Annotated in this window: 48 protein-coding genes and 1 tRNA gene (1 of these 49 running past the window's edge); 17 read left to right on the top strand and 32 right to left on the bottom strand. The window is 71.7% G+C overall.

Annotated features, from left to right (window positions below; translation table 11 throughout):
* From DC432_RS08980 to DC432_RS08960, 5 genes are all read left to right on the top strand, one after another.
* On the top strand, positions 1–324 hold the 3' portion of the coding sequence (locus DC432_RS08980; RefSeq protein WP_116537589.1) for a gluconokinase. It extends 195 nt beyond the left edge of the window; the window shows 324 of its 519 coding nt (coding positions 196–519); its start codon lies off the left edge, out of view; its stop codon occupies positions 322–324.
* Positions 325–412: 88 nt separating this feature from the next.
* Positions 413–2008, top strand: coding sequence for an NADP-dependent phosphogluconate dehydrogenase (gene gndA / locus DC432_RS08975; protein WP_116537587.1), 1596 nt, complete (start codon positions 413–415; stop codon positions 2006–2008).
* Between the two features lie 16 nt (positions 2009–2024).
* A complete protein-coding gene (locus tag DC432_RS08970) occupies positions 2025–2492 on the top strand; it encodes a VanZ family protein (RefSeq protein WP_116537585.1) in 468 nt (155 codons plus the stop codon).
* A 5-nt stretch (positions 2493–2497) separates the two neighbouring features.
* On the top strand, positions 2498–3232 hold the full coding sequence (locus DC432_RS08965; RefSeq protein WP_116537584.1) for a response regulator transcription factor: 735 nt from the start codon (positions 2498–2500) through the stop codon (positions 3230–3232).
* Positions 3233–3384: 152 nt separating this feature from the next.
* Positions 3385–4806 (top strand): HAMP domain-containing sensor histidine kinase, encoded by a 1422-nt coding sequence (locus tag DC432_RS08960; protein ID WP_207770786.1) that lies wholly within the window; start codon positions 3385–3387, stop codon positions 4804–4806.
* Positions 4807–4976: 170 nt separating this feature from the next.
* Here DC432_RS08960 and DC432_RS08955 read toward each other — a convergent pair whose 3' ends face one another.
* The 7 genes from DC432_RS08955 to DC432_RS08925 all read right to left on the bottom strand — a co-directional run bounded on the left by DC432_RS08955 (position 4977) and on the right by DC432_RS08925 (position 11378).
* Complete coding sequence (locus DC432_RS08955; protein ID WP_116537582.1) at positions 4977–5603, bottom strand: hypothetical protein; 627 nt, start codon at positions 5601–5603, stop codon at positions 4977–4979.
* Positions 5604–5676: 73 nt separating this feature from the next.
* Positions 5677–7230, bottom strand: coding sequence for an FAD-dependent oxidoreductase (locus tag DC432_RS08950; RefSeq protein ID WP_116537580.1), 1554 nt, complete (start codon positions 7228–7230; stop codon positions 5677–5679).
* Positions 7227–8102, bottom strand: a complete 876-nt coding sequence (locus tag DC432_RS08945; RefSeq protein WP_116537578.1) for an FAD:protein FMN transferase — start codon at positions 8100–8102, stop codon at positions 7227–7229. The genes DC432_RS08950 and DC432_RS08945 overlap by 4 nt, the downstream gene beginning before the upstream one ends.
* Before the next feature lie 5 nt (positions 8103–8107).
* Positions 8108–8596 carry an FMN-binding protein gene (locus tag DC432_RS08940; protein WP_116537576.1) on the bottom strand — a complete coding sequence of 163 codons (489 nt, stop codon included), beginning with the start codon at positions 8594–8596 and terminating at the stop codon, positions 8108–8110.
* A 236-nt stretch (positions 8597–8832) separates the two neighbouring features.
* The gene (locus DC432_RS08935) at positions 8833–9867 is read right to left on the bottom strand and encodes a ribose-phosphate diphosphokinase (protein ID WP_116537574.1); all 1035 of its coding nucleotides are present in this window, start codon (positions 9865–9867) and stop codon (positions 8833–8835) included.
* A complete protein-coding gene (gene glmU / locus DC432_RS08930) occupies positions 9857–11305 on the bottom strand; it encodes a bifunctional UDP-N-acetylglucosamine diphosphorylase/glucosamine-1-phosphate N-acetyltransferase GlmU (protein WP_116537572.1) in 1449 nt (482 codons plus the stop codon). Before glmU ends, DC432_RS08935 begins: the two co-directional genes overlap by 11 nt.
* 1 nt (position 11306) lies before the next feature.
* A tRNA-Gln gene (locus tag DC432_RS08925) sits at positions 11307–11378 on the bottom strand.
* A gap of 103 nt (positions 11379–11481) precedes the next feature.
* On the opposite strand from DC432_RS08925, the gene DC432_RS08920 reads away from it, so the two are divergent.
* Both DC432_RS08920 and DC432_RS08915 read left to right on the top strand, forming a co-directional pair.
* Positions 11482–11979, top strand: coding sequence for a MarR family winged helix-turn-helix transcriptional regulator (locus DC432_RS08920; RefSeq protein WP_116537569.1), 498 nt, complete (start codon positions 11482–11484; stop codon positions 11977–11979).
* Positions 11976–12488 carry a hypothetical protein gene (locus DC432_RS08915; RefSeq protein WP_116537567.1) on the top strand — a complete coding sequence of 171 codons (513 nt, stop codon included), beginning with the start codon at positions 11976–11978 and terminating at the stop codon, positions 12486–12488. The genes DC432_RS08920 and DC432_RS08915 overlap by 4 nt, the downstream gene beginning before the upstream one ends.
* A 16-nt stretch (positions 12489–12504) precedes the next feature.
* Here DC432_RS08915 and DC432_RS08910 read toward each other — a convergent pair whose 3' ends face one another.
* The 7 genes from DC432_RS08910 to DC432_RS08880 all read right to left on the bottom strand — a co-directional run bounded on the left by DC432_RS08910 (position 12505) and on the right by DC432_RS08880 (position 19645).
* Positions 12505–14298, bottom strand: a complete 1794-nt coding sequence (locus DC432_RS08910; RefSeq protein ID WP_116537565.1) for an ABC-F family ATP-binding cassette domain-containing protein — start codon at positions 14296–14298, stop codon at positions 12505–12507.
* A 751-nt stretch (positions 14299–15049) separates the two neighbouring features.
* On the bottom strand, positions 15050–15967 hold the full coding sequence (locus tag DC432_RS08905; protein ID WP_116537563.1) for an ABC transporter substrate-binding protein: 918 nt from the start codon (positions 15965–15967) through the stop codon (positions 15050–15052).
* 38 nt (positions 15968–16005) lie between these two features.
* Positions 16006–16764, bottom strand: coding sequence for an ABC transporter permease (locus DC432_RS08900; protein WP_116537561.1), 759 nt, complete (start codon positions 16762–16764; stop codon positions 16006–16008).
* A complete protein-coding gene (locus DC432_RS08895) occupies positions 16761–17441 on the bottom strand; it encodes an ABC transporter permease (RefSeq protein WP_108320613.1) in 681 nt (226 codons plus the stop codon). The genes DC432_RS08900 and DC432_RS08895 overlap by 4 nt, the downstream gene beginning before the upstream one ends.
* A complete protein-coding gene (locus tag DC432_RS08890; protein ID WP_116537558.1) occupies positions 17438–18262 on the bottom strand; it encodes an ABC transporter ATP-binding protein in 825 nt (274 codons plus the stop codon). The genes DC432_RS08895 and DC432_RS08890 overlap by 4 nt, the downstream gene beginning before the upstream one ends.
* 13 nt (positions 18263–18275) lie before the next feature.
* A complete protein-coding gene (locus DC432_RS08885; RefSeq protein WP_116537556.1) occupies positions 18276–18578 on the bottom strand; it encodes a DUF427 domain-containing protein in 303 nt (100 codons plus the stop codon).
* 134 nt (positions 18579–18712) lie between these two features.
* Positions 18713–19645, bottom strand: a complete 933-nt coding sequence (locus tag DC432_RS08880; protein ID WP_116537554.1) for a 4-(cytidine 5'-diphospho)-2-C-methyl-D-erythritol kinase — start codon at positions 19643–19645, stop codon at positions 18713–18715.
* Positions 19646–19885: 240 nt separating this feature from the next.
* Here DC432_RS08880 and DC432_RS08875 point away from each other — a divergent pair, with 240 nt between their 5' ends.
* The gene (locus DC432_RS08875) at positions 19886–21466 is read left to right on the top strand and encodes a stealth family protein (protein ID WP_116537553.1); all 1581 of its coding nucleotides are present in this window, start codon (positions 19886–19888) and stop codon (positions 21464–21466) included.
* On the opposite strand, the gene DC432_RS08870 is transcribed toward DC432_RS08875, so the two are convergent.
* Together DC432_RS08870 and rsmA are read right to left on the bottom strand one after the other, a co-directional pair.
* The gene (locus DC432_RS08870; protein WP_116537551.1) at positions 21417–22352 is read right to left on the bottom strand and encodes a phosphodiesterase; all 936 of its coding nucleotides are present in this window, start codon (positions 22350–22352) and stop codon (positions 21417–21419) included. The genes DC432_RS08875 and DC432_RS08870 overlap by 50 nt on opposite strands.
* 532 nt (positions 22353–22884) lie before the next feature.
* Positions 22885–23724: a 16S rRNA (adenine(1518)-N(6)/adenine(1519)-N(6))-dimethyltransferase RsmA gene (rsmA, locus tag DC432_RS08865; protein ID WP_116537550.1), complete on the bottom strand. Its 840-nt coding sequence runs from the start codon at positions 23722–23724 to the stop codon at positions 22885–22887.
* Positions 23725–23791: 67 nt separating this feature from the next.
* On the opposite strand from rsmA, the gene DC432_RS08860 reads away from it, so the two are divergent.
* Entirely contained in the window at positions 23792–25246 is a 1455-nt protein-coding gene (locus DC432_RS08860) for a sugar porter family MFS transporter (RefSeq protein ID WP_116537548.1), read from the top strand.
* Between the two features lie 471 nt (positions 25247–25717).
* Here the strand turns inward: DC432_RS08860 and DC432_RS08855 are convergent, their stop codons facing one another.
* From DC432_RS08855 to rsmI, 3 genes are all read right to left on the bottom strand, one after another.
* Complete coding sequence (locus DC432_RS08855) at positions 25718–26728, bottom strand: TatD family hydrolase (RefSeq protein ID WP_243393082.1); 1011 nt, start codon at positions 26726–26728, stop codon at positions 25718–25720.
* The gene (gene metG / locus DC432_RS08850; RefSeq protein ID WP_116537547.1) at positions 26728–28302 is read right to left on the bottom strand and encodes a methionine--tRNA ligase; all 1575 of its coding nucleotides are present in this window, start codon (positions 28300–28302) and stop codon (positions 26728–26730) included. The genes DC432_RS08855 and metG overlap by 1 nt, the downstream gene beginning before the upstream one ends.
* Positions 28303–28424: 122 nt before the next feature.
* Positions 28425–29243, bottom strand: coding sequence for a 16S rRNA (cytidine(1402)-2'-O)-methyltransferase (gene rsmI / locus DC432_RS08845; RefSeq protein WP_116537545.1), 819 nt, complete (start codon positions 29241–29243; stop codon positions 28425–28427).
* Positions 29244–29266: 23 nt separating this feature from the next.
* On the opposite strand from rsmI, the gene DC432_RS08840 reads away from it, so the two are divergent.
* Positions 29267–30838, top strand: a complete 1572-nt coding sequence (locus DC432_RS08840) for a dolichyl-phosphate-mannose--protein mannosyltransferase (protein ID WP_116537544.1) — start codon at positions 29267–29269, stop codon at positions 30836–30838.
* A 19-nt stretch (positions 30839–30857) separates the two neighbouring features.
* Here the strand turns inward: DC432_RS08840 and DC432_RS08835 are convergent, their stop codons facing one another.
* Entirely contained in the window at positions 30858–32666 is a 1809-nt protein-coding gene (locus DC432_RS08835) for a thioredoxin domain-containing protein (protein ID WP_431739678.1), read from the bottom strand.
* 23 nt (positions 32667–32689) lie between these two features.
* Complete coding sequence (locus tag DC432_RS08830; RefSeq protein WP_116537542.1) at positions 32690–33526, bottom strand: aldo/keto reductase; 837 nt, start codon at positions 33524–33526, stop codon at positions 32690–32692.
* 92 nt (positions 33527–33618) lie between these two features.
* Between DC432_RS08830 and DC432_RS08825 the strand changes: the two genes are divergently transcribed.
* The 3 genes from DC432_RS08825 (at position 33619) to hrpA (ending at position 40625) form a co-directional block, all read left to right on the top strand.
* Positions 33619–34875 carry an LCP family protein gene (locus DC432_RS08825; RefSeq protein ID WP_116537540.1) on the top strand — a complete coding sequence of 419 codons (1257 nt, stop codon included), beginning with the start codon at positions 33619–33621 and terminating at the stop codon, positions 34873–34875.
* Between the two features lie 78 nt (positions 34876–34953).
* On the top strand, positions 34954–36117 hold the full coding sequence (locus tag DC432_RS08820; protein WP_116537538.1) for a glycoside hydrolase family 3 N-terminal domain-containing protein: 1164 nt from the start codon (positions 34954–34956) through the stop codon (positions 36115–36117).
* A 326-nt stretch (positions 36118–36443) separates the two neighbouring features.
* Positions 36444–40625, top strand: coding sequence for an ATP-dependent RNA helicase HrpA (hrpA, locus tag DC432_RS08815; protein WP_116537537.1), 4182 nt, complete (start codon positions 36444–36446; stop codon positions 40623–40625).
* A gap of 73 nt (positions 40626–40698) precedes the next feature.
* Here the strand turns inward: hrpA and DC432_RS08810 are convergent, their stop codons facing one another.
* On the bottom strand, positions 40699–41196 hold the full coding sequence (locus DC432_RS08810) for a MarR family winged helix-turn-helix transcriptional regulator (protein ID WP_116537536.1): 498 nt from the start codon (positions 41194–41196) through the stop codon (positions 40699–40701).
* Positions 41197–41236: 40 nt separating this feature from the next.
* On the opposite strand from DC432_RS08810, the gene DC432_RS08805 reads away from it, so the two are divergent.
* Positions 41237–42148: a DMT family transporter gene (locus tag DC432_RS08805; protein ID WP_116537535.1), complete on the top strand. Its 912-nt coding sequence runs from the start codon at positions 41237–41239 to the stop codon at positions 42146–42148.
* On the opposite strand, the gene DC432_RS08800 is transcribed toward DC432_RS08805, so the two are convergent.
* The 8 genes from DC432_RS08800 to DC432_RS08765 form a co-directional block, all read right to left on the bottom strand.
* Positions 42111–42929, bottom strand: a complete 819-nt coding sequence (locus tag DC432_RS08800) for a hypothetical protein (protein WP_116537534.1) — start codon at positions 42927–42929, stop codon at positions 42111–42113. The two genes, DC432_RS08805 and DC432_RS08800, sit on opposite strands and share 38 nt — an antisense overlap.
* Entirely contained in the window at positions 42926–43591 is a 666-nt protein-coding gene (locus tag DC432_RS08795) for a LuxR C-terminal-related transcriptional regulator (protein WP_116537533.1), read from the bottom strand. The genes DC432_RS08800 and DC432_RS08795 overlap by 4 nt, the downstream gene beginning before the upstream one ends.
* Positions 43579–44907, bottom strand: coding sequence for a sensor histidine kinase (locus DC432_RS08790; RefSeq protein ID WP_116537532.1), 1329 nt, complete (start codon positions 44905–44907; stop codon positions 43579–43581). The genes DC432_RS08795 and DC432_RS08790 overlap by 13 nt, the downstream gene beginning before the upstream one ends.
* A gap of 145 nt (positions 44908–45052) precedes the next feature.
* Positions 45053–46318 (bottom strand): multiple monosaccharide ABC transporter permease, encoded by a 1266-nt coding sequence (mmsB, locus tag DC432_RS08785; protein WP_243393081.1) that lies wholly within the window; start codon positions 46316–46318, stop codon positions 45053–45055.
* Positions 46305–47831, bottom strand: coding sequence for a multiple monosaccharide ABC transporter ATP-binding protein (gene mmsA / locus DC432_RS08780; RefSeq protein ID WP_108320877.1), 1527 nt, complete (start codon positions 47829–47831; stop codon positions 46305–46307). Before mmsA ends, mmsB begins: the two co-directional genes overlap by 14 nt.
* Positions 47832–47990: 159 nt before the next feature.
* Complete coding sequence (chvE, locus tag DC432_RS08775; protein WP_108317906.1) at positions 47991–49094, bottom strand: multiple monosaccharide ABC transporter substrate-binding protein; 1104 nt, start codon at positions 49092–49094, stop codon at positions 47991–47993.
* A 326-nt stretch (positions 49095–49420) separates the two neighbouring features.
* A complete protein-coding gene (locus DC432_RS08770; protein WP_116537531.1) occupies positions 49421–50446 on the bottom strand; it encodes a LacI family DNA-binding transcriptional regulator in 1026 nt (341 codons plus the stop codon).
* Positions 50447–50554: 108 nt separating this feature from the next.
* On the bottom strand, positions 50555–51877 hold the full coding sequence (locus DC432_RS08765; RefSeq protein ID WP_116537530.1) for a M20/M25/M40 family metallo-hydrolase: 1323 nt from the start codon (positions 51875–51877) through the stop codon (positions 50555–50557).
* 99 nt (positions 51878–51976) lie between these two features.
* Here DC432_RS08765 and DC432_RS08760 point away from each other — a divergent pair, with 99 nt between their 5' ends.
* Both DC432_RS08760 and DC432_RS08755 read left to right on the top strand, forming a co-directional pair.
* Entirely contained in the window at positions 51977–52960 is a 984-nt protein-coding gene (locus tag DC432_RS08760) for a Gfo/Idh/MocA family protein (RefSeq protein WP_116537529.1), read from the top strand.
* 138 nt (positions 52961–53098) lie between these two features.
* Positions 53099–53965, top strand: coding sequence for an NYN domain-containing protein (locus tag DC432_RS08755; protein ID WP_116537528.1), 867 nt, complete (start codon positions 53099–53101; stop codon positions 53963–53965).
* 466 nt (positions 53966–54431) lie between these two features.
* On the opposite strand, the gene DC432_RS16385 is transcribed toward DC432_RS08755, so the two are convergent.
* The gene (locus tag DC432_RS16385) at positions 54432–55058 is read right to left on the bottom strand and encodes a hypothetical protein (RefSeq protein WP_165801228.1); all 627 of its coding nucleotides are present in this window, start codon (positions 55056–55058) and stop codon (positions 54432–54434) included.
* Positions 55059–55062: 4 nt separating this feature from the next.
* Positions 55063–56607 carry an ATP-dependent DNA ligase gene (locus tag DC432_RS08740; protein ID WP_116537525.1) on the bottom strand — a complete coding sequence of 515 codons (1545 nt, stop codon included), beginning with the start codon at positions 56605–56607 and terminating at the stop codon, positions 55063–55065.
* Between the two features lie 170 nt (positions 56608–56777).
* On the opposite strand from DC432_RS08740, the gene DC432_RS08735 reads away from it, so the two are divergent.
* A partial coding sequence (locus DC432_RS08735; protein ID WP_133177905.1) for a RecQ family ATP-dependent DNA helicase occupies positions 56778–57671 on the top strand: 894 nt, incomplete at its 3' end.

The raw sequence follows: 57671 nt of genomic DNA, 5'->3' as shown, positions 1-57671 counted from the left end.
GTCGCCGGATGGATCGACGGCCAGGTGCGCGCGGGACGCCCCGGGATCATCACGTGCTCGGCGCTCAAGCGCAGCTACCGCGACGTGCTGCGGCGCGACGACGTGACGTTCGTGCTGCTCATGGGCGACCCGAAGCTCGTGCTCGAGCGACTGCTGCGACGCCAGGGGCACTACATGCCGCCCTCGCTGCTGACCTCGCAGTTCGAGACGCTGGAGATGCCGGATGCCGACGAGAAGGCCATCCGCGTCGACCTCGACCTCACCCCGGGCGAGCAGGTGCAGACCGTCATCGATCGGCTCCAGCTGACTCATACACCGTCCTGAAACACCCCCGGGCCGAGCCGATACAGTGGCGGAGGCGGCCCGCGTGCGTCCGCACACCCCTTCCTCGCACCCGAACACGGAGCAACGAATGACGTCGACCCCTTCCCCGACCGGCCCCTCGAACGATCAGGACCAGTCCCCGCACGAGGCCGCGCAGGTGCACGAAGGCGCACCCGGCATCGAAGAGGTCGAGCGTCCCACCGCCGACGCCGGCTCGCGACCCGCGGGCGAGGGCGACGGCCGCGCCAACATCGGCGTCGTCGGGCTCGCGGTCATGGGCTCCAACCTCGCCCGCAACCTCGCCAGCCGCGAGGGAAACACGGTCGCGATCTTCAACCGCAGCCAGGACAAGACCGAGCACGTGCTCGAGAACCACCCCGAGGCGGGCTTCGTCGCCTCGTTCTCGTACGAGGACTTCGCCGCGTCGCTGGCCAAGCCCCGCACGGCGATCATCATGGTCAAGGCCGGTCGCCCCACCGACTTCGTCATCGACGAGCTCGTCAAGGTCTTCGAGCCCGGCGACATCATCGTCGACGGCGGCAACGCGCTGTTCACCGACACCATCCGCCGCGAGAAGGCCGTGCGCGACACGGGCATCAACTTCGTCGGCATGGGCGTCTCGGGCGGCGAAGAGGGCGCCCTGCGCGGCCCGTCGATCATGCCCGGCGGCTCCGACGAGGCGTGGGCCACGCTCGGCCCGATCCTGAAGTCCATCGCCGCGGTCGCCGAGGGCGAGCCCTGCGTCACCCACGTCGGCCACGACGGCGCCGGCCACTTCGTCAAGATGGTGCACAACGGCATCGAGTACGCCGACATGCAGCTCATCGCCGAGGCGTACGACCTCATCCGCCGCGCCACGGGCAAGACCCCGGCCGAGATCGCCGACGTGTTCGCCGAGTGGAACCGCGGCGAGCTCGAGTCCTACCTCATCGAGATCACCGCCGAGGTGCTGCGTCAGAACGACGCCGACACCGGCAAGCCCCTCGTCGATGTCATCCTCGACCAGGCCGGCGCCAAGGGCACCGGCGCCTGGACCGTGCAGACCGCGCTCGACCTGGGTGTGCCCGTGTCGGGCATCGCCGAGGCCACCTTCGCCCGGTCGCTGTCGAGCCACCCCGAGCAGCGCGAGGTCTCGGGCGGGCTCCCCGGCCCGTCGGGCACCGAGGTGCTGTCCGGTCAGGATGCCGACGCCTTCATCGAGCAGGTGCGCCTGGCGCTGTACGCCTCGAAGATCGTCGCGTACTCCCAGGGCTTCGACGAGATCCGCGCCGGCGCCGCGCAGTACGACTGGAACATCGACCTGGGTGCGGTGTCCAAGATCTGGCGCGGCGGCTGCATCATCCGCGCGCAGTTCCTCAACCGCATCGCCGAGGCGTACGACGCCGAGGCCGAGCTGCCCGTGCTGCTCACCGCCCCGTACTTCGTCGAGGCGCTCGGCCGCGCGCAGGACGCGTGGCGCAGCATCGTCGCGCTGGCCGCGGCCGCCGGCATCCCCGCCCCCGCGTTCAGCTCGTCGCTGGCGTACTACGACGGCCTGCGCGCCGACCGTCTGCCCGCCGCCCTGATCCAGGGCCAGCGCGACTTCTTCGGAGCCCACACCTACCGTCGCATCGACAAGGAAGGCACCTTCCACACCCTGTGGTCGGGCGACCGCACCGAGATCGAAGCCGAAGACACCCACTGATCCTCGAGGGTCGACCATGACGAAGCGGCGACGGGCAGGGCTCGTCGCCGCTTCGTGCGTGTACGCGTTCGCGGTGTGGTGGATGACGCTGCGCCCCTCGATCTACGACGCCGAGGTCGGCGGCATCCTGGGCGAGGTGCTGCGGCTGCTCGCGGCGTCGCCCGCGACCGCCTGGGTGAGCTTCGACGTCGTCGAGTCGGCGGCGAACGTGGCGATGTTCGTGCCGCTCGGTCTGCTGGTGGCGGCGTGGGGCGGGCGCTGGTGGCAGGGTCTCGTGCTGGCCGCGGCGCTCAGCACGGCGATCGAGCTGACTCAGCTGTGGTTCCTGCCCACGCGCGTCGCGGACGTGCGCGACGTCGTCGCGAATACCGCCGGGGCAGGGATCGGACTGCTCGTGGCCGCGGGCTGGCGGCGGTGGCGGCGCAGCTCACAGCAATCCCATAACGCTCGCCATAGAAAGCTCATAGATACGGGCGCACAATGAGTTCCATGACCGCGACCGCCGCCGCCCCCGCCTTCACCCGCCCCGACGGGAGCCCGCTGCGCGTGCTCGTCGTCGACGACGAGCAGATGCTGACCGACCTGCTGTCGATGGCCTTGCGGATGGAGGGCTGGGAGGTCAGGACGGCCGGATCGGGCTTCGACGCCCTGCAGTCCGCGCGCGACTTCGAACCGGATGCCATGGTGCTCGACATCATGATGCCCGACCTCGACGGCATGGCCGTCCTGCAGCGACTGCGCCACTCGGGCAACGACGTACCCGTACTGTTCCTCACCGCGAAGGACGCGGTCGCCGATCGCGTCGCGGGGCTCACCGCCGGAGGAGACGACTACGTCACCAAGCCGTTCAGCCTCGAAGAGGTCGTGGCGCGCCTGCGCGGGCTCATGCGCCGCGCCGGGACCGCCCTCACGCGGGACTCCGAGCCGATCCTGCGCGTGGGCGACCTGTCACTCAACGAGGACAGCCACGAGGTCGTGCGCGGCGGCCGCGAGATCGAGTTGACGGCGACCGAGTTCGAGCTGCTGCGGTTCCTCATGCGCAACCAGCGCCGCGTCGTGTCGAAGGCGCAGATCCTCGACCGCGTCTGGAACTACGACTTCGGCGGGCGTTCCAGCGTCGTCGAGCTCTACATCTCGTACCTGCGCAAGAAGATCGACGCCGGCAACGAGCCCCTCATCCACACCGTGCGCGGTGTGGGCTACATGATCAAAGCTCCCCAGTGAGCCTGCCCCCGCGGCCGGCTCCCCCGGTTCCCCCCGCGGCCGCTCCCCCGGAGCACGCCGCCGACCCGGCGACGGATCCCGGTCGCGTCGCCTCGAAGCGCTTCGGCCGTCCGTGGACGCTGCAGGCGCGATTGATGACCGCCGTGATCGGGATGGTCGCGTTCATCCTCGTGATGATCGGCATCTCGACCAGCGCCATCCTCAGTCAGGTGCTGTACGTGAACCTCGGGGCGCAGGTCGACGAGGCCGCGGCGTCGATCCAGCCGCGCACGGCGTTCCAGAGCACCGCGGTGCAGGTGCTGCAGTCCGGTTTCTTCGACTCGGGCACCCTGCTGGTCATGAACTCCCGCAGCGGCCTCAGCGGAGCCGTCGTCGGCGACACGGGGGCCCGCGCCCTCACCGACGACGACCTGGGAGGCATCGCCGACAGCCTGCAGGCCGCGGACACCAGCGAGCAGACGGTCGAACTGCCGAACCTCGGCGAGTACCGCGTACGCGCCTTCCCCACCCCGGGGAGCAACTCCGTCTTCCTCGTCGGACTGCCCCTGTCGCAGGTGACCGGCACGATCGGCGCCATCCTCACCACCGTCGCCCTCGTCACCGCCGGCGGCCTGCTGCTGCTCGCGGTGGTCATCGCGATCGTCATCCGCCTCGGACTGCGCCCCCTGCGCGCCGTCGCCGAGACCGCCACGCGCGTCGCCTCGCTGCGCATGGACCAGGGCGACGTCTCGATCACCGAGCGCGTGCCCGCCGAGCAGGTCGACGCGCACACCGAGATCGGCCAGGTCGGCACCGCGCTCAACACCCTGCTCGACCGCGTCGACGCCTCGCTCTCGGCACGTCAGCGCAACGAAGAGATGATGCGCCGGTTCGTGGCGGATGCCAGTCACGAACTGCGGACGCCCCTGGCATCCATCCGCGGGTTCAGCGAGCTGTCGCTGCGCGCCATGCGGCAGGCGCAGGACGACGAGAGCCGCCAGAGGATCGCCCTAGCCGTCGAGACGACCGAGCAGTCTCTCGAGCGCATCCAGGCGCAGTCGCTGCGAATGACCACGCTCGTCGAGGATCTGCTGCTGCTGGCCCGGCTCGACGAGGGGCAGGAGCTCGTCTACGGCTCGGTCGACCTGACCCGGCTCGCGGTCGAGGCCGTGGGCGACGCGCGTCCCGCGGGGCCCGATCACTCGTGGACGATCGACGTCCCCGACACCCCCGTCGAGCTCGCGGGCGATGCCTCGCGCCTGCACCAGGTGGTCGCGAACCTGCTCGCCAACGCCCGCACGCACACCCCCGCCGGCAGCGTCGTAGCCGTCTCGGTGGCGCACGAGGGTTCCGAGGCGGTGCTGCGCGTGCACGACGACGGCCCCGGCATCGACCCCTCGGTCGCCTCGCAGCTGTTCGAGCGCTTCGCCCGCGCGGACCGCTCACGCGATCGCAAGACCGGCGGTACGGGACTGGGCCTGTCGATCGCCAAGGCGATCGTCGACGCCCACCACGGCACCATCACCGTGCGGAGCACGCCGGGCGACACGACGTTCGAGGTGCGCCTGCCGGCGAAGCCCGCCGACCCGGCCTGAACGGAACGGATGCCGGGGCTCACCCGCAGCGCGAGGTGACCGCCGTCCGCGCCGCCTCGAGGTCGGGCCCCGGTGCCACCTCGACGTCGGGGATCAGCGGGCCGTTCTGGAGCGTTCCGGCGCGATCGACGTCGTAGGTCGTGGTGAGGATGAGCAGAAGCCGACGGCCCTCAGTCCCACAGCGGACGCACCCCGGCGGCGAGGGCGCGCAGATGGCCGCCGTCGAGCGAGAACCGCGACTCGGCGACGCCGAACGTCGTCCACTGCACGACGATGTCGAGCGGGCCCTCGGGCGGCAGCGGCCACAGCCACAGCCCGTCGTGCATCGTGTAGTCGTCTCCCCCACCCGACCCGCCGCCACCCGTCACGCGGACGGTGTGACGCTGCGGCTCGGACGGCGCGTCGTGGCGGTGCGGATCGGGGAACCCGAACGGGTCGTCCAGGAGCAGCCGCTGACCGTCGCCCAGCGACAGCCCCCAGCGCAGGCGTCCCGGGGTGCGGTCGGCCACGCCGAAGTGGCCCGCGAAGTCCATCTGAGCGAGCTGCCACTCCCGCGGATCGCGCCCCCCGCGGCGCAGGTGACGGTCGAGGAGGAACTCGACGCCGTCCGAGAAGACGCGCACGCCCATGAGGGCGATGACGACGTCGTCCGCGCGCGCGAGCAGCCCGGCCGGGCCCGACAGGACCGGGATCTCGTCGCGCGGGGGTTCGAACGAGGGGATCCGTTCGGACCGCCCGTCGAAGCGGTCGCCGTCGTCGTCGTCGATGGGATCGGAGGAGAAGAAGACCGAGCGCATGACCCCACTCTCTCCGCTGTCAGCACGAGACGCCAGTGCCGCGTCGAGCGGCTGCGCCCGCGCCGGTGGCGCGTCAGTACCCCGCGAACGCGTCGGTGGTGAGCGACTTCGCCCTCGCCAGCGCCGGGGCGAGCGCCGAGATGAGCCGCGGGGGTCCCGAGACGTAGGCCGCGCGACGCGCGATGTCGGGCACCGCCGCAACGAGGGCGTCGGCATCCACCCGGTCCGGTCCCGCCCATGTCCAGCCGGCGGGGAGATCCGACGGTTCGTCGCGCGAGAACACCACCACCGGGATGCCGGCAGCAGCGATGTCGTCGCGGAACGCCAGCTCCGCCGCCTCCGACACGACGTACACCAAGACGACGTCGCGCTGCTGACCCGAGGCCACCAGGTGACGCAGCTGCGATACGAAGGGGGTCACGCCGATCCCCGCCGCGACCAGCAGCACCGGTGCCGTCGGGCGCGACGGCAGCACGAAATCACCCCACACCCCCGTGACCGCGAGTGTGGAACCGTTCTCGACGGCGGCGAGGGCGCGCTTGTACGACGACTGCGACCCGTCCTTGAACGCGATCCGCACCTCGGGCAGATCCTCGGGCGCCGAGGCGATCGAGAACTCCCGTCGCGTGCCGCGCCCGTCGGGCCGGCGGTGCGGCACGTCGAGCTCGAGGTACTGCCCCGGAGAGAACCGGAACGGCCGGGCCGCGCGGAAGGTGAGCTCCCGCACCGTGGGGGTGAGGTCGCGCCGCCCCTCGACGCGCAGGCGCACCGCCGCCCGCAGGCAGAACAGGAACGCCAGCAGGTTGCCGACCAGCAGCGCTCGCTCCTGGCCCAGGGTGATCTCGCCCACCGGCAGCGGCCATCCCGCCAGCACGCCGACGAGGATCGCGACGGCGTACTGCTGTGCACGGCGCGGCGGCAGGGTGAGGGGCTCGGACAGCATGAACGCGCCGAGGAACAGGAACGGCGACGACAACGCCACCTGCGCCAGCACCGCCGGGACGTCGACCGCGAAGCCCGCCGCCTGGAACTGCACGGTCGTGCGGACGAACGCCACGGTCATCGCCACGACCCAGAACGTCACGACGATCGGCAGCTTGTCGGTGCGCAGCAGCAGCACGACACCGAGGACGAGAACGGGACCCGCCATCCACGGCGACCCCACCCACCACGCCGACCCGCCCAGGTCGGGGGCGAAGACGCTGAGGACGGTCAGCACCGTCGCCCCGGTCGCGGCCGGATTGCAGATGTGGCGCCCCCGCCACGCGAGCACGTATTTGCTCGCGGATGCCATGACCCCCGCGATCGCGAGTCCCACCAGGCCCAGCGGCTCGACGCTCGGACGCACGACGAACAGCAGGATCGCGGCGGTGATCAGCGAGGACTCCAGGCGGAGCGGCATCCGGAGCATCTTCTGCGCCGCGGCGTCGGTGAGAGCGCACGCGAGCGTGAGCACCACGATGCTGGCGACGAGCTCCAGCGGCTGCGGCACCACCAGACCGGCGAACGACAGCACGAGCGCGATCACCGCCAGCAGGCCCAGCGCCGACAGCACCAGGCGGTACATCGAGACCCGGCCGATCACACCGAGCACGCGGGTCGACCCCGCGGTGAGCGTTGCGCTCATGAGAAGACCTCTCCGTCGAATCCGGGCGACCACTCCACGCGCCCGTCGGTGCTCATGCGGACCCAGTCGGCATCCCAGGATGCCGCCAGCTCGGGCCCGCCGTCGAAGAACAGCGCCGTGGCCAGGGCGTCGGCCCGCATCGCCGTCTCGGCCAGCGCCCACGTCGCCGCGTACGCGCGCACGGGTGCTCCGGTACGGGCGTCGAGGACGTGATGCAGTCCGTCGCCCCACGCCCGCCGGTTGATCGCCGAGGCGCACAGGGCCCGGTCGGCCACGGTCACGACACCGATCGCACGCGAGGCGTCGTACGGATGCTCGAGACCGACGCGCGCGGGCGCGCCGCGGGCGGCCAGGTCGCCCGAGGCGTCGACGATCACGTCACCCGGCGCGTGGGCGGCGACGACGTCGAGCACCCGATCGACCAGCCGACCCTTGCCGAGCGCCCCGACGTCGATCGTCGCGGGCGCCGCGAGCGAGAGCGAGCCGTCCCACCGCAGCGTCTCGCGCCACGCGGGAGCCGGACGCGGCTCCCCCCGCGGCGTCAGGCTGAGGCGCCCGTCGTAGCCCAGTCGCGCGAGCGCCTCGCCCACGAGCGGGTTGACCGCCCCACCGGTCGCCGCGTCGAGCTCGTCGTACAACGAGAGCATGGCATCCGCGTCCTCGGGAAGGGGCACGGATGCCACCCGCCCCGCCGCGAGCGCCGACACCAGCGAGTCGTCGCGGAAGCGCGACCACTCGCGGTCGAACCGGTCCACGACCGCGGCCACCGCGGCGCGGGCGACCGGGGGCAGGGGCGCCGCCGTCTCGATCGCCCATGACGTGCCGATCGCCTCGAACGTCCAGGACGCGCGCGTCGCGGTCGGGGCGGGCATGTCGGTCAGGCCTTGGCCTCGGTCTTGATCGCGTCGACGGCCTTGTTGAACCCGCCGCTGGTGAGCGAGGAGCCGGCGACCTTGCTGACCGAGATCTCGTCGAGCTTCTTGCCGACGACCTCGTCCTGGATGCCGCCGATGAACTCGCTCTGATAGCGGCGGGACTCCGCGGCCTGCGGGTCTCCGGTGACCTCGACAGCGGTGACCGTGTCGCCGGCGATCGTCAGCGTCACGTCGACCGTCTCGACGCTCTCGGGCGTGGCGTACTGGCCCGTGGCCTCGTACTGGCCGTCCGTGTACGTGCCCGACGAGCTCGACCCCGCGGCGGCGCCGCTCGAGGCGGGCGACGAGGCGGCGGGGGCCGCGGCGCTCTCGGCGGGGGCGGCCGCGTCGGTGGCGCCTCCCGCGCACCCGGCGAGGGTGGCGATGCCGGCGACGCCCAGCAGGGCGGTGCCGATGCGGACGGGACGGGGTACGGCTGCGGTTCGGATCATGGGGGTCCTCCTTCGGTCGTGCCTCGCGGCGCGGTTCGTGCTCACGGTAGGGACACGACCTCGGCGCCGGCCCGGTTCATTCTTTTGTGCGGCCTGTGAACCGGTGTCCGGGCCGCCACCGCTCCCCCGTATCGAAGCGCCGCCCCGCACGCCCGCGAGGAACTGACGGCGGCGGCGTGCCCGAAACGCGCGCAGCCGCCTCCGCGAGGGAGACGGCTGCGCGCAAGGGTCGAACGTCAGGCGTCGCCGCCGAACATGCTCGTGACGGACCCGTCCTCGAACACCTCGTGGATCGCGCGGGCCAGCAGCGGGGCGATGGGCAGGATTGTCAGGCGGTCGAAACGCCGCTCGGCGGGCAGCGGCACGGTGTCGGTGACCACGACCTCGTCGATCGCGGCATCCTGGAGGCGCTCCGTGGCCGGGTCGCTGAAGATGGCGTGCGTGGCCGCGACGATGACCTTGCGGGCACCGCTGGCCTTGAGCGCCTGCGCGGCCTTCTGGATGGTGCCGCCGGTGTCGATCATGTCGTCGACCAGCAGGCAGGTGCGACCCCTCACGTCACCGACGATCTCGTGCACCGAGACCTGGTTGGCGACCTTGGGGTCGCGACGCTTGTGGATGATCGCGAGGGGCGCGCCGAGGCTGTCGGACCAGGTGTCGGCCACGCGCACGCGGCCCATGTCGGGAGAGACGACCGTGAGGGTCTCGCGGTCCTCGCCGGTGAGACCCCGCTCGAAGTGCTCGAGCAGCACGGGCTTGGCGAACAGGTGGTCGACCGGGCCGTCGAAGAACCCCTGGATCTGCGCCGCGTGCAGGTCGACGCTCATGATGCGGTCGGCGCCGGCGGTCTTGAGCAGGTCGGCGACCAGACGAGCGCTGATGGGCTCGCGGCCACGGCCCTTCTTGTCCTGACGGGAGTACGGGAAGTACGGGGCGACGACCGTGATGCGCTTGGCCGACGCGCGCTTGAGCGCGTCGAGCATGATGAGCAGCTCCATGAGCCACTCGTTGACCGGCGGGCCGAAGGACTGCACGACGAACACGTCGCACCCGCGGATCGACACCTCGAAGCGGGTGTAGATCTCGCCCGAGGCGAAGGTGCGGTGCTCGGTGGGCGCCAGCTCGGTGCCCAGGTGCTGGGCGACCTGCGCGGCCAGCTCGGGGTGCGAGCGCCCGGACGCGACGACGAGCCGCTTCTTGGTCTTGGCGACGAGCCCGGGGGCGATGCCGTTGTCGCGGTCGAGGTCTACACGATTCTTCTTACGAGCCATCGGCCGCTTCCTGTTCAGCCCGAGCCCGCGCGGCCACGTCGGCCGCTGCAGTACCCGGTCGGTTCTTCTCGACCCACCCCTCGATGTTGCGCTGGGGGGACACGCTGAGCGCCAGGGCACCGGCCGGGACGTCCTTGCGGATGACCGCTCCGGCACCCGTCTTGGCGCCCGCTCCAATCGTAACCGGCGCGACGAAGACGTTGTGCGAACCGCTGTGCACCTCGTCGCCGATGACGGTGCGGTGCTTGGCGATGTCGTCGTAGTTGGCGGTGATCGCGCCGGCACCCAGGTTGACGCCCCGACCGATCTCGGTGTCGCCGATGTACGACAGGTGCGGGACCTTGCTGCCCTCGCCGATCGAGGAGTTCTTGACCTCGACGAACGTGCCGACCTTGCCGTTGACGCCCACGCGCGCGTTGGCGCGCAGGTAGGCGAAGGGCCCGACGGTCGCACCGGCTTCGACGACGGCGAGCGTGCCGTCGGTGCGGGTGACTGTGGCGCCCTCGCCGATCTCGCAGTCGACCAGGCTCGTGTCGGGGCCGATCGTGGCGCCGGTCGCGATCGCCGTCGCGCCGCGCACGTGCGTGTTGGGGAGGATCGTGACGTCGGGGGCCAGGGTCGCGGTGACGTCGATCCAGGTCGTGGCCGGGTCGACCACGGTCACGCCCTCGAGTTGCCAGCGTCGCACCGTGCGGGCGTTGAGCGTGCGCCCCGCCTCGGACAGCTGCACGCGGTCGTTGACGCCCAGGGCGGCGGAAGCGTCGGCGGTGAGGGATGCCGAGACCCCGCGCTGCGCGTCGCGCAGCAGCCCGATCACGTCGGTGAGGTACTTCTCGCCCTGCGCGTTGGCCGTCCCCACGAGCGCGAGCTGCTCACGCAGCGGCGCCGACTGGAAGACGTAGACCCCGACGTTGATCTCGGTGACCGCGGCCTCGTCGTCCGTGGCATCCTTCTGCTCCACGATGCGGCGGACGCCGTCCGCCTCGTCGCGCAGGATGCGGCCGTAACCGAACGGCTCGTCGACGCGGGCGCTCAGCAGCGTCACGGCGCTGCCGCCGGTGCGGTGGGTCGCGAGGAGCTCGGTGAGCGTGCCCGTCTCGAGCAGGGGGACGTCGGCGCTGAGCACCAGCACGTCTCCGGCGAAGTCTCCGAGGGCGTCGAGGGCGACCTCGACGGCGCGCCCGGTGCCGGGGATCTCGTCCTGATCGACGATGACGACGCCGGGGGCGAGCTCCGTCACGGTCTCGGCGACGAGCTCGCGCTCGTGGCGCACGACCACGATGATGCGGGCCGGGTCGAGCGAGGCCGCGGTGTCGAGCACGTGACCGACGAGCGGCCGGCCACCCACCGGGTGCAGCACCTTGGGAGTTCGGGAGCGCATGCGCGTTCCCTGACCCGCTGCGAGGACGACGACGGCCAACTCGGTCGGTGATGTCATGCTCCGCCGCCAGGATTCGAACCTAGACCTAACAGCTCCAAAGGCTGTCGTGCTGCCGTTACACCACGGCGGACCGTGCCCGCGGGCACCGGTCAAGTCTGCCAGACGCGGACGCCGGGCGTTCGTCCGGTGCGCGCGGCGCGCTCACCGGGACGGGCTCTCGACATAATGAGGGGGTGAGCCGGGACAGCGACGAGGTCGACCGCATCGTCGACGCGTGGGTGCGTCAGCGCCCCGACCTGGACTTCTCTCCCCTCGAGGTGCTCTCGCGCGTCGCTCGGCTCTCGCGGCACCTCGACATCGCCCGCAAAGAGGCGTTCCGTCGCAGCGACATCGAATCGTGGGAGTGGGACGTGCTGTCGGCCTTGCGGCGCGCCGGGGAGCCCTACCAGCTCAGCCCCAAGCAGTTGCTGCAGCAGACGCTCGTGTCCAGCGGCACCATGACCAACCGCATCGACCGGCTCGTCGCCCGCCGGTTCGTGCGCCGTGAAGCCGACCCGGGCGACGGACGGAGCATCCTCGTGACGCTGACCGACGACGGCCGTATCCGGGTGGATGCCGCCATCACCCGCCTCGTCGATGCCGAGGCCCTGCTGCTCGAGGGTCTGGCGCGCAGCGACCGCGACCGCCTCGCGACGCTCCTGCGCAAGCTCAGCCTGGGGTTCGACGCGTGAGCGCCCCGGCTGCTGCGCTCACGCGGTGGGAGCGCGTCAAGGCCTGGTTCGACGTGCGCTTCCGCTCCCCCGCCGCCATCTACGGCCTCATCGTCTTCGCGGCGTTCGTGACGATCGCCGACGATCACGCCGAGACGGTCGGCGAGGTGCTCGAGAGCGCGGTCACCTCGCTGGTCGTCTTCTTCATCGCGCACGTCTTCGCGCACACCCTCACCGAGCACGCGACCCACGGCCTGCGGCGCGCCACCCGCGAGGGCATGCGCCACGGCGCCGGCATGCTGTACGCCTCGGTGCCGTCCGTCCTGCTGCTGATCTACGCCGCGGTGTCCGGCATGTCGGTGGACGACGCCTCCGACCTCAGCATGTGGTCGACCTTCGTCGTCCTCGGCGTGCTGGGGTACTTCGCCTACGCGCGACGCGGCGCACGCCTGGCGATGCGCCTGGTGGGCGCCTTCGCGACCGCGTGCCTGGGCATCTTCATCGTGCTGCTCGAATACGCCGTGCACTGACGATCGATCGTCGGCGTCAGCCGATCCGCTCGGTCAGCTCGAACCACTGCAGCTCGAGCTCGTCGCGCTCGGCTTCGAGGCCCGAGATGCGTTGCATCTCCGTGCCGAGCCCGACGTAATCCGACTGATCGTGATCGGCCAGGGCCGCCTTGGCCTTGTCGATCTGCTGCTGCAGCTTCTCGATGCGCCGTTCGGTCGCGGACGCCTCCTTCTGCGCCGCGCGCAGCTCGGCGCCCTGCAGACCCGGAGCAGCCGCGGCGCCGCCGCTCGCGGCCGGGCGCGAGGGCTCGGCATCCTGAAGCGACCGCAGACGCAGGTACTCGTCGACGCCGCCGGGGAGGTGACGCAGCCGCGCGTCGAGGATCGCGTACTGCTGGTCGGTGACGCGCTCGAGGAAGTACCGGTCGTGCGACACGACGATCAGCGTGCCCGACCAGGAGTCGAGCAGGTCCTCCATCGCGGCGAGCATGTCGGTGTCGAGGTCGTTGGTCGGCTCGTCCAGGATCAGCACGTTGGGCTGGTCGAGGATGACGAGCAGCAGCTGCAGACGCCGCTTCTGGCCGCCGGACAGGTCTTTCACCGGCGTCGAGAGCTGCGCGCTCGAGAACCCGAGACGCTCGAGCAGCTGACCCGGGGTGAGCTCCTGCGCCTTGGATCCCGCGCCGAACGAGTAGGTCGTGCGCAGCGACGAGATGACCACGCGCACGGGGTCGTTCAGGTGCTGATCGAGTTCGTCCAGGCGCTGGGTGAGGGTCGCGACCTTGACGGTCTTGCCGCGCTTGACGCGCCCGCTGGTGGGTTCGAGCGACCCGGTGACGAGGTTGAGCAGCGTCGATTTGCCTGCGCCGTTCACGCCCAGGATGCCGGTGCGCTCCCCGGGCGCGATGCGCCACTCCACGTCCTTGAGCACCGTGTGGTCGCCGTAGCTGACGCCCGCGTCGAGCAGGTCGACCACGTCCTTGCCGAGGCGCGCGACCGCGAGGGACTGCAGGGCCACCTTGTCGCGGATCTCGGGGACGTCGGCGATGAGCTCGTTGGCCGCGTCGATGCGGAACTTCGGCTTCGACGTGCGCGCCGGCGCGCCGCGGCGCAGCCACGCGAGCTCTTTGCGGGCCAGGTTCTGACGCCGCTGCTCGATGGATGCCGCCTGACGGTCGCGTTCGACGCGCTGCAGGATGTACGCGGCGTAGCCGCCCTCGAAGGGCTCGACGATGCGGTCGTGCACCTCCCAGGTCGCGGTGCAGATCTCATCGAGGAACCAGCGATCGTGCGTCACGACGAGCAGACCGCCCGCGCTCGGCGCCCACCGCTTCTTCAGGTGCCCGGCGAGCCACGTGATCGCCTCGACGTCGAGGTGGTTCGTGGGTTCGTCGAGGAACAGCACGTCCCAGTCGCCGGAGAGCAGCTTCGCCAGGGCCACGCGGCGGCGCTGACCGCCCGACAGATCGCCTAGCCGGGCGTCCCAGGGCAGGTCGCCGAGGAGCCCCGCGATCACGTCGCGCGTGCGGGCGTCGCCCGCCCACTCGTGCTCGGGCCGACCGCCCACCACGGCGTGGCCGATCGTGTCGTCGTCGTCGAGGGTGTCCTGCTGGTCGAGCACCCCCACCGTCACGCCGCCGCGGACCGTGACGCGCCCGCCGTCGGGCTCGCGGATGCCGGCGAGCATGCCGAGCAGGCTCGACTTGCCGTCGCCGTTGCGGCCGACGATGCCGATGCGGTCGCCCTCGTTCACGCCGAGCGAGACGGAGTCGAAGACGACCTTGGTCGGGTATTCCAGGTGCAGGGCTTCGCCCCCGAGCAGATGTGCCATATCCGTCCCAGGCTACGCGGTGCCCAGGCGCCCGGCATCCGCTCCCCCGTCCTGCTCGCGTGCGGGCGGGCGGGCGGGGCGGGCGGGGCGGGGCGGTCCGGGGCGGGGCGGTCGGGGCCGCGAAACAGCATCGCCCTGACAACTCGGTTGCAGGATGTCGCCGAGTTGTCAGCAGGGTGCAGTCTCGCGGATGCCACCCCGCCCAGGCACGCGCCGACGCCGAACCGTTCGCGGGTGCGGCCGAACCGCCGGGTGGCAGCGCTGGAACCGGCGGGCGGGCGGGCGGGGCCGCGGCGGGCGGCGGCGGCCGGGGCGGCAGCGGCGGCCGGGGCGGCGGCAGCGGCGGCGGCGGCCGGGGCGGCAGCGGCGGCCGGGGTGGCGGCGAAACAGCATCGCGCTGACATTTCGGTTGCAGGATGTCGCCGAGTTGTCAGCGGGATGCAGTCTCGTGGATGCCAGCCCGCGCAGGCGCGCCGACGCCGGACCGTTCGCGGGTGCGGCGGCCGCGGCGGCGGCGGCGGCGGCGGCGGCGGCGAGACAGCATCGCCCTGACAACTCGGTTGCAGGATGTCGCCGAGTTGTCAGCGGAATGCAGTCTCGGGATGCCTGCGTGGGCGACCGGACGCCGGACGCCGCGCGCCGAAGCCGCGAACGACCGCGGCCGCGAACGACCGCGACCGCAAACGACCGAAGCCGCGAACGACCGCGGGGCCGCCCGGCGAACCGGACGGCCCCGCGGCCAGGGACGGGCTCAGAAGCCGTTGGCGGCGAGCCACTCCGACGCGATGTCGGCCGAGGACTGCTGGTCGACGGTCGACTTGACGTTCAGCTCGACCAGGCCCTCGGGGGTGAGGGCGGCGCTGACCTTGTTCAGCACGTCCGACACCTCGGAGGCGACGTTCGAGTTGACGACGGGCACGACGTTCGACGCGAGGAACAGGCCCTCGGGGTCGGTCAGCGTGACGAGGTCGTCGGTCTGGATGCGCGGGTCGGCCGTGTAGACGTTCGCGACCTGGATCGTGCCGGCGACGAGGTCGTCGACCGTGGTCTCACCGGTGGGCGAGAACTGCACGGTGACGCCGTAGGTCGACTGCAGGCCGGTGGGGCCGTACGGACGCTCGGCGAGCTCGGCGTTGCCACCGAGGGTCAGCCCCGACGTGACCTTGGACAGGTCGGCGATCGAGGTGAGGCCGTTGGCGTCGGCGAAAGCCTTGGTGACGGTGTACGAGTCCTGGTCGGTGGCCTCGGACTGGTCGAGCACCTCGAGGCCCTCGGGCAGCGCGGCCGGCAGCGCGGCGTAGACGTCGTCGGCGGTGCGCGCCTCGGTGTCCTTCTCGAAGAACTGCAGCAGGTTTCCCGTGTACTCGGGGAACACCGAGACGGTGCCGTCCTCGAGCAGCGGGATGTAGGCGTCGCGCTGACCGATCTGGAACTGGCGCGTGACCGTCTTGCCAGCCTTCTCGAGCGCCTGGGCGTAGATCTCGGCGATGATCTCGTTGGAGTAGTAGGCCTGCGAGCCGACGACGATCGTGTCGGTCGAGCCGCCGTCCTCTCCGCCGCCGTTGCTGAGCGGGTCGCTGGACCCGCCGCTGCAACCGGCGAAGGCGAGCGAGGCGACCGCGAGCCCGGCGATGAGGCCGAGGCCCTTCTTGGTTCGTGCTGTGAACATGGGTGCTCTCTTTTCTGGTGATTCGGGATTCAGGTGGGTCAGGGGGTCGCCGGCGGCGCGGTCGGCGCTCCGACGGCGATCGCTTCGGCGCGGCGCTGACGGGAGCTGCGTCGCTGCGGCTGGGCGGCACCGGCGGCGCGGATGCCGCGGGGCACGACCAGATGCTGCAGCAGGGCGAACAGCCCGTCGATGACGAGCGCGAGGACGGCGACGAGGATCGCTCCGCCGATGAGGATGTCGAACCGGCGCAGCGGGATCGCCGCGATGATGTACTGGCCGAGGCCGCCGAGTCCGATGTACGCGGCGATGGTCACCGTCGCGAGCACCTGCAGCGTCGCGGCGCGGATGCCGCCGACCAGCAGCGGCAGTCCGAGCGGCACCTCGATGCGCCAGAGGATCTGCGACTCGGTCATGCCCATCGAGCGTCCCGCGTCGATCACCCGGCGGTCGATGGCCTCGAAACCGGTGTAGGCACCCGCGAGCAGCGAGGGGATGGCGAGGACGACGAACGAGATGACCGCCGCCTCGGGCTTGTGCAGCACGCCCATCAGCAGCGTCAGCAGGATCAGCAGACCGAACGAGGGGATGGCGCGCGCGGCACCCGAGATCGCGACGGCGGTCTCTCGTCCCTTGCCGGTGTGGCCGATGAACCACCCGAGCGGAATGGCGATCGCCCCGGCGATCAGGACCGCCACGGCGGTGTAGAGCAGCTGGATGCCGATGGCCAGCGGGATCGAGTCGAACTGGCCCGAGTCCCCCGAGAAGATCCACGCGATCGCGTCGCCGAGCAGGTTCATGCTTTCACCAACGTCCGGTTGGCCTGGCGCGAGACGGTCTTGGTCGCGCGGGTCCAGGGCATCAGCAGGCGTCCCGCGAGCACGAGGATCAGGTCGATCACCAGGGCGAGGACGACGACGGCGACCACCCCGGCGAACACCTCGGGGATGATGCGGCGCTGCAGCCCGTTGGTGAACAGGTAGCCGATGTTCTGGATGCCGACCAGGATGCCGACGGTCGCGAGCGCGATCGTGCTGGCCGAGGCCACGCGCAGGCCCGCGAGGACCACGGGCCCCGCGAGGGGGAACTCCACCGCCCGGAAGCGACGGAACGAGCCGTAGCCGATGGCCGTGGACGCCTGTCGGACGCCCGCGTCGACCGAGTCCAGCCCGTCGGCGACGGCGCGGACGAGGATCGCGACGGCGTAGATCGCCAGGGCGACGATCAGGTTGGTCTCGCTGACGATGCTGTACCAGCCGGTCACGACCGGGACGAGGATGAGCAGCGCGAGCGAGGGGATCGTGTACAGCAGACCCGTGATGGTGATGACCCCGCTGCGCACCAGACGGTAGCGCCACGCGACCCACCCGAGCGGGATGCTGATGACGAAACCCACCACGAGGGCGATGAGGCTCTGGCGCAGGTGCACCAGTGTCAGCTGCCCGATGAGGTCGAGGTTGTTCCCTACCCAGTTCACGGGTGAGCGTCCTCCACCAGGGCACCCTGGGTGCGACCCTCGGCATCCACCACGACCGTTCCGGTGGCGGTCTGCTTGAGATGCAGAGCGCGCTTGCCCTTGACCGCGCCGATGAAGCTGGCGACGAAGTCGCTCGCCGGGTTCTCGACGATCTGACTGGGGGTGCCGACCTGCGCGATCTTCGCACCCTTCTCGAGGATGACCACCTGGTCGCCGAGCAGGAACGCCTCGTCGATGTCGTGCGTGACGAAGACGATGGTCTTGCCGATCTCGCTCTGCAGGCGCAGAAGCTCCTGCTGCAGCTCGTCGCGCACGATCGGGTCGACGGCCCCGAAGGGCTCGTCCATCAACAGGATGTTGGGGTCGGCGGCGAGCCCGCGGGCCACGCCCACGCGCTGCTGCTGGCCGCCCGAGAGCTGGCTGGGGTAGCGGTCCGCCATCGCGGTGTCGAGGCCGACGGTCTTCATCAGCTCGAGGGCGCGCGTGCGGGCCGCCTTGCGGTTCTGCCCCTGCAGCACGGGGACGGTGGCGATGTTGTCGGCCACGGTGAAGTGCGGCAGCAGCCCCGAGTTCTGCATGACGTAACCGATGCTCCGCCGCAGCTGCACGGCCGGCTTGCCGCCGATGTCGTCGCCGTCGATGGTGATCGAGCCGGACGACGGCTCGACCATGCGGTTGATCATGCGCAGCAGCGTCGTCTTGCCGCAGCCGGAGGACCCGACGAAGACGGTGGTCTTTCGCGAGGGGATGACGAGATGGAAGTCGTCGACGGCGCGCGTGCCGTCGGGGAAGACCTTGGAGACGGCCGAGAACTCGATCATGCGACGACCCGACTCAGTCGGAGACCACGACCTTGCGGTCGAAGGCGACGTAGCCCGAGAAGTCCTTGCCCACGCGCTCCACCGCACCGTCGCGCAAATCGGGGTAGGACCAGGCGCCGTCGGTCAGCTCCGCACCGTCGAGGGAGACGTTCCAGTACTGCGCGGCACCCTTCCAGGGGCAGGTGTAGGGAGTGGGGCTCTGGGTGAGCGCGCCCTCGCGCACCGCCTGCGGCGGGAAGTACCAGTTGCCCTCGATCGAGGCCAGGTCGTCGCGGTCGGCTTCGGCGATCACGACGCCGTCGAGCACTGCCTTCATGGGAACCCCCTTCGTGGCACCCCGCGGGCACGGCACCCGTCGGTGGTGAGCCACCTTGGTCGAGGCTAGCGAGATACCGATCGCGCCAGCGGAAGATTGCCCCCTGTGTCGACCTGGGCTATGGTGCCGCGCGGTCAGACCACACGCGCGCCCGGCACGGGGCCGTGCACGTGCAGGGCCACCAGCCCCGCGGCGCTGAGGGTCACCTGCAGGTCGATGGCCGAGGACTCGTCGGCGGCGAGGAAGGCCAGCGTCGGACCGGATCCCGAGACGATCCCCGCCAGGGCGCCCGAACCCTCGCCCCGCTCGAGGACGCGCGCCAGGTCGGGACGCAGGTGGAGGGCCGGCGCCTGCAGGTCGTTGCGCAGCGTCGCGGCGAGCATGCGCGCGTCGCCCTGGCGCAGCGCGTGCAGCACGTCGGGGTCGACGGCGGGCATGCGCCGCGCCGGACCGATGTCGACCGCGTGCCGTTCGCGGTGCGCGTCGAGCTCGCCGTAGACGACGGGCGTGGACATGCCCTCGTCGTTGGGGACGAGCACCCAGTCGAAGCGCCCGCGCGCGAGGGCGGGGCTCAGCTCGTCGCCGCGCCCGGTTCCCACGGCGGTGCCGCCCAGCAGAGCGAAGGGGACATCGGCGCCGAGGCGCGCGGCCAGGCGGGCCAACTCGCTCATCGGCATGCCCAGGCCCCACAGTGCGTCGCACGCGACCAGGGCGGCGGCGGCGTCCGCCGAGCCCCCGCCCATTCCGCCCGCGACGGGTACGGCCTTGCGGATCGCCAGGTGCGCACCGCGATCGATCCCCGCGGTCTGCGCGAGCAGGCGGGCGGCGCGCACGGCGAGGTTGCGGTCGTCGGTGGGAACGCCCTCGATGTCGACGGGCCCCTTCGCGCTCACCGAGAGGGTGATGTCGTCGGCGGGCGTCGCCGTCATCTCTTCGTACAGCGACACCGCCTGGAACGCCGTCGCGAGCTCGTGGTAGCCGTCGTCCTGGACGTCGCCGACCTCGAGGAAGACGTTGATCTTGCCGGGGGCGCGGACGCGGACGGATGCTGGGGCGTGCGCGGTCATCGCGGCCCCTCCCCCGTCGTGCGCCCGGCGGGCCCGGCGTGTGCGAAACTGGAACGTCGGCCCGATCCCCGTCGCCGCTCGCGCAGCGGTTCGGGGAGGTCCGGGCCGGAGCGAGCGATCTGAGTCACTCTTCGACAGTAGCGCTCCGCTCCCCGCCGATCGGCGTCGCCGCCGAAACGTCGTCGTAACCCCGGAACCCTACGGTGACCGGATCCCGTTTCCACCCCCCGAGGAGGCAGTATGCGCCCGATGGTCCCCCTGTCGATCGACACCGACCCCTGGCGCACCCTGTTGTCCCGCTCCGATATCCGGATGCACGACGGCATCCTGCACCTCATCGACGACACCGCCACACCGGCGATCGCCGAACGCGACGACCTGCTCACCGCGGCCGCCGCCATCGAGGCGGCCGGGGTGCGCGTCCTGCTCGTGCGCGACGCCAACCGTCGGCCCAAGCTCGTCATCGACACGGGGGATGCCGAGGCGGCGCTGAGCGCGCTGCGCGACCCCGAGCTCGGGCCGGTCTACCTCAAGGCCCGCGGCGAGGACCCCGTTCCCGCGCACAGCGTGCACCCCACCGCCGGGTCGGTGCAGGCGTTCGCGGTCTTCCGTCCCCGCACCTCGACCGAGGGCTCCTATCGCTACGGGGCGTCGCTCGCCCCGCGTCTCGAACTGTGGCGGTTCGGCGAGAAGACGATCGAAGCACCCCGCCCGAGCGCCCTCACCCGCCGCCGCTTCGCCGCGGCCGACCTCGACTTGGTCGAGATCGAGCGCTACGGCCGCCGCTGGACGACGGTGGCCGGCATGTTCGATCCGCACCCGAACGAGCTCACCGCCGACGTCGACATGGTCTTCTCGTGGGTGGACGGGTCCTCCAGCGAGTTCCAGCGGCAGCGCGCCGCACGCATGAAGGGCTACGTCGTGGGCGACGGCGACGACAACGCCGCGCGCTACCGACAGGTCGACGAGCTGCGCTACGCCCTGCGGAGCGTGCACATGTACACCCCGTGGGTGCGCCGGATCTTCATCGCCACCGACTCCCCCACGCCGGAGTGGCTGGCTGACCACCCCAAGGTCACCATCGTGCGCAGCGAGGAGTTCTTCGCCGACCCGTCGGTGCTGCCCACCCACAACTCGCACGCCGTCGAGGCGCAGCTGCACCGGATCCCCGGGCTCGCCGAGCACTTCCTCTACAGCAACGACGACATGTTCTTCGGGCGCCCGGTCACGCCCGAGCTCTTCTTCAGCGGCGGCGGCGTCAGCCGCTTCGTCGAGAGCGGCGTGCGCATCGGCAGCGGCCCCGCGCACGTCGACCGTTCCGGTCACGACAACGGCCTGCGGGTCAACCGCGCCCTGCTCAAGGAGCGCTTCGGTCGCGTCATCACGCTCGACCTCGAGCACTGCGCCACGCCGCTGCGCCGGTCGGTGGCCTTCGAGCTCGAGCGCGAGTTCGCCGACGACTACGCCCGCACGGCCGCGTCCCGCTTCCGCTCCGCGACCGACATCTCGGTGACCAACAGCCTGTACCACTACTACGCCCTGGCCACCGGCCGCGCCATCGTCACCGCCGAGCCGCGCACGCGCTACGTGCAGACGACCCAGCTCGACTCGCTGCGCACGATGGAGCGGCTCGTCTCGCGCCGCGACACCGACATGTTCTGCCTGAACGACGGCAGCGTGCCCGAGATCCCCGAAGAGGTGCGGGTCCCCGCCCTGCGCGCGTGCCTCGAGCGCTACTTCCCGATCGCCGCTCCGTGGGAGAAGACCGAGGTCAGCGCAGGATCGGCAGCGGCGTCGTCGGCGGCGACACCGGTCCACTGAAGGCTCGGGATGCCGGCACGACGATGCCGGCATCCCGCAACCGTCGCTGGGACTCCTCGGCGTCGACGTACTGCAGGGCGTCGCTCACCGCGAGCGGCACGACCGAGTGAACGACGGTCTCGTCGTAGACGTGGACGATATTGAAGCCCTGCGCGGCGTCCTGGGGGCGCGTGCCGCCGACGGGAACCATGAGGTCCTGCGTGTAGCAGGTGGCCGAGGCCACCGATACGGGGATGCCGGCGAAGGTCGCGAACGTCGAGTAGTGCAGGTGACCGGCCAGGATCGCGCGCACGTCGCTGCCGCGCAGCACCGCGGCGAGACTGCGCTGATCGCGCAGTTCGACCGAGGCCGCCAGATCGAGGACGCTCGGCACCGGCGGGTGGTGCATGGCCAGGATCGTGCCCAGCGGGGCGGGCGTCGCGAGGACCTCGGCGAGCCACTCCCGCTGAGCGGGCGTCACCTCGCCGTGGTGGGCCCCGGGCACCGAGGTGTCGAGGGTCACGATGCGCAGGCCGTCGAGCTCGTCGACCCGGTCGACGGGAGCCGCGGGGTCGGCGGCCTCGGCGGGCAGCAACTCGGCGCGGAAGGCTGCGCGATCGTCGTGGTTGCCCATGACCCACACGACCCGAGTCTGCAGGCGCTCCGCGAGCGGCTCGACGATGGCCCGCACGCGGCGGTAAGCATCGGCCTCGCCGAAGTCGGCCAGGTCTCCCGTGAACACCAGCGCATCGGGGCGGACGCCCGAGGCCTCGATCGCGGACGCCGCGCGCGAGAGGTACGCCTCGGAGTCGACATCGTCGTACAGCGGTGCCCCGCCGGCGCGCAGGTGGGTGTCGCTCAGGTGCAGCAGCACCCTCTCGGCACGGGGGTACTCGGCGTAGCGCATCTCGATCCTTCCGGGCCGTCGGGTACGGCCGCGACACCGGCGTGATGCTCCCGGTTGCCTCGAAATGTTACAGACATGTTTCGGGAACGCGTGATGAACACGGTGAGAATTCACCCGACCGCCGTCGCCGCGGGTGCTGCCGGTCCGAGGGCCGCGGCCCGGGCGGCGCCGCTCGTCACCCGGCACCGCGGACGTGCACAACTGCGGGGAGTGAGACCGACACGCCGCCCACCCGCCCGCGCCGACGGCGTGTCGCCGGATCGGCCCGCCGTTGTGCACAGGCACAGGCGCAGGCGAGGACGAACGGCTCGGGGCGGCGCGGCCCGACACCCGGCACGCCGGGCGTGCACAACTGCGGGTGGTGGACCCGACACTCCGCCCACCCGCCCGCGCCGACGGCGTGTCGCCGGATCGCCCCGCCGTTGTGCACAGGCACGGGCGCAGGCGAGGACGAACGCAGCGGCCCAGCGGCGAGGGCGAGGTGGACGCGGAAGCGCACGACGGCGCGGGCGGCGCTGAGCGCCGCGGCCGGTCAGACGGCGGCGATGCGGGCGTAGTCCTCGACCGTGAGCTGCTCGCCGCGCAGGGTCGGGTCGACCCCCGCGGCCTCGAGGCGGGCCGAGGCCTCGGCCGCCGTCCCGCCCAGGACGCCGGCGAGCGCCTGGCGGAGCATCTTGCGACGCTGCTGGAAGGCGGCATCCACGATCTCGAACGTCCGCAGGCGGTGCTCCTCGGTGCCGCGGGGGTCGGCATCCCGGTCGAAAGCGACCAGCACGCTGTCGACGTTCGGCACCGGCCAGAACACCTGACGCGAGACCGTCCCCGCCAGGCGCCACGAGCCGTACCAGGCGGCCTTGACGCTGGGGGCTCCGTACACCTTCGACCCGGGCGGGGCGGCCAGACGCTCCCCCACCTCGGCCTGGACCATGACCACGCCGCGACGCAGGTACGGGAACGTCTCGAGGAAGTGCAGCAGCACCGGCACCGACACGTTGTAGGGCAGATTCGCCACCAGCACCTCGGGTTCGCCCGGCAGGGCGTCCACGCGCAGCGCGTCGGCGTCGATGACCGTCAAGCGGCCCTCGGGGACGTCGTGCGCGACGGCCGTGGCAGGAAGACGCTCGGCCAGCCGGTGGTCGATCTCGACCGCGACGACCGACGCCCCGGTCTCGAGGATCGCCAGGGTGAGCGAGCCGAGGCCGGGACCGATCTCGACGACACGATCGGATGCCGTCACCCGGGCCGCCTGGACGATCTTGCGCACCGTGTTGGCGTCGACGACGAAGTTCTGCCCGAGCTTCTTGGTGGGGGTGACGTCGAGGTCGGCGGCGAGCCGACGGATCTCGGCGGCACCGAGCAGGGAAACGGGCATTGTTCCACTGTAGTCAGGGAGGCCGCCAGTACCCTCCACGTCGCGGGGGCAGGAGTAGCGTGGGCAGGTGAGTCAAACGCAGTCCATCCCCGCAAACGCCTTCACCCTGCGAAGCCCCTATGGGCGACGAGCGATCGGCCTGTCGGTCGCGGCCGCGGTGGGCGGCTTCCTCTTCGGGTTCGACTCCTCGGTCATCAACGGCGCGGTCGACGCGGTCGAGAGCAACTTCGAGCTGACCCAGGTGCTGACCGGCTTCGTCGTCGCCGTGGCCCTTCTCGGCTGCGCGGTCGGAGCCGTCGTCGCCGGAGCCCTGTCGGACCGCTGGGGCCGCCTGAAGGTCATGCTGCTGGGCGCGGTGCTGTTCTTCGTGTCGTCCATCGGCGCCGCGCTGACCTTCAGCGTCCCCGATCTGATCCTGTGGCGCGTGATGAGCGGCCTGGGCATCGGCATCGCCTCGGTCGTGGCTCCGGCCTACATCGCCGAGGTCGCGCCGCGTCAGATCCGCGGCTCGCTGGCGTCGCTGCAGCAGCTGGCGATCACCCTCGGCATCTTCGGCGCCCTGCTGTCCGATGCGCTGCTGGCCAACTCGGCCGGCGGTGCCGCCAACCAGTTCTGGCTGGGCCTCGAGGCGTGGCGGTGGATGTTCCTCGTCGGTGTGATCCCGGCGGCGGTGTACGGCATCCTGTCGTTCACCGTGCCCGAGTCCCCGCGGTTCCTGCTGTCGAAGGGCCGCAGTGACGAGGCCCGCAAGATCTTCGCGCGGCTCGTGCCGCCGGCCGATCTCGACAAGACGATGAAGGAGCTCACGAACAACATCGAGACGGACCGCAAGAACAAGAACGTGTCGCTGCGCGGCCCGGTCCTGGGCCTGCAGGGGATCGTCTGGACCGGCATCCTGCTGTCGATGTTCCAGCAGTTCGTCGGCATCAACGTGATCTTCTACTACTCGACGACCCTGTGGAGGGCGGTCGGCTTCGACGAGAGCAACTCCCTGCTGATCTCGGTCATCACCTCGGTGACGAACGTGGTGGTGACGTTCGTCGCGATCTTCCTGGTCGACCGGGTGGGTCGCAAGCCGATCCTGCTGACCGGCTCGATCCTGATGACCGTCTCGCTCGGCGCGATGGCACTGGCGTTCGCGTTCGCGACCGGCTCGGGGCAGGACGTCTCGCTGCCGGCTCCGTGGGGCGGGATCGCGCTGGTCGCGGCGAACATCTTCGTCGTCGGGTTCGGCGCCTCGTGGGGACCGCTCGTGTGGGTGCTGCTGGGCGAGATCTTCCCCAGCCGCATCCGCGGAAAGGCGCTCGGTGTGGCCGCGGGGGCGCAGTGGATCGCCAACTTCGCCATCACCGTGTCGTTCCCCGCGATGTCGAGCTGGTCGCTGCCGCTCACGTACGGCATGTACGCGCTGTTCGCCGCCCTGTCGTTCGTGTACGTCGCGCTCCGCATCCCCGAGACGAAGGGCATGGAGCTCGAGCAGACCGAGACGCTGTTCGTGAAGAAGGCGAAGTCCACGGCCTGATCGCGGATGCCGGGTCGATCCCGGATGCCGAAGGCCGGCGCCCCGCGGGGTGCCGGCCTTCCGTCTGCCCGCGTCGGCGACGCGTGCGCACAACCTCCGTCATGTGCACAAACTCCGCGGCATCCGGCCCCCGGCGACGGAGGTTGTGCACATCGCGGAGGTTCTGCACGCCAACCGCGCGGCACCGCGTCGACACGCGTGCGCACAACCTCCGACATGGGCACAGACTCCGCGGCATCCGGCCCCCGGCGACGGAGGTTGTGCACATCGCGGAGGTTCTGCACGTGACCGCGCGGCACCCCGCGTGCGCACAACCTCAGACATGGGCACAGACTCCGCGGCATCCGGCCCCCGGCGACGGAGGTTGTGCACATCGCGGAGGTTCTGCACGCCGGCCGCGCGGCACCACGGGCGCGACCGCGCCGTGAGCCGGGCCTGAACCGCGCGCGGCCGGCGAGCGCTGCGGCCGCGTCAGTCCTCGAACGCGCCGTAGACGCGCAGCGTGTTCTCGGCGACCTGGGCGGCGAGCTCGTCGGCATCCATCGACAGCTCCGCGGCGAGGAAGCGCAGCGTCACCGGGATGAGGTACGGCGCGTTCGGACGGCCGCGGTAGGGCACGGGCGTGAGGAACGGCGCATCGGTCTCGACCAGGATGCGGTCGAGCGGGGTGACCGCGAGCGCGTCGCGCAGGTTCTGCGCGTTCTTGAACGTCACGTTGCCGGCGAACGACAGGTAGTACCCCCGGTCGGCGGCGATGCGGGCCATGTCGGCATCGCCCGAGAAGCAGTGGAACACCGTCCGGTCGGGCGCGCCGACCCGCTCGAGGGTCTCGAGGACGGCGTCATGGGCGTCGCGATCGTGGATCTGCATCGCGATCCCGTGCTTCTTGGCGAGGGCGATGTGCGCCTCGAACGACCGGAGCTGAGCCGGGATGCCATCCTCTTCGGTGCGGAAGAAGTCGAGGCCCGTCTCGCCGATCGCCCGCACCCGCGGCTCGGCGGCGAGCTCGTCGATCACCGCGATCGCGGCGTCCAGCTCGCCCGCCAGCTCGTAGGCGGGCGCCTCGTTGGGGTGGATCGCGACGGCGGCGAGCACGCGCGGGTGCGACCGCGCCGCCCACGCCGACCACCGCGAGGAGTCGACATCGCCGCCGGCCTGCACGACCCCGTGGACGCCTACCGCCAGCGCGCGATCGAGCTGCTCGTCGAGGGACAGACCGGTCTCGCCGTCCTCGATCTCGAGGTGCGTGTGATTGTCGTAGACCGGGATGCCGAGGGGTTCGGGCGCGGGCGGATAGCTGACGTCGCGGCGGCCGTCGACCGAACGCTCGCGCACGTACTGACTGGGGTCGCCGCCGTCGATCGTGTTGCGCGGGCGCTCGACGGGCGTGGAGCCGGCCGCAGGGGTCGCGGACCCTTCGACGCGCTCGGGGACGGCGTCGGGCCCGCCGGCCCCGGGAGCTGCCCCGTCGGACGGCGCCATCACGCCTGCTCGACGCGCGGGAACAGCGGCGACAGCGCGGTCACCACCGAGCCCGGGCGGAGCACGCCCCAGCCGCCCGCCGCGCGGATCGGCTGCGCGACGAGCGCCCCGAGGGACTCCTCGGCGCCGAGGGCGGCCCAGAGCTTCGCGGTCGACCCCGGCATGACCGGCGACAGCAGCACCGCGAGGGCGCGCAGGCCCTCGGCCGCGGTGTAGAGCACGGTACCCAGGCGCTCGTGCTGCGCCTCGTCTTTGGCGAGCGCCCACGGCTCGTTCTCGGTGATGTAGCCGTTCAGCGCGTCGACGATGGTCCAGATCGCCGCGATGGCCTCGTCGATGCGGAAGCGCTCGATCGCCTGGTCGGCGGTGGTCGCGGCATCCGCCACGATCTTCTGGATCGCGCGATCGCCGTCGGTGTACGCGGCCGGGGCGGGCACGACGCCGTCGAAGTACTTCGCGATCATCGCCACCGTGCGCGACCCCAGGTTGCCGAAGCCGTTCGCGAGCTCGGCCTGATAGCGCGCCGACAGGTCTTCCCACGAGAACGAGCCGTCCTGGCCGAACGCGATCGCCGACAGGAAGTAGTAGCGGTAGGCGTCGGAGCCGAAGACGTCGGTGATCTCGGTCGGGGCGATGCCGGTGAGCTTGGACTTCGACATCTTCTCGCCGCCGACGAGCAGCCACCCGTGCGCGAAGACCCCGCGCGGCACGTCGAGACCCGCGGCCATGAGCATGGCCGGCCAGATCACCGCGTGGAAGCGCAGGATGTCTTTGCCGACGACGTGGAACGCGGGCCAGCGACGCTCGAACTCGGCGGGGTCGGTGCCGTAGCCGACGGCTGTGGCGTAGTTGAGCAGGGCGTCGACCCACACGTAGATGACGTGCGAGGGGTCCCACGGCACCGTGATGCCCCAGTCGAACGCCGAGCGCGAGATCGACAGGTCTTTCAGGCCGCTGCGCACGAACGAGACGACCTCGTTGCGCGCGGACTCGGGACGTACGAAATCGGGTTCGGTCTTGTACAGCTCCAGCAGGCGGTCCTGGAACTCGCTGAGCTTGAAGAAGTAGTTCTTCTCTTGCAGCAGCTCGAGCGGCTTGGAGTGGATCGCGCACACCTTGAGCCCCTCGAAGGGGCCGGTGCCGTCGACGATCTCGGCCTCGGGCTTGAACTCCTCGCAGCCGACGCAGTACAGCGCCTCGTACTCGCCCGCGTAGATGTACCCGCGGTCGTGGAGCGCCTCGACGAACTGCTGCACGCGCTCCTCGTGGCGCGGCTGCGTCGTGCGGATGAAGTCGTCGTTGGCGACGTCGAGGGTCTCGAGCAGCGGGAACCACGACTCGGTCACCAGCTTGTCGACCCACTCCTGCGGGGTCACGCCGTTCGCGGCGGCGGCGCGCAGCATCTTCTGCCCGTGCTCGTCGGTGCCGGTCAGCATCCAGGTGTCGTCGCCCGCCTGGCGGTGCCAGCGCGCGAGCGTGTCGACGGCCACGGTCGTGTACCCGTGCCCGATGTGGGGCAGATCGCTGGGGTAGTAGATCGGCGTCGTGATGTAGAAGGATCGGCCGGAAGTCACCTGGTGATTCTACGGGGGGCCGCCGACACTCCCGCCGCGTGTGACGGGCGCCCCGGCGCGAGAGGGTCGGAAAACCGACGCCGGAACGACGCAGCGCGACCCCCACGCGCGAGAAGCGCGGGTCAGCGCTTCGCGGCGAGTCCCGCCTGGTACAGCTCGCGCGAGGAGTGGCCCGTCTGCGACGCCACCTCGGCGGCGGCGTCCTTGAGGCGCGCTCCCCCGCCCACGAGCGCGAGCACCTGGGTCACGGCATCCGGGAACTCCACCTCGCGCGCGGCCGCGCCGCCGACGACGATCGCGATCTCACCGCGGACGCCCTCGGCCGCCCACGCCGCGAGCTCGCCCAGCGTCCCGCGCTTGACCTCTTCGTACAGCTTCGTCAGCTCGCGGCAGACGGCGGCGGGACGATCGGCGCCGAACGCCCCCGCGAGGTCGTCGAGAGTGGATGCCAGACGGGACGGCGACTCGAAGAAGACGAGCGTGCGCTGCTCGGACGCCAGCTGCGCGAAGGCCTTGCGACGCTCTCCGGGCTTGCGGCGCGGAAACCCCTCGAACGCGAAGCGGTCGGTGGGAAGCCCGGCGACGGCGAGCGCCGTGACGACCGCGCTGGGTCCGGGCAGGGCGGTCACCGTCACCCCGGCCGCGGCGGCGGCGGCGACGAGGCCGAAACCGGGGTCGCTGACGGTGGGCATGCCGGCATCGCTGAGCACGAGCAGGTCGTCCTCGCGCGCGAGCGCGACGAGCTCGGCGGCGCGCTCCTTCTCGTTGTGATCGTGCAGCGCGATCAGGCGCGGACGGTTCTCGACGCCCAGACCGGCGAGCAGGCGCTGGGTGGTGCGGGTGTCCTCGGCGGCGACGACGGTGGCGTTCTCGAGCGCCTCGACCAGCCGCCGCGAGGCGTCACCGAGATTGCCGATCGGGGTCGCCGCGAGGATGATCACCGTTCCACCTTAGGCTGGGGGCCGTGAGCGCTGCCGCCCCTTCCCTGCTGCCCTCGGCCGAGCAGACGCGCCTCGACCGATGGCGCGACGTCCTGCTGGCCGATCCGCGGCGCCTGCGTCTGTGGCGGTGGGTCGCCCCGGCGATCATCACGCTGGTGGCCGCGGTGCTGCGCCTGGTCGACATCGGCAACCCGCACCAGCTCGTCTTCGACGAGACCTACTACGTCAAGGACTCCTGGAGCCAGTGGGTGCTCGGCTACCCCTCGCAGTGGCCCGAAGAGACCGATCCGCGCTTCGCCGCCGGCGAGACCGACATCTTCACCGGGATCGGCAGCTACGTCGTGCACCCGCCGCTGGGGCGCATCCTCATCGGCGCGGGCATGGCGCTGCTCGGCCCCGACTCCGCGACCGGCTGGCGCATCTCGGCCGCCGTGTTCGGCACGGCCACCGTGCTGCTGGTCTACCTGCTCGCGTGGAGCCTGACGCACTCGATCGTGTTCTCGTCCGTGGCATCCGGTCTCATCGCCATCGACGGACTGGGGATCGTGCTCAGCCGCATCTCGCTGCTGGACGTCTTCTTGACGTTCTTCATCGTCCTGGCGTTCTGGTTCGCGGTCCTCGACCGACGCCGCACGGGTGACCGGCTCGACGCCGCGATGGACGCCCTGCCCGGTCACACGCACACCTGGGGTCCGCTGCTGTGGGACCGCCCGTGGCTGCTGGCCGCGGGTGCCGCCGCCGGGGCGGCGACCGCCGTCAAGTGGTCGGGCCTGTACGTGCTCGCCGCGATCGGCGTCTACGCGGTCGTGACCGACGCGCTCGCCCGGCGCCGCCAGGGGATCGTGCAGTGGCCGATGGATGCCGTGCGCCAGGGCCTGATGTCGTTCGTCGTGCTCGTGCCGATCAGCGTCGTGGTGTACCTCGCGAGCTGGACCGGGTGGCTGTTCACCGACGGCGGCTACATGCGCGAGACGGACCAGAACGCGACCGGCGTCTTCGCGTGGGTGCCGATGGCCCTGCAGAACCTCTGGGCGTACCACCAGGAGATGTACAAATTCCACGTCGGGCTGGTCACCCCGCACAGCTACGCCAGCCCCGCGTGGCAGTGGCCGCTGCTGCTGCGCCCCACGTCGATGTACTGGCACCAGGACGACGTCGGGGTGAACGGCTGCACCCTGCCGGCCGGGTGCACCGAGGCGATCTCGAGCATCGCGAACCCCGTGATCTGGTGGGCCGGGATCGCGGCATCCGTCTATCTGCTCGTGCGGTTCGTGATGGTGCGGGACTGGCGCTTCGCGCTCGTGCTCACGGGCCTGGCCGCCACCTACGTCCCGTGGCTGCTGTACCCCGAGCGCACGATCTTCCAGTTCTACACCGTGGCGATGCTGCCGTTCCTGGTGCTCGCCCTGGCCTTCGCGCTGCAGGATGTCGCCCGCGGGGTGCGCGGGTCGTCGCGTCTCAGCGGACAGGTGATCGTGCTGGCGTTCCTCGTGGTGTGCGTGGGGGTGTCGGCGTTCTGGTACCCCGTGTGGGCGGGACTGCCCGTGCCGTACGAGTTCTGGCGCCTGCACAACTGGCTGCCCAGCTGGATCTAGATCGGCACCGCCCGGGCGGTCAGCGCAGGCGCGCGGGGTCGGTCGTCGGCAGCGCGCACGCGAACGCGCGGCAGTCGTACGCCGTGGCCTCGCCGCCCTGGGCGACCTTGCCCGCGAACAGCTCGAACCCCGCCTCGGCGAACGCCCGCGCCTGGTCGGGCGAGACGACGGCGACCACGTCCGCGGGCAGGCGTCGCGCCAGGTCGGCGATCTCGGCATCCGCTTCTCCGACGACGACCACCTGACGGGGCGCTGCGGCCAGCCCGACCGCGACCTCGAGGATCGCCCCGTGCGCGAGGGGCGACGACAGCGCGGAATCGGCGGCGGCACGCACGAGCTGGACGGCGACGTCGCGGTACCGCTCCCCCGCACCCAGGCGCCACAGGTCGAGCGCCGCGGCGGCGAACACCGACGGCCCCGAGGGCGAGGCCCCGTCGCTGGGCACGCCGTGCGCCCGCATCCCCTGCGCGAGAAGCACGGGATCGCCGCCGCCGGGGGGATGGATGCCGTCCCCGCCGACGCACTGGTCGACCAGAGCCCGCGCGCGCTCGGCGTAGGCGCTCTCACCGGTGGCCCGGGCGAGGGCCAGCAGGCCGCGTGCGAGCCCGCCGTAGTCCTCGAGCGTCGCGGGAGCGGCGCTGCGCACCTCGTCGAGCGAGGCGCGGCGCAGCGTCCCGTCGTCGGCGACGTTGCTCTCGAGCACCGCGTCGGCCGCCCAGCGCGCCGCCTCGACGAAGCGGGGGTCGGTGCGGGTGCCCGCTGCGGCCAGCGCGGCGATCGCGTGACCGTTCCAGCCGGTGACGACCTTGCTGTCGAGCGCGGGCGGGGTGAGCTGCGACCGATCGGCGACGCGGTAGTAGCCGCCCTCGTCGCGCCGGCCGTCGATGATCGACTCGGAGTCCTGGGCCGCGGCGATCCCGCCGCCGGGCAGCTGCAGCACGTCGACGAGGAAGCGGGCGGCGTCGGCCGCGAGCGCCTCGTCGCCGGCGGCGAGCGCGACCTCGACGAGGCCGGCGTTGTCGGTGAGCATGCGCTCGTAGTGCGGAACGCTCCAGTCGCGGCGCGTGGCGTAGCGGAAGAATCCGCCCTCGACCGCGTCGTGCAGGTCGGAGCGGGCCATGGCCGCGAGGGCGCGGGATGCCACGGGCGCCGCCTCGGGCGCGTTCACTGCCAGCGCGGGATGCTGCAGGAAGCGCAGCACCGGGGTGTTGGGGAACTTCGGCGTCTCGAACGCCGGGCCCGCGGCGAATCCGCCGTACTCGCGGTCCTCGCGCTGCGCCAGCGCGCGAGCGGCCTCGGCCAGCTGCGCGAGGGTCGGCGGTGCGTCGGCGGGCGCCGTGGTCGTGGCGGCGAGGGCGTCGCGGAGCGCGGAGCCGGTGGCATCCACTTCGCTGCGCCGTTCGGTCCACGCCTCGCGGACCGCGGCGAGCACCTGGCGGAACGACGGCTGCGGTGGACGGGGCGCGGGAGGGAAGTACGTGCCCGCGTAGAACACGCGCCCCTCAGGGCTGGTGAACACCGTCAGCGGCCATCCGAGGTGGGGAGTGAAGGCGCTGGCGGCGTCGAGATAGGCGGCATCCACGTCCGGATGCTCTTCGCGGTCGACCTTGATCGCCACGAAGCCGTCGTTCACGACGGCGGCGGTGTCGGCATCCTGGAACGACTCGCGCGCCATGACGTGACACCAGTGGCAGGTGCTGTACCCGATCGACACCAGCACCGGGACATCGCGACGCGCGGCCTCGGCGAACGCCTCGGGCCCCCAGGGGTACCACGCGACGGGATTGTCGGCGTGGGCCCGCAGGTACGGGCTCGAGGCGTTCGCCAGGCGGTTCAGGGCTCTGCCCGTCGTCAGTTCAGGTCGTCGGGGTGGGTGCCCACGCGGCCCGAGCCGTCGCCCGGGTCGATGCCGTCGATCGCGGCCATCTCGTCGGCCGTCAGCTCGAAGTCGAACAGGTCGAAGTTCTCTTCGAGGCGCTCGCGGCGCACGGACTTGGGGAACACGATGAAGCCGTGCTGGATGTGCCAGCGCAGCACCGCCTGGGCGGGCGACTTGCCGTGCGCCTCGGCGGCGTCCTTGACCGCGGGGATCTCGAACAGGTCGTACTTGCCCTGACCGAGGGGGCCCCACGACTCGATGTGCATGTCGTGCTCGGCACCCCAGGCCGCGATCTCGCGCTGGCTGAGGGCCGGGTGCAGCTCGATCTGGTTGACCGCGGGGGTGACGCCCGTCTCGGCGACGATGCGCTCGAGGTGCGGCACGAGGAAGTTCGACACACCGATCGAACGGGTCTTGCCCGCCTCGCGGATCTCGATCATCTTCTGCCACGCGTGCACGTAGTTATCGTTCTTGGGCGTGGGCCAGTGGATCAGGTACAGGTCGACGGCGTCGAGCTGCAGCTTCTGCAGGCTCTCGTCGATCGCGGCGAGCGGCTCGTCGCCGTCGTGGTGGTCGTTCCAGAGCTTGGTGGTGACGAACAGCTCGTCGCGGGCGATGCCGCTCGCGGCGATGGCCCGGCCCACGCCCTCTTCGTTCTTGTAGATCGCGGCGGTGTCGATGTGGCGGTAGCCGACCTCGAGCGCCTCGGACACGGCGCGCTCGGCGTCGTCGGCGGGAACGAGGAACACGCCGTAACCGAGCTGGGGGATGGAGTTTCCGTCATTGAGCTGGATGGAAGGAACGGTCATGCATCGAGCCTAGGCACTGGTGCTTCGAGCGTTCCCGGGGTTGACGCGGCAGCCGAGCCCCTTCGGCGCCCGCGTCGTGATTGACTTTGGCCATGACGTCGCAGCCGCCCACCCGCCACGCGCACCGCCGCCCGGTCTCGGCGTGGCGACGCGGCGCCAAGCTGCTCGCCATCATCGTCACCGTGGCCGTGGTCGCCGGGGTCGCCGTCGCGGGCTTCTACGCCTTCTCGCTCACGCAGACCCTCAAAGAGGCCGCGGTCCCCCTCAAGGACGCTCCGGCCGAACCGCCCGCCCTCAGCACCTACGACGAGCCGTTCGCGGTGCTCGTCGTCGGCACCGACGAGTGCGACGACGTCGTCTCGGCGGCCTTCGGCGCCCGCTGCTCCGACCCCGAGAACGCCGGCACCCGCAACGACGTCAACATGCTCGTACACGTCTCGACCAACCCGCGTCGCGTGACGGTCGTGTCGTTCCCCCGCGACCTGCAGGTCGAGATCCCCGAGTGCACCGCCGCCGACGGCACCGCGTTCCCGGGCGCCTTCAAGGCCTCGATCAACACGGCCTACGAGGCGGGCGGCCTCACCTGCGTCGCCGACACCGTGTCCGAGCTGAGCGGTCAGAGCATCCCCTTCGCGGCGAAGGTCAGCTTCGGCAACGTCGTCAACATCACCGACGCAATCGGCGGTGTCGAGGTGTGCATCGGCGGCGACGGCATCGACGACCCCGATGCCGGCATCCAGTGGGAACCCGGCAACCGCGTGGTGAAGGGCTTCGACGCCCTGGCGTTCCTGCGCACCCGCAAGGGCATCGGCGACGGCAGCGACCTCGGCCGCATCGGCAACCAGCAGCAGTACCTCTCGCGGCTGATGAACAAGCTCCGCAGCGACGAGGTGCTCACCAACCCCGGGACGCTGCTCAACCTCGCCAGCACCGCGGTGCGCAACATCGAGCCGAGCGAGAGCCTCGCCGACCCCGTGCGCATCGCCCAGCTCGCCTACACGCTCAAGGACGTGCCGTTCGACGACATCACGTTCGTGCAGTTCCCCGTCGTCGACGACCCCTACGACTCCAACCGCGTCGTCCCCGACGAGGCGTCCGCCGAGGTGCTGTGGCAGGCCCTCGCCGCCAACGCCCCCCTCGCCCTCACCGGCGACGCGGGACGCGGAGTGGTCGCCGACCCCTCGGCCCCGACCCCCGAGCCCACCGAGAGCGCGAGCGAAGAGGCCACCCCGGCTCCGGATGCCAGCGCCACGCCCGACGCGAGTGCGACGCCCGGCGTGGTCGAGCTGCCCGAGAACATCAACGGCAGCAAGGCCAGCCAGGCCACCTGCTCGAACGGGCTGGGCTGAGCGGGCCCGTACGCGTCGAGACCGCCGGCGGACCGCCGCGGTGACCGGACGTCCAGACTCGTGCGGGAGCATCGAGGGGTGAAGACCGCCCCCCGCTTCTCGGCCGCCGCGCTGCTCGTCGTGCTCGCGCTCGCCGGGTGCGCCCCCACGACCGGCGCCGCCCCGAGCGCGACGCCGACCGCGCCGCCCACTCCGACCCCCACGCCCACCCCGACGCCGACGCCCGACGCGCTCGCCGCGATGAGCCTGGCCGACAAGGTCGGGCAGATGTTCATGGTCGGCACCCCGGTCGAGGGCGTGAACCCGACCACGCTCGCCGCCGTGCGCGACGACCACATCGGCGGGGTGTTCCTGCACGGGCGGTCGGATGCCGGAACGGCCGCGATCGCCGAGCTGGTCCGCGGCTTCACCGCCGCCGTCCCCGCGGGAGCCCCGCGGCTGTGGGTCGCCACCGATCAAGAGGGAGGGACCGTCCAAGTGCTCTCGGGCCCGGGGTTCGACCGCATCCCCTCGGCCGTCGACCAGGCCGCGCAGGACGACTCGACCCTTCGCGCGAGCGCCGCCGCGTGGGCCGGTCAGCTCGCCGCCGCGGGGGTCACCATGAACCTCGGCCCGGTCGCCGACATCGTCACGAGCCCCGAGTTCGCGGCATCCAATCCCCCCATCGGCGAGCTCGCCCGCGAGTACGGCTACGACGGCGCCACGGTCGCCGCGAAGGCCGGCGCGTTCGCGGCGGGCATGCGCGACGGCGGGGTGCTGCCAACCCTCAAGCACTTCCCGGGACTGGGGCACGTCGACGACAACACCGACTACTCCACCGGGGTGACCGATCAGGTGGTCACGGGCGACGGGCCCGACGTCGGCGTGTACGCGTCGATCCTGCCGCAGGGTGACGCGGTGGTCATGATGTCGACCGCCGACTACGCGCTGATCGACCCGGACGTCCCGGCGGCGTTCTCACCCACGGTGGTCGGGGTGCTGCGCGACCGGCTCGGTTTCGACGGGGTCATCACCGTCGACGACCTCTCGGCCGCGGATCAGGTGGAGGTGTACTCCCCCGGCGAGCGCGCCACGCGCGCCATCGACGCCGGAGTGGACCTGCTGCTGGTGTCGGCCGACCCCTCGGTCTACCCCGAGATGCATCAGGCCGTGCTCGCGCGCGCCCAGTCCGACCCCGCGTTCGCGGCGAAGGTGGATGCCGCGGTGCGCCGCATCCTGGCGCAGAAGGCGCAGATGCCGTAGCGCCGGCCGGCCCGGGTGCGGCCCGGGTGCGGCCCGGGTGCGTCCGGGTGCGCCCGCGCCTAGGCGCCGATAAACGCGATCCGTGCCGAAACACGGCGCGGCACCGCGTGTCTCGGCACGAGAAGCGTTTATCGACGGGGCGGGTGTGGCGGGCGGGGCGCCGCGGGGCGCCGCGGGGCCGCACCGCGCGAAGGCGCCGATAAACGCCGATCGTGTCGAAACACGGCGCGGCACCGCGTGTTTCGGCACGAGGAGCGTTTATCGACGGGGCGGGTGTGGCGGGCGGCGCGGCGCGGGACCGCACGGCCGGGATAGGCTGGAAGGCTGTGTCCGTCGAACCCGTCATCGTCTACCCGCCCGAGCTGCCCGTCAGCGCGGCCCGGGACGAGATCGCGCGCGCCATCCGCGACCACCAGGTCGTGATCGTCGCCGGTGCGACCGGCTCGGGCAAGACGACGCAGCTGCCAAAGATCTGCCTCGAGCTCGGACGCACGTCGATCGCGCACACGCAGCCCCGCCGCATCGCCGCCCGCACGATCGCCGAGCGCATCGCCGACGAGATGCAGGTGCCCCTCGGCTCGACCGTCGGGTACAAGGTGCGCTTCACCGACAAGGTCTCGGCCGACACCCGGGTCGCGCTGGTGACCGACGGCATCCTGCTCAACGAGATCCACCGCGACCGGCTGCTCCGCCGCTACGACACGATCATCGTCGACGAGGCGCACGAGCGCTCGCTCAACATCGACTTCCTGCTGGGGTACCTGCGGCGCATCCTGCCCCAGCGCCCCGACCTCAAGGTCGTCGTCACCTCGGCCACGATCGATCCCGAGAGCTTCGCGCGGCACTTCGCCGCCGCCCCGACCGAGCCCGGCGGCGAGCCGACACCGGCACCGGTGATCGAGGTGTCGGGCCGGACGTACCCGGTCGAGATCCGCTACCGTCCGCTCGACGGGGCGGACCGCGCTCCGGAGGATTCCGACGACGAGGGAGCGGATGCCGCTCCCCCGACGCCTCAGCCGAAGAAAGCCCGGAGCGCGGCACAGGGCGGACGCGACGGCGACGACGCCGACGAGGTCGGCGCGGTCGTCGCGGCCCTGCGGGAGCTCGACCGGGAGGCCGCGGGCGACGTGCTCGTCTTCTTCCCGGGCGAGGCCGAGATCCGCGATGCCGCCGACGCGATCCGCGGGGCGTACCAGAAGGACGCCGCGCCGACCGAGGTGCTCCCCCTCTACGGACGCCTCTCCGCGGCCGAGCAGCACCGCGTCTTCGAGCGGTCGACGGTCGCGGGCGTGCGCCGCCGCGTCATCCTGGCCACGAACGTCGCCGAGACGAGCCTCACCGTCCCCGGTATCCGGTACGTGGTCGACACCGGCACGGCGCGCATCTCGCGCTACAGCAACCGCTCCAAGATCCAGCGGCTGCCCATCGAGGCGGTCTCGCAGGCGTCGGCGCAGCAGCGCTCCGGTCGCGCGGGTCGCACCTCGCCCGGCGTCGCGATCCGCCTGTACTCCGAGGACGACTTCACCCGTCGCCCCGAGTACACCGAGCCCGAGATCCTGCGCACGTCGCTGGCATCCGTCATTCTGCAGATGCTGTCGCTGGGCTTCGGCGACATCCAGGCCTTCCCGTTCCTCACGCCCCCCGACTCGCGCGGCGTCAAGGCGGCGTTCGACCTGCTGGTCGAGCTCGGCGCGGTGAAACTGCCCGCGCCCGGCGCGGAGCGGCGCGACCCGCGCGACGACGGCGACCCGTCACGACGGCGCGGCGGACGCGGCGACGACCGCGGACCGCGGCTCACCGAGATGGGTCGCGAGATCGCACGGCTGCCGATCGACCCGCGCTTCGCCCGCATGCTCATCGAGGCCCGCCGCAACGACGTGTCGGCCGAGGTGCTCGCGATCGTGTCGGGCATGTCGATCCAGGACGTGCGCGAGCGCCCCGAGGAACGCCGCGAGGAGGCCGATCGGTTCCACGCGCGTTTCACCGACCCGACCAGCGACTTTCTCTCGCTGCTCAACCTCTGGGACTATCTGCAGGACAAGCAGGCGGAGCTCGGCTCCAGCGCGTTCCGTCGCCTCTGCCGCAGCGAGCATCTCAACTACGTGCGGGTGCGCGAGTGGATGGACGTCCACCGGCAGCTGCGGTCGCTGGGGGCGGAGCGCGGCGAGGGCGGGCGCGGCGCCGGCGGGCGCGGCGCGAAGAGCCACGTTTCATTGAGGCCTGCTTCAGACCCCTCCCGGCCGCACTCTGCGGGACGCGCACCGGAAAAAGCGGGACGAGGGTCCGCCGACACCGCCCCCGAGGGACACGCCGCCGGAGACGCCATCCACCGGGCGATCCTGTCCGGCCTGCTGTCGCACCTCGGCATCCTGGATCCCCGCACCCTGGCGCAGACCAAGGACCGCAAAGCCCCGGGCGACACCCGTCCCGTCAAGGGCGAGTACATCGGCGCGCGCGGGGCCCGGTTCGCGATCTTCCCCGGCTCGGGGCTGAAGAAGAAGCGTCCCGCGGCGGTCATGGCCGCCGAGCTGGTCGAGACCTCGCGCCTGTTCGCCCGCACGGTCGCCGCCGTCGATCCGGCGTGGGCCGAGGACCTCGCCCCCGATCTGATCAAGCGCTCGCTGAGCGAGCCGCACTGGTCGAAGGATGCCGGCTCCGCCGCCGCTTACGAGAAGGTCACCCTGTTCGGGGTCGAGCTCGTCGGCCGTCGCCGGGTGCAGCTCTCGCGCTTCGACCGCCCGCTCGCGCGCGAGATGTTCGTGCGGCACGCGCTGGTCGAGGGCGAGTGGGACCCCTCGGTGCTGGACAAGCGTCTGACCGCCTTCCTGCGCCGCAACCTCGAGCAGCGTCGCCTGCTCGAGAAGATCGAGGAGCGCGAGCGGCGTCGCGACATCCTCGTCGGCGACGAGGCGGTGTTCGCGTTCTACAACGCGCGCATCCCCGCCGACGTCACCGACGTCCGCTCCTTCGAGACCTGGTGGAAGGATGCCGTCGCCCGCACGCCCCACCTGCTCGACCTGCGCGAGTCCGACCTCACCGGCGACCGCGCGCAGGGCGACGACCGGGCGTTCCCCGCGCGGTGGCGCCAGGGCGATCAGACGCTCAACCTCGCCTACCGCTTCGAGCCCGGGGCTCCGGACGACGGGGTGACGGTCGTCGTCCCCCTGCCGCTGCTCGCGCAGCTGCGCCCCGACGGTTTCGACTGGCAGGTGCCGGGCATGCGCGACGAACTCGTCACCGCCCTGCTGCGCGCGCTGCCGAAGACGATCCGCCGCAACGTCGTGCCCGCGGCCGACTGGGCCGAGAAGTTCTCGGCCGAGCTGGCCGAGAAGGGCCCCGAGCACGCGAACGGACTGCCCCGCACGACGCTCGTCGACGCCCTCGCCGCGCTCGTGCAGCGCGTCGCGAACCAGCGCGTCGGCGCGGCTGACTTCGAACTCGATCGTGTCCCGGCGCACCTGCTGCCCTCGTTCCGCGCCGTCGACGCGCGCGGCCGGGCGATCGGCTCGGACCGCGATCTGGGCGCCCTGCAGCGCCGGCTCGCCGACCGCGCCCGCTCCAGCGTCGAATCGGCCGTGACCCGCGACCGCCCCGCGGCGCGGTCGGCGGCGAAGGTCGCCGAGGCGTCGCCGGCATTCGCCTCCCGGTCGACACTCACGACGTGGGACTTCGACGAGCTCACCGAGGTCGTCGACACCCCCGTCGCGGGCGGGGTGGTGCGCGGGTACCCGGCGCTCGTCGACGAGGGCGCCAGCGTGGCCCTGCGCGTCGAGGCGACACCCGAGGACGCCGCGCGCCACACCCGCGCCGGCATCCGCCGCCTGATGCTGCTGGCCGTGCCGTCACCGGCCGCGTACGTGCTCGACCACCTCACCGCGAACGAGAAGCTGGCGCTCGCGGCATCCCCGTACCAGAACGCCAAGGCGTTGATCGAGGACGCGCGCGTGGCGCTGGCGGACGATGTGCTCCTGCGCGAGAGCTCGTCCGGGGTCGTCCGCACGAAAGCGGAGTTCGAGCGGGTGCGCGATGCGTTCTCGTCGGTCTCGGTGGACCGCACCTTCCAGACCGTGTCCCTCGCGGCGAAGATCCTGCTGGCCCAGCGCGAGGTCGAGCGGGCGATGAAGGATGCCTCGTCGATCACGCTGCTCGGGGCGCTCAACGACGTGCGCGGGCAGCTGAAGGGGCTGATCTTCCCGGGGTTCCTGTCGCGGACGGGCCTGCCGCGCCTGCAGCACCTGCCGCGCTACCTGGCGGGGGCGCTCGAGCGGGTGAAGACCCTGTCGGACAACCCGGGCCGGGACCGGCAGCGCATGACCGAGTACGAGCGCGCGACCGCCGGATTCATCGACGCCGGCGGCGCCGTGCCCCTGCCGGCCGACGCGCCGGCGAACCTCGTGCAGACGCGGTGGTTGCTCGAGGAGCTGCGCGTGAGCCTGTTCGCCCAGCGCCTGGGCACCGCCGAGCCCGTCTCGCCCCAGCGCATCGCGAAGGCGCTCAAGGGCGTCTGAGTAGCCAGGGTGTCGCCTTCGCGGCCTGCGAAGCGATGCCTTCCGGCGACCCGCGCGGAGAACGGGACGTGGATCACACGCCGAGTGACGCGCCCCAGGTGCGAAGAAGGGCCTCGAGCGCGCGTCGCTGATCGGCGTCGAGCCCCGCGAGCAGACGCTGCTCGTTCGCGATGTGGGCGGTGAAGGCCTCGTCGATCACCCGGCGTCCGGCCGGCGTCAGACGGATGACCCGCGCGCGTCCGTCGTCCGCGTCGTCGTCGCGCACGACGAGACCGGATGCCAGAAGCCGGTCGACGCGTTTGGTCACCGCCCCGCTGGTCACCATCGTGTGGCGCGCGAGCTCTCCGGGGGCCGCGGCGAACGGCTCCCCGGCGCGGCGGAGGGCGGCGAGGATGTCGAACTCCCCCTCGCCGAGACCGTAGCGGCGGTAGACCGCGAGCAGCTCCTCGCGCAGGTGATCGGCGAGGCGGTGCAGGCGTCCGATCACCTGCATCGGGGAGACGTCGAGGTCGGGGCGTTCGGCCTCCCACTGAGAGGTGAGGTTGTCGACGCGGTCGCTCGTCGGGGTCATGGCATCCACTCTATCTTCCATGGAAGCTATAGTGCCTTCCATGGAAGATAAATGGCGTCTCGTCGCCGTCACCGCCGTCGCCCCCGTCGCATGGGGGGCGACCTACGTGGTGACGCGGCACCTCCTGCCGGCGGACGCTCCGCTCTGGGGCGCGGCGCTGCGCGCCCTTCCGGCGGGTCTGCTGCTGTGGGCGCTCGCGCGCCGCCGACCGCGCGGGGAGTGGTGGTGGAAGGCGCCCCTGCTCGGGATGCTCAACTTCGGCGCGTTCTTCGTGCTCGTCTACGTCGCGGCGCAGCTGCTGCCCTCGTCGATCGCCTCGTCGATCATGGCCCTGGCCCCGCTGGCCCTCGCCGGGCTCGCTTGGCCCCTGCTGGCTCAGCGCCCCACCGTGCGGTGGGCGCTCGGCGCGATCGCCGGCCTCGTCGGCGTTCTGCTCGTGATCGGGCTCGGTAGCGGCTCGGTCTCGGCGGTCGGTGTGGCGGCATCCGTCGTCGCGCTCTTCGCATCGTCGCTCGGGGCCATCCTCACCACCCGTTGGCGGGACGAGACGCCTCTGCTGGCCACCACGTCCTGGCAGCTGACGGCCGGCGGCGCGGTGCTGGTCGTCGTCGCGGGCGTCTCGGAAGGTCCTCCGCCGCGCGTGGATGCCGCGGGCCTCACCGCGTACGCCGGCATCGCGGTGATCGCCACCGCCCTGGCGTTCGTCTGCTGGTTCACCGGTCTCCGGCACCTGCCGGCCGGGACGGTGGGCCTCATCGGTCTGCTCAATCCGGTCACCGGCGTGCTGCTCGGCGTGGTGGTCGGCGGCGAATCCCTGGTGCTGCCGCAGGTGCTCGGCATCCTGCTCGTGCTCGGAGCCATCGCCGTCACGAGCCGATCGAGGGGCCGGGAGCGTCCCGGCCCCTCGCGCGAGGTCACGACCGCAGCGTCACACGGCCCATCGTCGCCGTGACGTCGACCTGCGCGGGGGCGTCGGGGCTCGTGCGCAGGGCGTTGTCGACCGTGCCCACGCCGTCGTCGGTGGTCACGGCGTACTCGTCGTCGGGAAGAGTGACGTCGGCCGAGCCGGCGGTCACCTCGACGCGGGTCGCCTCGGGCGTCGTGCCCGCGAGCGCGGCGGTCAGTCGGCCGCCGGCCACGTCGAACGCGGCGGTCGACGCGTCGGTCAGGTCGACCGACGCCGAGCCCCCCGCGAGCGACAGGTCGACGGAACGAGCGGTGCCCGAGACGGTCGCGCTCCCCCCGCTGACCTCGAGGTCGAGAGCGTCGAAGTCGCCCTGGACGTCGAGCGCTCCCCCGCTCACGCGGACGTCGGCGTCGACGGAGGACCCGCGCGGCAGGGTGAGGGTCGCCCGGGAATCCGGGTCGATGAACGAACCGGTCGGCGAGACCACCCGCAGGTTGTCGCCGTCGCGCTCGAAGGTCCACGCGTTCGGTCCGCTCGTCGCCGCGTCGAGTTCGGGGCCCTCGACGTCGCCCGAGACGATCGAGAGCCGCGCGCCGGCCACCTGGACGTCGAGCGACGACAGCGCCCCGCTCTCGGCCGCGGACGACACCTGATCGCCCACCGTCGCGTCCCACCGCGACGAGGCCATGCCGTGCGCGGCGGAGAGACCCGTGCCGAGGAACGTCCCCAGCGCGATGAACCCACCGGCGACGATGGTCACGACCGAGATCGCGAACGCGGCGCCGCGACGACGCGGCGGCGCGGGAGGAGGGCTGTCGATGCTCATGAGGTCGCTCCGGTGTGATCGTGGCCCAGGTGCACGAGGGCGGCGATCACGCGGCGGTTGCCGGTGTCGTCCTGCTCGAGCCCGAGCTTGGTGAAGATGGCCGTGATGTACTTCTCGACGCTGGCCTCGGACACGAACAGCGCACCCGCGATGGCCTGGTTCGACCGCCCCTCGGCGATCAGCGCCAGGACGCTTCGCTCGCGCTCGGTGAGACTCTGCAGCCGTTCGTCGCGACGGCGCCGCGTCAGCAGCTGCGAGACGACCTCGGGATCGAGCACGGTGGCGCCCCCCGCGATCGAGGCGACCGCGTCGAGGAAGTCGGCGACGTCGGCCACCCGGTCCTTCAGCAGGTAGCCGAGTGCGCCCTGCCCGTCGGCGATGAGGTCGGCCGCGTAACGCTCCTCGACGTACTGCGACAGCACGAGAACGGCGAGATCCGGATGCCGCGACCGCAGCGCGATCGCCGCGCGGATGCCCTCGTCGGTCCACGTCGGAGGGAGCCGCACGTCGAGGATGCACAGGTCCGGCGTCGTGTCGACCACGGCGGCGTCCAATCCCTCGGCGTCGGAGAGGGCGGCGACCACCTCGTGGCCGTCATCGGCGAGAAGGCGCACGAGCCCCTCGCGCAGCAGGACGGAGTCCTCGCAGATCAGGATGCGCACGGGACGTTCACCTCCACCGTGGTCGGACCGCCCTGCGGGCTGTCGATCCGCGCCGTCCCGCCGGCCGCACCGATGCGGTTGACGATGCCGTCCAGCCCTCCGCCGGGGACGATCCGCGCCCCGCCGAGCCCGTCGTCCTCGACGCGGGCCCACAGCGAGCCGTCGTCGCGGACGCGGACGTCGACCCGGCACGCCGCCGCGCGCGAGTGCTTCGCGGCGTTCGTGAGGGTTTCGGCGATCGCGAAGTACACGGCCTCCTCCGCCGCGCGACCGCAGCGGCGCGGCAGGCGCACGTCGAGGGTCACCGGGATGTGCGACCGCGACGCCAGCGCCGAGAGGGCGGCATCCAGTCCCCGGTCCTCCAGCACCGAGGCGTGGATGCCACGGGCCAACTGACGCAATTCGGTGATGGCCGATTTGGTCGAGGCGTGCGCCTCGGCGATCAGCGCTTTGGCGGCGGCGGGGTCGTCGTCGATCTTGGTCTGGGCCAGGCCCAGCGTCATGCCGATGGACACGAGCCGCGGTTGGACGCCGTCGTGCAGGTCGCGTTCGATGCGCGTGCGCTCCACCTCGGCGGCGCGGACGGCGCCGGCCCGCCGGGTGTCGGAGGTACGAGCCTGCTCGACCAGCTGCGCCTCGCGGGAGGGGACGAAGATCGCCCGGGCGATGACGCCGTGGAGGATCGCGAGCCCGATGACGACCGCGAGGCTGAGGACGATGCCCGCGAGACCCACCGCCGGGGCCCAGGGACCCGTCACGAAGAGTCCCCCGAAGAAGCGCGTGTCGGAGGTGCCGAACAGCGGCCGCAGACCGATCGCCACGCTCCACGCGGCCGCGCCGATGGCCGCGAGCGTCACCAGGCCCAGCACGGTCGAGATCGCGAACGACGCGAGGGCCCGCCACTGCGCGGGCGCGATGGTCTGCAGCCACAGCGAGTGCAACCAGCCGACGAAACCCGGCCGCGGGCTGCGGCGCAGGCGGAAGGACGCCAGGCCCAGGTCGTAGAGCCCGTCCAGGCGCGCCCGCTCGAACCAGGCGACCGCGAAGAGCAGGTAGACGAGGGCGACGAGGAGGACGACGCCGAACAACAGGGCGGCGAGCAGACCGAGGCCCCAGCCGAGCACGGTGAAGATGGTGGTGAAAACCGCCGGCCCGATCACGCCCAGCGCGGCGAGCTGCGCCGCGGCTCCGAAGACGCGGCCCGGCGTGTTCACCCGCACCTTCGGGGCGACGGTGTCGAGCTCACCGGTCGGGCGCGCGGCCGGCGCGGGCCCGGGAACGGGGGGCGGAGGCGGAAGAACGGATGCCGTGGTCATGCGTTCCACGGTAGGACGCGCGCTCGCGCGGCGCCGCCCGGTCATCCCCCGCCTCGTTTCGGGTTATCCCGAAGGCGCGCGAGTCACCGGGAACACGCGGACGCCCCGCCGCACGAGGCGACGGGGCGTCCGAGGGGAGCGTGGCTCAACCGCGGGTGCGGTTCTTGTTCCACACGTCGAAGGCCACGGCCAGCAGCAGCACGAGACCCTTGATGAACTGCTGGACGTCGGTCGAGATGCCCATGAGCGACATGCCGTTGTTGAGCACACCCATGACCAGACCACCGGCGATCGCGCCGACCACGCGGCCGACACCACCCTGCACGGCCGCACCACCGATGAACGAGGCCGCGATGGCATCCAGTTCGAACAGGTTTCCCGCGCCGGGACCGGCGGAGTTGAGGCGACCGGTGAACACGATGCCGGCGAGGGCCGCGAGCACGCCCATGTTGACGAACAGCATGAAGTCGACGCGACGGGTGTTGATGCCCGAGAGCTTCGCCGCGGTGCGGTTGCCGCCGATGGCGTAGATGTGGCGGCCGAAGACGCTCCGGCTCATCACGGTGGAGTAGCCGATGATCAGCAGGGCCAGCACCACGAGCACGATGGGCGTGCCGCGCGATCCGGGAGCGACGCCGAGCAGGTAGGTGAGGTAGGCGATGAGCGCACCGCCGCCGATGACCTTGACCAGGAACGCCGCCTGCGGCTCGTTCTGCAGCTCGAGGGCCGCGCGCTTGGTGCGCTGGCGCACCTGGGCCACGACGAACAGGACGAGCGTCAGCACACCGAGCGCGACCGTGATCCACTCCGCCGGCGACGAGCTCGCGGGGAACAGGTCGGGGAAGAGGTAGCCGCCGCCGAGCTGGCGGTACTCGGTCGGGAAGGGCGTGATCTGCGTGTTGCCGAGCGTCATCTGGGTCAGACCGCGGAAGAGCAGCATGCCCGCGAGGGTCACGATGAACGCCGGGATGCCGATGTACGCCACCCAGAAGCCCTGCCACATGCCGACCACCGCGCCGAGCACGAGCGAAAGCAGGATGCCGAGCCACCAGGGCAGGCCCCACTGGACGATGAGCACACCCGACACCGCGCCGACGAAGGCGGCGACCGAGCCGACCGACAGGTCGATGTGGCCGGCGATGATGATCATCACCATGCCGATCGCGAGGATCAGGATGTAGCTGTTCTGGACGATGATGTTCGACACGTTGCCCGCGGTGAGCAGGCGCCCGCCGGTGAGGGCCTGGAACAGCAGCACGATGACGATCAGCGCGATGAAGATGCCGATCTCGCGCAGGCGCGACGTGAAGAACTGCACGAGGCCGCCGCCGGCACCGCCGGCGCCACCGCCGACGGGGCCCTTCGGCGTGGCAGGACCCTGCGGGGTCACGGTGTTGTCAAGCGCTGACATGGTCGGCTTCCTTTTCCTTCGTCATGAGCACCATGAGTGCCTCGGGGGTGGCCTCTTCGATGGGGAGCTGGCCGGTGATGTGGCCTTCGCTGAGGGTGTAGATGCGGTCGCAGATGCCGAGGAGCTCGGGCAGCTCGGAAGAGATGACCAGCACCCCCTTCCCCTGCGCCGCGAGGGCGTTGATGATCGTGTAGATCTCGTACTTGGCGCCGACGTCGATACCGCGGGTCGGCTCGTCGAGGATGAGCACCTCGGGGTCCGAGAAGAGCCACTGCGACAGCACGACCTTCTGCTGGTTGCCGCCCGAGAGCTTGCCGACGACCACGTCGACGCTGGGCGCCTTGATGTTCATCGATTTGCGGTAGCGGTTGGCCACGAGGTACTCCTCGTCGCCGTCGACGAACCCGCCCTTGACGAGCTTGCGCATCCCCGCGAGCGAGATGTTGCGCTTGATCGTGTCGATCAGGTTCAGGCCGGCGCCCTTGCGGTCCTCGGTGACGTACGCGAGGCCGCTGCGGATCGCGTTCGGCACCGTCGAGGTGTCCGCCTTCTTGCCGTTGATGTAGACGTTGCCCGAGATGCGCGAGCCGAAGCTCTTGCCGAACACGCTCATCGCGAGCTCGGTGCGCCCGGCGCCCATGAGCCCTGCGATGCCGACCACCTCGCCCGCCCGCACGTTCAGGTTGGCCTGGTGGATGACGGTGCGCGTGGCATCCGTGGGGTGGCTGACGTTCCAGTCCTCGATGCGCAGGACCTCGTCGCCGATCTCGACGTCGCGGTCGGGGTAGCGGTTCTCGAGCTCGCGTCCGACCATGCCGCGGATGATGCGGTCCTCGCTCGTGCCGCCGGTCGCGACGTCGAGCGTCTCGATCGTGCGTCCGTCGCGGATGATCGTGACCTCGTCGGCGATCGCGCGGATCTCGTTGAGCTTGTGGCTGATGATGATGCAGGTGATGTTCTGACCGCGCAGGTGGCGGATCAGGTCGAGCAGGTGCTCGGAGTCGTCGTCGTTCAGCGCCGCGGTCGGCTCGTCGAGGATGAGGAGCTTCACGTCCTTCGACAGCGCCTTGGCGATCTCGACGAGCTGCTGCTTGCCGACGCCGATCTCGTTGACGGGGACGTCGGGGCTGTCGCCCAGGCCCACGCGGGCGAGGAGCTTGGCGGCCTCGCGGTTGGTGGCATCCCAGTCGATCAGACCGCGGTGGGTGATCTCGTTGCCGAGGAAGATGTTCTCGGCGATGGAGAGGTAGGGGCTGAGCGCGAGCTCCTGGTGGATGATGACGATGCCGGCGGCCTCGCTGTCGCGGATGTCCTTGAACTCGACGGTGTTGCCGTCGAAGACGATCTCGCCTCGGTAGTCGCCCGCGGGATACACACCGCTGAGCACCTTCATGAGGGTGGACTTGCCCGCGCCGTTCTCGCCGCAGATGGCGTGAACCGTTCCGCGCTCGACGGTCAGCGACACGTCGGCGAGCGCGATGACGCCGGGGAACTCCTTGGTGATCGAGCGCATCTCGAGGATGGTGCTCACGAGGTCCTCCTTGCAGAACCGGCTCGTGGCCGGTGGGGATGATGGGGCGGGATGCCGGGGGCTGACCCGCGGGAGCCTCCGCCGCGACCCGATCGGGCCGCGGCGGAGGCGGGGCGGAGGAGCCGGAGCCCCTCCGGGGGATTAACCCAGGTCGGCCTCGGTGTAGTAACCGCTGTCGACGAGGATCTCCTTGTAGTTGTCCTTCGTCACGATGGTCGACTCGAGCAGGTACGAGGGGACGACCTTCTCGCCGTTGTCGTACGTCTCGGTGTCGTTGACCTCGGGCTGCTCGCCCTTGCGGATGTCGTCGACCATGGTCACGGCCTGCTTGGCCAGCTCGCGCGTGTCCTTGAAGATCGTCGAGTACTGCTCACCGGCGATGATCGACTTGATCGAGCCGACCTCGGCGTCCTGACCCGTGATGACGGGCAGGGCGTCGGCCGAGTAGCCGCCCGAGGTGAGGGCCGAGATGATGCCGATCGACAGGCCGTCGTAGGGCGAGAGGACACCCTGCAGCTTGGTGCCGCCGATGACGGTGAGGATGTTCTCCATGCGCTTCTGCGCGGTCTCGGGCAGCCAGCGCAGGATCGCGGCCTGGCCGAACTCGGTCTGACCCGAGGGGACGACCAGCGTGCCCTTGTCGAGGTACGGCTGGAGCGTGTCGATCGCGCCCTTCCAGAAGAAGGTGGCGTTGTTGTCGTCGGGGCTACCGGCGAACAGCTCGACGTTGAACGGGCCGGCGGCGCCGGTGTCCTTGCCCGAGGCGTCGAGGACGCCGAGGCCGGTCAGGAGCGAGGTGGCCTGCTGGACGCCGACCTTGTAGTTGTCGAACGTCGTGTAGTAGTCGACGTTCGCGGTGCCGTTGATCAGGCGGTCGTACGCGATGACGGGGATGTTCGCGTCCTTGGCCTGCTGCAGCACGTCGGTGAGCGTGGTGCCGTCGATCGAGGCGATGATCAGGGCCTTGGCACCCGTGGTGATCATGTTCTCGATCTGCGAGACCTGGGTGGGGATGTCGTCGTTGGCGTACTGCAGGTCGACCTGGTAGCCGAGCTCCTCGAGCTGCGACTTGACGTTGTTGCCGTCGGCGATCCACCGCTCCGACTGCTGCGTCGGCATCGCGACACCGATGGTGCCGCCGGCTTCCTGCGAGTCGCCGCTGCCGGCGCCGGTGCGGTCTCCCGCGCAACCGGCGAGGCCGATGCCGAGCGCGAGGACGCCCGCTCCCGCGACCGCCTTGAGCATGCTGTGCTTCTTCACTCTGGTTCCCTCCGTTGGGTATGTGGCGCGGTCTCTCCCCATGGAGCCCACCGCTAGAGGCGTCCGGCGCAGATCGGGCGCACGTGTCGACGGGGCGAAACGAAGCCGTCCGGCGAGGCGGGACACCCCGCGTCGTTCGAAACCTCTTCGTCTCGACGGATTCGCTCCGCAGCGAGTCCCGTCGGCCTGTGCGACCGGTCATGTGACCGTTCACATTGTGTGTGTGATGCTACCCCGCCCTGCGGCAGACCTGTCAAGTCCCTGCGTGTCGCGAATGCAGCCGTTGCGCAAATGTGACGTTCGAGAGATCCTCACGCGCGCGGCGGCGCGGTCGACGAGCGCACGATGAGGCGCAGGTGACCGGGCTGCGCCGCCGGGTCCTCGTCGACGCTCACCCCGAGGGCGGACAGCAGATCGGTCACCGCGCGCGTGCCGATGCCCGCGAAATCCTGACGGACCGTCGTCAGCGGCGGCCACAGGTGGGCCGACTCCGGCACGTCATCGAAACCGACCACCGAGATGTCCTCGGGGACGGATCGACCTATGGCCCGAACGGCATGCATGAACCCGAGCGCCATGTGGTCGTTCCCGGCGAACACCGCCGTGGCATCCTCGGTCCGCAGCAGCTCGAGACCGGCCTCGAAGCCGAAGTGCGCCGTCCAGTCCCCCAGCACGGGTGGACGCGGCGACAGGTCGTGCGCGTCCATCTCGGCGAGATAGCCGCGCATGCGGTGCTCGGCCTCGACCCAATCGCGGGGGCCGGCGATGTGAAGGATGCGCGTGTGCCCGAGCTCGATGAGGTGGCGCACCGCGGCGCGCGCCCCGGCCGTCTGGTCGTTGTGCGAGGTCGAGGTGCCCGTCGACGACACCGTCTGCACGGGCACCGGGAGCTTCAGTTCCTCGAGGATCGGCACGACCCTCGTCTGCGGCGCGACCGCGATGAGCCCCTCGACGGACTGCTGCATCAGGTGGTCGATCGAGGCCCGCACGTCGTCGGGCGCGCTCGTGGCGAGGTTCGTCAGCGTCAGCCGGTATCCCGCCGTCCGCGCCGCGGACTCGATCGCCTGCACCATCGCCGAGGTGCCGTGCGTCGTCATGCGCGGACCCAGCACGCCGATCAGCCGGGACCGGCTCGTCGCCAGGGCCCGCGCCGCCTGATTGGGCACGAACTTCAGCTCGGCGATCGCCGAGCGGACCTTCTCGGCCGTCTCGGGGCGCAGCTGCGGGCTGTTGTTGATCACGCGCGAGACCGTCTGGTACGACACGCCCGCCAGCCGCGCGACGTCGCGGATGCTCGGGGCGCGCCCGCTCGCCTCCGGGATGTCGGTGTCGCTCATTGTCCGCCTCATTGCGGGTCGCGCGCTGTTGCGTGACCGGTCACACGAGGATAACCGACGCGTCGCGATCCGCTCACCCCGGGCGGTGGACGCGGCGGGTGAGACGGCTCAGGACTCCAGCAGGGCGCGGTAGAAGCGGATGCCGCGGAGCCAGACGTCGATGCGGATCCGCTCGTCGGGCGCGTGCAGCGCATCGCGCTCCGCACGCGTCAGGTGGAACGGGGCGAAGCGGTAGTCGGCATCCGTCAAGCCCGTGTAGAACCGACTGTCGCTCGCCCCGAGCTGCAGGTACGGCAACGGGACGACGTCGTCGCCGAGGGTGGACGACACCGCCGCCGACAGTCGGCGCCACGCATCCCCGCGCCAGGGCGACACGGGAGAGGGATCGTCTCCGCGGCGCAGCTCGATGTCGACGAGCGGATCGGCGATCGCCCGGCGCAGGTGGATGGCGGCGTCGGCGAGGGTGTCGCCCGTGAGCAGGCGCACGTTCACGCTCGCGCGCGCCGTGGTGGCCAGGACGTTGTCGGCCGAAGACCCCTCGAGACGCGTGACCACCGCGGTCGTGCGCACGAGGGCGTTGGTCTCGGGCCCGAGCGCGGCGAACACCCGCGTCAGCACGGGAGCCGTCACCGCCGCGTTGCGCAGGACGGCGCCCAGCGCGGGAGCCGTGTGGGCGGCCGCGGTGGCGAGCATCGCTCGAACGGGCGGGGTCAGGCGGCGCGGGAAGGGGCGTCGGCGCAGACGGTCGATCGCCCGGGCCACCCGCGCGGTGGCGGGCAGGCGCGGGGGCGTCGACGCGTGACCCCCGGCCTCGCGGGCGACCAGGTCGAAGGTGGCCGAACCGCGCTCGGCGACACCGATCATCGCCGTGGGCGCCGCCACCCCGGGCACGGCACCGTCGACCACCGCGCCGCCCTCGTCGAGCACCAGCGCGGGGCGCACACCCCGCTCGGCGAGAAGAGCGGCCATCGCCCGGGCGCCGCTTCCGCGCGTCTCTTCATCGTGGCCGAACGCCAGCCAGACGTCGGCGGCCGGCGTCACGCCGTCGGCGAGTGCGGCCTCGACGGCCTCGAGGATCGCCACCAGCGCCCCCTTGTCGTCGATCGCGCCGCGCGCGTGGATCGCGGCATCCGCGCCCTCCCCCACCACCTCGGCGGCGAAGGGGGGATGCCGCCACACCTGCCCGTCGACGGGGACGACGTCCTGGTGGGCGAGCAGCACGAGAGGCGCGTCGGCGCTGCGTCCGGCCCAGCGGTACAGCAGCGAGCGGCCCGCGACGACCTCGCGCTCGAGTCGCGCGTGCACCAGGGGGTACAGGCGTTCGAGGGCGGCGTGGAACAGCGCGAAAGCCTCGTCGTCGACCTCGGCCGGGTCGGTGCGCGAGACGGTCGGGATGGACAGCAGCTCGCGGAAGCGCTCGACCGGCGTCATGCAGCGAGCCTAGGCCGCGCGGGCGCGGCCGCCGGGGATCGACGTCGCATCGCGTCCCGTCGGGCCGCGGAGCCCGCCGTCGCGGATACGGTGGATGCCATGACCGGACTGCACTGGGGCATCCTCGCAACGGGCGGCATCGCGCACGCCTTCACCTCCGACCTGCGCACCGCGGGCCTCGACGTCACCGCCGTCGGCTCGCGCAGCATCGACAGCGCCCGCGCCTTCGCCGCGCAGTACGACATCGCGCACGCGCACGGTTCGTACGAAGAGCTGGTCGCCGACCCCGACGTCGACATCGTCTACATCGCGACCCCGCACCCCTCGCACGTCGACAACGCGCTGCTCGCGCTCGCGCACGGCAAGCACGTCCTTGTCGAGAAGCCCTTCACGCTGAACGCCGACGAGGCCGCGCGCATCCGCGACGCCGCCGCCGACGCCGGCCTGCTGGCGATGGAGGCGATGTGGACGCGGTACCTGCCGCACATGGTGCGCATCCGCGAGATCATCGCGGCCGGCACGCTCGGTGAGATCCGCGTCGTCTCGGCCGACCACACGCAGAAGATCTCGACCGACCCGGCGCACCGCCTGAACGACCTCGCCCTCGGCGGCGGTGCCCTGCTCGACCTCGGCATCTACCCGATCTCGTTCGCCATTGACGTGCTCGGCCTGCCCGAGCGCATCACGGCGGTCGCGCGACTGTCGGACGCCGGCAGCGACGCCGAGGTCGCGACCGCTTTCGTCCACTCGAGCGGGGCGCTGTCGACCAGCGTGTCGTCGTCGCGCGGAGCGGGGCTCAACACGGCCCAGATCGTCGGAACCGAGGCCCGCATCGAGATCGACCGCGTCTGGTACACCCCCACCACGATGCGCGTCGTCTCGCCCTCGGGCGAGGTGCTCGAGAGCTTCGACGGCAGCGTCGACGGGCGCGGGATGCAGTTCCAGGCGCAGGCCGCGGAGCGCTTCGTGTCCGAGGGCGCGGCGGCCAACGGCATCCTGCCCCTGGACGAATCGGTCGCGATCATGGGAGTGCTCGACGAGGTGCGCCGGCAGATCGGCGTGGTCTACCCCGGCGAGAGCTGAGCGCGCGGCGCCTGCCGCCGACGGTGTCCGGCCCCGGGGTGGGTGCGAAGGGCGCCCGCCGCCCGGGGTGGGTGCGCGGGGCGACCGGGTCGGCGCGTGGGGTACCCACCGCCCGCCGGCACGGGTCAGACTGGGGGCATGCCCGACAATCAGACCGCCCGCGTCGCCGTCTACCTCGACTTCGACAACATCGTCATGTCCTGGTACGACCGCGTGCACGGACGCAACGCGTACTCGCGCGATCGACAGAAGATCGCCGAGAACCCGATGGACCCCGAGATCGCGGAGCGCCTGACGAAGGCGACGATCGACGTCGGCGCCGTCATCGACTACGCGGCCTCGTTCGGCACGCTCGTGCTCACCCGGGCCTACGCGGACTGGTCGGCTCCGGTCAACGCCGAGTACCGCTCCCAGCTGGTCGCGCGTGCCGTCGACCTGGTGCAGTTGTTCCCCGCCGCCGCGTACGCCAAGAACGGCGCCGACATCCGTCTGGCCGTGGATGCCGTCGAGGACATGTTCCGCCTCCCCGACCTGAGCCACGTGGTCATCGTCGCCGGCGACAGCGACTACGTGCCCCTCGCTCAGCGCTGCAAGCGCCTGGGCCGGTACGTCGTGGGCGTGGGCGTGGCCGGATCGACGGCCAAGTCCCTCGCCGCCGCGTGCGACCGCTTCGACGCCTACGACTCGCTGCCCGGCATCCCGAAACTGGCCGAGACGAAGAAGGACAAGGATGCCGCTCCCTCGCGGCCGCGCGCTCGCAAACGGTCGAAGGACCCCGCGGTCGACCTGCTCGAGCGCGCGATGCAGCTCGAGGCCGAACGCGCCGACGGCGAGTGGCTGCACGCGTCGGCCGTGAAGGACCTGATGAAGCGCCTCGACCCGTCGTTCAGCGAGAAGGCTCTGGGCTTCCGCAGCTTCTCGGACTTCTTGAAGGCGCAGGGCGATCACGTCGAGCTGGACGAGGAGTCGAACGTCGTGCAGGTGAAGGCGGTCACGCGGGGCTGACGCGGGGCGGGGCCGACGCGGGGCGAGGCGCCCCGCGCGGTGAGGCGCCCCGCGCAGTGAGGCGCCCCGCGGGGTGAGGCGCCCTGCGGGGTGAGGCGCCCTGCGGGGTGAGGCGCCCTGCGGGGTGAGGCGCCCTGCGAGGCGAGGCCGCACGGCGCGGCGAGGCCGCAAAGCGGGATCGAGTGTCCAAGACACGCGGACGAGATTCGCGAAAACCCGTGTTTATTGGACACTCACCATGTATGCCGGTGCGCGCGACGCGACGCGGAGCCCAGCGGCGGGCGGGCGACGGCGTCGCGCAGCCGCGGCGCGCAACGGCATCGGGCAGCAGCGGCGCGCAACGGCATCGCGCAGCCGCGGCGGGCAGCAGCGGCGGGCGACGGCATCGGGCAGCAGCGGCGCGCAACGGCATCGAACGACGGCGGTGGGCGACGGCGGCGCGGAGCAGCCCCTGAGACCGGCGGGATCAGCGCCGTTCGGCCCCCGGCGCGACGTGCGTCAGCACGCGATCCCACACCGACGTGAGGGTGACGTGCCCGTTGACGGAGTCGATCTCGTCGGGCGGCACGACCTCGGCCTCGGCTGCGCGCAGGCGGTCGATGTACCACGAGGCGTCGTCGTGGTCGGCGGGTCCCTCGCCTCCGACCACGACGAGCACCTCGGCGTCGAGGTGTTCGAGCAGAGGCGTCCGCAGGTCACGGCTGAGCGGATCGGAGGGGCTGCGCACCCCCACGATCGCGAGTCGGTCGACCACGGGCCCCATAGCGGCGGCCAGGTAGATGGCTATCGGTCCCGCCGCCCGCTCGCCGACGAGGCCGACCGTCGCGCCGGGAGCTTCTCGCTCGAGCAGCGCGCGCAGGGCGTCGACGGTGAGTCCGGCCGGCGTCTGCCCACCGAAGACGGGCGGATCCTCGAGTTCGGGAGCGTCGAGTCCCACCGCGACCACGCGCACGTCGTAACTCGAGGTGACCCGCGCGTCGGGATCCGTGGTGGCGACGTCGCCGGTGCGCAGCACGAAGACCGCGCGCGGCGAGCCGGGGGTGCCGAAGCTCCGGTAGCCGAGCTCGCCGTCGAGCCAGGGGGCCAGACTCATCGCGTCATCCTTCCGCCGCCGCGCAGCCGCCGGGAAGCAGCGCGCGCAGCGTGTCGATCGTGTCGGCCTGGGCCGCGGGCTTGTCGGAACGGTACGTCTTGACGCGCGCGAAGCGCAGCGCCACGCCGCCGGGGTAGCGCACCGAGCGCTGCACCCCGTCGATGGCGATCTCGACGACGGTATCGGGGACGACGCGGATGCCACCGGGCACCTCGCCGGTCTCGCGCTCGGCGAAGTGCGTGGTCTGCCACGCCAGGAGCTCGTCGGTGAGGCCCTTGAAGGTCTTCCCGACCATGACGAAGCCTCCGGGCTCGCCGAACAGCCCGTCGGGATCGCGCGCGCCGAGGTGCAGGTTGGAGTACCAGCCCGCGCGGCGTCCGGAACCCCGCTCGACGCCCAGCACCACGAGGTCGAAGGTGTGCACCGGCTTGACCTTGAGCCAGCTCTTGCCGCGGCGTCCGGCGGTGTACGTCGCGTCGAGACCCTTCACCATCACCCCCTCGTGTCCGGCCGCGAGCGCCGCACGGGCGAAGTCGTCGGCGACGGCGTCGTCGTCGGTGATGACGGCGGGGATGCGCCAGGGCGCCGCGACCCGCTCGAGCTCGTCGAGCCGCGCGTGGAGGGGTTCGTCGACGAGATCCCGACCGTCGACGTGGAGGATGTCGAAGAACCACGGGCGCAGGGCGATTTCGCGCGCCGTCTCGGCTCCGAAGCGCGCCATCGTGTCCTGGAACGGGCGGGGGGCGCCGTCGTCGTCGAGCGACAGGGTCTCGCCGTCGAAGATGACGTCGGTCACGGGCAGGCCGCGCACGATCTCGACGATCTCGGGAACCCGATGGGTGACGTCGGCGAGGGTGCGGGTGAACACGCGCACCTCGTCGCCGTGCCGGTGCACCTGCACGCGTGCTCCGTCGAGCTTGTACTCCACCGAGGCCCGGCCCGCGACACCGAGCGCCTCGGCGACCGTCGCGGCGGTGGAGGCCAGCATCGGCTGCACACCGCGTCCGACGATCAGACCGACCGCGGCGAGATCGTCGGCGGTACCGGTGAGGGCCACCCGGGCGGTCTGACCCAGGTCGCCCGAGAGCATGGCGGCGCGGCGCACCGCGGCGGCGTCGCGCTCGGCGGCGCGGGCCACGGCATCCAGCAGGACTCCCTCGAGCGCGCCGGTGCGCAGTTCTCCGGTCATGATGCGGATCAGCAGATGCCACTCCCCCGCCGTGGAGCGCTCGGCCAGATCGTCGAGCAGAGCCGCGCGCTGGGCCGCCGAGCCGTTGCCGCCGATGCCCACCAGACGGCTGAACGCGTCGTCGACCTCGGCGACCGTGAGCGTCGACGCGGCGGCGTGGACGACCGCTCGGTTCGAGAGCGTCTTGTAGCCGACGCCGAGGCGCCCCTGCCGCGGGGCCGCCGTGAGGAAGCCGACGACGGGTTCGACCTCGTCGGGCTCGAGGCCGCGCAGCAGCGAGGCGAGGGCGTCCACCTTGGCCAGGCGCGAGCGCGTGCCGGTGACCGCCGCGAGGGTCGTCTCGATGTCGCCGAAGAGCATGCGGACATCGTGGCATCCCCCTCCGACATCGCCGGCGCGCTTGCGCCGGGCCGCCCGCGATGCCTAGGCACGCCGTCCGACGGGTGGCATACGAGGCGCGTCGTCGCAACCCCCGAACCGATGTCGGAGGTCTGAGGTGTGCTGAGGGTCTTCGCCAGGAATGAGGCCCCGTGAACGCTCCCGCCACACTCGAACAGTCCGCACGCACCGCCCGCGAGGTGTTCGGCTGGGACGACCTGCTGCCCGGCCAGGCCGAGGCGATCGATGCGGTCATCGGGGGTCGCGACACGCTCGTCGTCTTCCCCACCGGTGCCGGCAAATCGGCGGTGTACCAGATCGCGGGGTGCGAGCTCGGCGGAGTGACCGTCGTCATCTCGCCCCTGCTCGCCCTGCAGCGCGATCAGATCGACTCGATCGACCGCGCCCCCGACGCCCCCGCCGCGGTCGCGTTGAACTCGCGCACCAGCGCCCGCGACAAGAAGGCCGCATGGGCCGCGATCGAGAGCGGCGACCCGGTCTACGCCTTCCTCGCCCCCGAGCAGCTCGCCAACAGCGAGGTCTTCGACCGACTCGCCGGGGCCGACGTGCGCCTGGTCGTCGTCGACGAGGCCCACTGCGTCTCGGCCTGGGGCCACGACTTCCGCCCCGAGTACGCGCGCATCGGCGACGCCGTCCAGGCGCTCGGGCGCCCACCCGTGCTGGCGCTGACGGCCACGGCATCCGCTCCCGTCCGCGACGACATCGTCGCGAGCCTGGGCATGCGCGATCCGCACCTCGAGGTGCGCGGGATGGACCGCCCCGAGATCCACATGTCGGTGCGCCGCCACGAGGACGACGCCGGAAAACGTCGCGCCGTCGTCGAAGATGTGCGGGATGCCGGTGGCCCGGCCCTGCTGTACGTGGCGACGCGCAAAGAGACCGACGCCTTCGCCGACGAGCTGGTGGCCCTCGGGCTGCGGGCTGCGCCGTACCACGGTGCGATGGCGCAGAAACGGCGCGACGAGGTGCACGCGGCCTGGAGCGGTGGCGAGCTCGACGTGGTGGTCGCCACGTCGGMKCCAGGC

Source organism: Microbacterium testaceum, from assembly GCF_003075375.1.
Taxonomy (GTDB): domain Bacteria; phylum Actinomycetota; class Actinomycetes; order Actinomycetales; family Microbacteriaceae; genus Microbacterium; species Microbacterium testaceum_E.
Note: the sequence above shows the minus strand (reverse complement) of the source record. Positions and strands in the feature narration are given on the sequence as shown.

Coding starts and splice junctions, on each gene's coding strand:
- gndA (WP_116537587.1), top strand. CDS start 413: ATGACGTCGACCCCTTCCCCGACCGGCCCCTCGAACGATCAGGACCAG.
- DC432_RS08970 (WP_116537585.1), top strand. CDS start 2,025: ATGACGAAGCGGCGACGGGCAGGGCTCGTCGCCGCTTCGTGCGTGTAC.
- DC432_RS08965 (WP_116537584.1), top strand. CDS start 2,498: ATGACCGCGACCGCCGCCGCCCCCGCCTTCACCCGCCCCGACGGGAGC.
- DC432_RS08960 (WP_207770786.1), top strand. CDS start 3,385: ATGGTCGCGTTCATCCTCGTGATGATCGGCATCTCGACCAGCGCCATC.
- DC432_RS08955 (WP_116537582.1), bottom strand. CDS start 5,603: ATGCGCTCGGTCTTCTTCTCCTCCGATCCCATCGACGACGACGACGGC.
- DC432_RS08950 (WP_116537580.1), bottom strand. CDS start 7,230: ATGAGCGCAACGCTCACCGCGGGGTCGACCCGCGTGCTCGGTGTGATC.
- DC432_RS08945 (WP_116537578.1), bottom strand. CDS start 8,102: ATGCCCGCCCCGACCGCGACGCGCGCGTCCTGGACGTTCGAGGCGATC.
- DC432_RS08940 (WP_116537576.1), bottom strand. CDS start 8,596: ATGATCCGAACCGCAGCCGTACCCCGTCCCGTCCGCATCGGCACCGCC.
- DC432_RS08935 (WP_116537574.1), bottom strand. CDS start 9,867: ATGGCTCGTAAGAAGAATCGTGTAGACCTCGACCGCGACAACGGCATC.
- glmU (WP_116537572.1), bottom strand. CDS start 11,305: ATGACATCACCGACCGAGTTGGCCGTCGTCGTCCTCGCAGCGGGTCAG.
- DC432_RS08910 (WP_116537565.1), bottom strand. CDS start 14,298: ATGGCACATCTGCTCGGGGGCGAAGCCCTGCACCTGGAATACCCGACC.
- DC432_RS08905 (WP_116537563.1), bottom strand. CDS start 15,967: ATGTTCACAGCACGAACCAAGAAGGGCCTCGGCCTCATCGCCGGGCTC.
- DC432_RS08900 (WP_116537561.1), bottom strand. CDS start 16,764: ATGAACCTGCTCGGCGACGCGATCGCGTGGATCTTCTCGGGGGACTCG.
- DC432_RS08890 (WP_116537558.1), bottom strand. CDS start 18,262: ATGATCGAGTTCTCGGCCGTCTCCAAGGTCTTCCCCGACGGCACGCGC.
- DC432_RS08885 (WP_116537556.1), bottom strand. CDS start 18,578: ATGAAGGCAGTGCTCGACGGCGTCGTGATCGCCGAAGCCGACCGCGAC.
- DC432_RS08880 (WP_116537554.1), bottom strand. CDS start 19,645: ATGACCGCGCACGCCCCAGCATCCGTCCGCGTCCGCGCCCCCGGCAAG.
- DC432_RS08875 (WP_116537553.1), top strand. CDS start 19,886: ATGCGCCCGATGGTCCCCCTGTCGATCGACACCGACCCCTGGCGCACC.
- DC432_RS08870 (WP_116537551.1), bottom strand. CDS start 22,352: ATGCGCTACGCCGAGTACCCCCGTGCCGAGAGGGTGCTGCTGCACCTG.
- rsmA (WP_116537550.1), bottom strand. CDS start 23,724: ATGCCCGTTTCCCTGCTCGGTGCCGCCGAGATCCGTCGGCTCGCCGCC.
- DC432_RS08855 (WP_243393082.1), bottom strand. CDS start 26,728: ATGGCGCCGTCCGACGGGGCAGCTCCCGGGGCCGGCGGGCCCGACGCC.
- DC432_RS08830 (WP_116537542.1), bottom strand. CDS start 33,526: ATGACCGTTCCTTCCATCCAGCTCAATGACGGAAACTCCATCCCCCAG.
- DC432_RS08825 (WP_116537540.1), top strand. CDS start 33,619: ATGACGTCGCAGCCGCCCACCCGCCACGCGCACCGCCGCCCGGTCTCG.
- DC432_RS08810 (WP_116537536.1), bottom strand. CDS start 41,196: ATGACCCCGACGAGCGACCGCGTCGACAACCTCACCTCTCAGTGGGAG.
- DC432_RS08805 (WP_116537535.1), top strand. CDS start 41,237: ATGGAAGATAAATGGCGTCTCGTCGCCGTCACCGCCGTCGCCCCCGTC.
- DC432_RS08800 (WP_116537534.1), bottom strand. CDS start 42,929: ATGAGCATCGACAGCCCTCCTCCCGCGCCGCCGCGTCGTCGCGGCGCC.
- DC432_RS08790 (WP_116537532.1), bottom strand. CDS start 44,907: ATGACCACGGCATCCGTTCTTCCGCCTCCGCCCCCCGTTCCCGGGCCC.
- mmsB (WP_243393081.1), bottom strand. CDS start 46,318: ATGTCAGCGCTTGACAACACCGTGACCCCGCAGGGTCCTGCCACGCCG.
- mmsA (WP_108320877.1), bottom strand. CDS start 47,831: ATGCGCTCGATCACCAAGGAGTTCCCCGGCGTCATCGCGCTCGCCGAC.
- chvE (WP_108317906.1), bottom strand. CDS start 49,094: ATGCTCAAGGCGGTCGCGGGAGCGGGCGTCCTCGCGCTCGGCATCGGC.
- DC432_RS08770 (WP_116537531.1), bottom strand. CDS start 50,446: ATGAGCGACACCGACATCCCGGAGGCGAGCGGGCGCGCCCCGAGCATC.
- DC432_RS08765 (WP_116537530.1), bottom strand. CDS start 51,877: ATGACGCCGGTCGAGCGCTTCCGCGAGCTGCTGTCCATCCCGACCGTC.
- DC432_RS08760 (WP_116537529.1), top strand. CDS start 51,977: ATGACCGGACTGCACTGGGGCATCCTCGCAACGGGCGGCATCGCGCAC.
- DC432_RS08755 (WP_116537528.1), top strand. CDS start 53,099: ATGCCCGACAATCAGACCGCCCGCGTCGCCGTCTACCTCGACTTCGAC.
- DC432_RS16385 (WP_165801228.1), bottom strand. CDS start 55,058: ATGAGTCTGGCCCCCTGGCTCGACGGCGAGCTCGGCTACCGGAGCTTC.
- DC432_RS08740 (WP_116537525.1), bottom strand. CDS start 56,607: ATGCTCTTCGGCGACATCGAGACGACCCTCGCGGCGGTCACCGGCACG.